The sequence below is a fragment of the Hydrogenophaga luteola genome, from assembly GCF_042648585.1.
In the GTDB taxonomy this organism is placed as follows: Bacteria; Pseudomonadota; Gammaproteobacteria; order Burkholderiales; family Burkholderiaceae_C; genus Hydrogenophaga; species Hydrogenophaga luteola.
The window spans coordinates 110516-165121 of sequence record NZ_JBHRXX010000004.1; the positions used below are offsets into that span (position 1 = coordinate 110516).

General features: G+C 69.2%; 57 protein-coding genes (2 of these 57 only partly in view). 41 read left to right on the plus strand and 16 right to left on the minus strand.

Features of this window, described 5'->3' with window-relative positions; genetic code table 11:
* From ACFOPI_RS09660 to ACFOPI_RS09705, 10 genes are all read left to right on the plus strand, one after another.
* On the plus strand, window positions 1-108 hold the 3' portion of the coding sequence (locus tag ACFOPI_RS09660) for a branched-chain amino acid ABC transporter permease (RefSeq protein ID WP_382173333.1). The gene continues 921 nt to the left of window position 1, outside the view; 108 of the gene's 1029 nt are visible here — the last part of the coding sequence; its start codon lies beyond the left edge, outside the window; its stop codon occupies window positions 106-108.
* The gene (locus ACFOPI_RS09665; protein WP_382173335.1) at window positions 98-892 is read left to right on the plus strand and encodes an ABC transporter ATP-binding protein; all 795 of its coding nucleotides are present in this window, start codon (window positions 98-100) and stop codon (window positions 890-892) included. The genes ACFOPI_RS09660 and ACFOPI_RS09665 overlap by 11 nt, the downstream gene beginning before the upstream one ends.
* Window positions 889-1677: an ABC transporter ATP-binding protein gene (locus ACFOPI_RS09670; RefSeq protein ID WP_382173337.1), complete on the plus strand. Its 789-nt coding sequence runs from the start codon at window positions 889-891 to the stop codon at window positions 1675-1677. Before ACFOPI_RS09665 ends, ACFOPI_RS09670 begins: the two co-directional genes overlap by 4 nt.
* Window positions 1678-1710: 33 nt before the next feature.
* Complete coding sequence (locus tag ACFOPI_RS09675) at window positions 1711-3165, plus strand: aldehyde dehydrogenase (protein WP_382173339.1); 1455 nt, start codon at window positions 1711-1713, stop codon at window positions 3163-3165.
* Window positions 3166-3200: 35 nt separating this feature from the next.
* A complete protein-coding gene (locus ACFOPI_RS09680; protein ID WP_382173341.1) occupies window positions 3201-4481 on the plus strand; it encodes a glutamate-5-semialdehyde dehydrogenase in 1281 nt (426 codons plus the stop codon).
* Window positions 4482-4585: 104 nt separating this feature from the next.
* Window positions 4586-5869 carry a glutamate--cysteine ligase gene (gene gshA, locus ACFOPI_RS09685; RefSeq protein ID WP_382173342.1) on the plus strand — a complete coding sequence of 428 codons (1284 nt, stop codon included), beginning with the start codon at window positions 4586-4588 and terminating at the stop codon, window positions 5867-5869.
* 141 nt (window positions 5870-6010) lie between these two features.
* Window positions 6011-7879 (plus strand): potassium transporter Kup, encoded by a 1869-nt coding sequence (locus ACFOPI_RS09690; RefSeq protein WP_382173344.1) that lies wholly within the window; start codon window positions 6011-6013, stop codon window positions 7877-7879.
* Between the two features lie 19 nt (window positions 7880-7898).
* Window positions 7899-9083, plus strand: coding sequence for a benzoate/H(+) symporter BenE family transporter (locus ACFOPI_RS09695; protein WP_382173346.1), 1185 nt, complete (start codon window positions 7899-7901; stop codon window positions 9081-9083).
* Window positions 9080-10033 carry a glutathione synthase gene (gshB, locus tag ACFOPI_RS09700; RefSeq protein ID WP_382173348.1) on the plus strand — a complete coding sequence of 318 codons (954 nt, stop codon included), beginning with the start codon at window positions 9080-9082 and terminating at the stop codon, window positions 10031-10033. Before ACFOPI_RS09695 ends, gshB begins: the two co-directional genes overlap by 4 nt.
* Complete coding sequence (locus ACFOPI_RS09705) at window positions 10030-10284, plus strand: VF530 family protein (RefSeq protein ID WP_382173349.1); 255 nt, start codon at window positions 10030-10032, stop codon at window positions 10282-10284. Before gshB ends, ACFOPI_RS09705 begins: the two co-directional genes overlap by 4 nt.
* Window positions 10285-10287: 3 nt before the next feature.
* Here ACFOPI_RS09705 and ACFOPI_RS09710 read toward each other — a convergent pair whose 3' ends face one another.
* Both ACFOPI_RS09710 and ACFOPI_RS09715 read right to left on the minus strand, forming a co-directional pair.
* Window positions 10288-11049: a class II glutamine amidotransferase gene (locus ACFOPI_RS09710; RefSeq protein WP_382173351.1), complete on the minus strand. Its 762-nt coding sequence runs from the start codon at window positions 11047-11049 to the stop codon at window positions 10288-10290.
* Window positions 11050-11053: 4 nt separating this feature from the next.
* A complete protein-coding gene (locus ACFOPI_RS09715; RefSeq protein ID WP_382173353.1) occupies window positions 11054-12559 on the minus strand; it encodes an MFS transporter in 1506 nt (501 codons plus the stop codon).
* Between the two features lie 114 nt (window positions 12560-12673).
* Between ACFOPI_RS09715 and ACFOPI_RS09720 the strand changes: the two genes are divergently transcribed.
* Both ACFOPI_RS09720 and ACFOPI_RS09725 read left to right on the plus strand, forming a co-directional pair.
* Window positions 12674-13333 carry a response regulator gene (locus ACFOPI_RS09720; protein ID WP_382173354.1) on the plus strand — a complete coding sequence of 220 codons (660 nt, stop codon included), beginning with the start codon at window positions 12674-12676 and terminating at the stop codon, window positions 13331-13333.
* Window positions 13330-14667 carry an ATP-binding protein gene (locus ACFOPI_RS09725; RefSeq protein WP_382173356.1) on the plus strand — a complete coding sequence of 446 codons (1338 nt, stop codon included), beginning with the start codon at window positions 13330-13332 and terminating at the stop codon, window positions 14665-14667. Before ACFOPI_RS09720 ends, ACFOPI_RS09725 begins: the two co-directional genes overlap by 4 nt.
* On the opposite strand, the gene ACFOPI_RS09730 is transcribed toward ACFOPI_RS09725, so the two are convergent.
* Window positions 14668-15357, minus strand: a complete 690-nt coding sequence (locus tag ACFOPI_RS09730) for a DUF1345 domain-containing protein (protein WP_382173358.1) — start codon at window positions 15355-15357, stop codon at window positions 14668-14670. It lies immediately after the preceding gene.
* 91 nt (window positions 15358-15448) lie between these two features.
* Here ACFOPI_RS09730 and ACFOPI_RS09735 point away from each other — a divergent pair, with 91 nt between their 5' ends.
* Entirely contained in the window at window positions 15449-16927 is a 1479-nt protein-coding gene (locus ACFOPI_RS09735; protein WP_382173360.1) for a DegQ family serine endoprotease, read from the plus strand.
* The gene (locus ACFOPI_RS09740) at window positions 16927-17247 is read left to right on the plus strand and encodes a hypothetical protein (protein WP_382173362.1); all 321 of its coding nucleotides are present in this window, start codon (window positions 16927-16929) and stop codon (window positions 17245-17247) included. The genes ACFOPI_RS09735 and ACFOPI_RS09740 overlap by 1 nt, the downstream gene beginning before the upstream one ends.
* Here the strand turns inward: ACFOPI_RS09740 and ACFOPI_RS09745 are convergent.
* Window positions 17240-17464 carry a cysteine-rich CWC family protein gene (locus ACFOPI_RS09745; RefSeq protein ID WP_382173363.1) on the minus strand — a complete coding sequence of 75 codons (225 nt, stop codon included), beginning with the start codon at window positions 17462-17464 and terminating at the stop codon, window positions 17240-17242. The two genes, ACFOPI_RS09740 and ACFOPI_RS09745, sit on opposite strands and share 8 nt — an antisense overlap.
* A 56-nt stretch (window positions 17465-17520) precedes the next feature.
* Between ACFOPI_RS09745 and ACFOPI_RS09750 the strand changes: the two genes are divergently transcribed.
* The 3 genes from ACFOPI_RS09750 to ACFOPI_RS09760 are packed head-to-tail and all read left to right on the plus strand — an operon-like array spanning window position 17521 to window position 20373.
* Window positions 17521-18237, plus strand: a complete 717-nt coding sequence (locus ACFOPI_RS09750) for a c-type cytochrome (RefSeq protein WP_382173364.1) — start codon at window positions 17521-17523, stop codon at window positions 18235-18237.
* A complete protein-coding gene (locus ACFOPI_RS09755; protein WP_382173366.1) occupies window positions 18234-19493 on the plus strand; it encodes a cytochrome c in 1260 nt (419 codons plus the stop codon). The genes ACFOPI_RS09750 and ACFOPI_RS09755 overlap by 4 nt, the downstream gene beginning before the upstream one ends.
* Before the next feature lie 58 nt (window positions 19494-19551).
* Entirely contained in the window at window positions 19552-20373 is an 822-nt protein-coding gene (locus ACFOPI_RS09760; protein ID WP_382173368.1) for a crotonase/enoyl-CoA hydratase family protein, read from the plus strand.
* Here ACFOPI_RS09760 and ACFOPI_RS09765 read toward each other — a convergent pair.
* From ACFOPI_RS09765 to ACFOPI_RS09775, 3 genes are read right to left on the minus strand one after another with little or no spacing between them, the layout of a single operon-like run.
* Entirely contained in the window at window positions 20360-20656 is a 297-nt protein-coding gene (locus ACFOPI_RS09765; protein WP_382173370.1) for a hypothetical protein, read from the minus strand. The genes ACFOPI_RS09760 and ACFOPI_RS09765 overlap by 14 nt on opposite strands.
* A gap of 14 nt (window positions 20657-20670) precedes the next feature.
* Window positions 20671-21369 carry a hypothetical protein gene (locus ACFOPI_RS09770; protein ID WP_382173371.1) on the minus strand — a complete coding sequence of 233 codons (699 nt, stop codon included), beginning with the start codon at window positions 21367-21369 and terminating at the stop codon, window positions 20671-20673.
* A 7-nt stretch (window positions 21370-21376) separates the two neighbouring features.
* Window positions 21377-22303: a LysR family transcriptional regulator gene (locus ACFOPI_RS09775; protein ID WP_382173373.1), complete on the minus strand. Its 927-nt coding sequence runs from the start codon at window positions 22301-22303 to the stop codon at window positions 21377-21379.
* A 138-nt stretch (window positions 22304-22441) separates the two neighbouring features.
* Between ACFOPI_RS09775 and ACFOPI_RS09780 the strand changes: the two genes are divergently transcribed.
* Together ACFOPI_RS09780 and ACFOPI_RS09785 are read left to right on the plus strand one after the other, a co-directional pair.
* The gene (locus ACFOPI_RS09780) at window positions 22442-22648 is read left to right on the plus strand and encodes a hypothetical protein (RefSeq protein ID WP_382173375.1); all 207 of its coding nucleotides are present in this window, start codon (window positions 22442-22444) and stop codon (window positions 22646-22648) included.
* 2 nt (window positions 22649-22650) lie between these two features.
* On the plus strand, window positions 22651-23079 hold the full coding sequence (locus ACFOPI_RS09785) for a tautomerase family protein (protein ID WP_382173377.1): 429 nt from the start codon (window positions 22651-22653) through the stop codon (window positions 23077-23079).
* Here ACFOPI_RS09785 and ACFOPI_RS09790 read toward each other — a convergent pair.
* Window positions 22967-24433: a cytochrome P450 gene (locus ACFOPI_RS09790; protein ID WP_382173378.1), complete on the minus strand. Its 1467-nt coding sequence runs from the start codon at window positions 24431-24433 to the stop codon at window positions 22967-22969. The genes ACFOPI_RS09785 and ACFOPI_RS09790 overlap by 113 nt on opposite strands.
* Window positions 24434-24533: 100 nt before the next feature.
* Here ACFOPI_RS09790 and ACFOPI_RS09795 point away from each other — a divergent pair, with 100 nt between their 5' ends.
* From ACFOPI_RS09795 to ACFOPI_RS09815, 5 genes are all read left to right on the plus strand, one after another.
* Window positions 24534-25445: a helix-turn-helix domain-containing protein gene (locus ACFOPI_RS09795; RefSeq protein WP_382173379.1), complete on the plus strand. Its 912-nt coding sequence runs from the start codon at window positions 24534-24536 to the stop codon at window positions 25443-25445.
* Window positions 25446-25508: 63 nt separating this feature from the next.
* On the plus strand, window positions 25509-26048 hold the full coding sequence (locus ACFOPI_RS09800; RefSeq protein ID WP_382173381.1) for a pilin: 540 nt from the start codon (window positions 25509-25511) through the stop codon (window positions 26046-26048).
* Window positions 26049-26086: 38 nt separating this feature from the next.
* Complete coding sequence (locus ACFOPI_RS09805) at window positions 26087-26566, plus strand: hypothetical protein (protein WP_382173383.1); 480 nt, start codon at window positions 26087-26089, stop codon at window positions 26564-26566.
* Window positions 26563-27585, plus strand: coding sequence for a type II secretion system F family protein (locus ACFOPI_RS09810; protein WP_382173385.1), 1023 nt, complete (start codon window positions 26563-26565; stop codon window positions 27583-27585). Before ACFOPI_RS09805 ends, ACFOPI_RS09810 begins: the two co-directional genes overlap by 4 nt.
* Window positions 27582-28097: a pilin gene (locus ACFOPI_RS09815; RefSeq protein WP_382173387.1), complete on the plus strand. Its 516-nt coding sequence runs from the start codon at window positions 27582-27584 to the stop codon at window positions 28095-28097. The genes ACFOPI_RS09810 and ACFOPI_RS09815 overlap by 4 nt, the downstream gene beginning before the upstream one ends.
* Window positions 28098-28225: 128 nt before the next feature.
* Here ACFOPI_RS09815 and ACFOPI_RS09820 read toward each other — a convergent pair whose 3' ends face one another.
* The 3 genes from ACFOPI_RS09820 to ACFOPI_RS09830 form a co-directional block, all read right to left on the minus strand.
* On the minus strand, window positions 28226-30430 hold the full coding sequence (locus tag ACFOPI_RS09820) for a malate synthase G (RefSeq protein ID WP_382173388.1): 2205 nt from the start codon (window positions 30428-30430) through the stop codon (window positions 28226-28228).
* A 34-nt stretch (window positions 30431-30464) separates the two neighbouring features.
* Window positions 30465-31175 (minus strand): haloacid dehalogenase type II, encoded by a 711-nt coding sequence (locus ACFOPI_RS09825; RefSeq protein ID WP_382173390.1) that lies wholly within the window; start codon window positions 31173-31175, stop codon window positions 30465-30467.
* A gap of 76 nt (window positions 31176-31251) precedes the next feature.
* Window positions 31252-32169, minus strand: coding sequence for a LysR family transcriptional regulator (locus ACFOPI_RS09830; protein ID WP_382173392.1), 918 nt, complete (start codon window positions 32167-32169; stop codon window positions 31252-31254).
* Between the two features lie 118 nt (window positions 32170-32287).
* On the opposite strand from ACFOPI_RS09830, the gene ACFOPI_RS09835 reads away from it, so the two are divergent.
* From ACFOPI_RS09835 to ACFOPI_RS09860, 6 genes are all read left to right on the plus strand, one after another.
* Window positions 32288-33508, plus strand: coding sequence for a CaiB/BaiF CoA transferase family protein (locus ACFOPI_RS09835; protein ID WP_382173394.1), 1221 nt, complete (start codon window positions 32288-32290; stop codon window positions 33506-33508).
* Between the two features lie 7 nt (window positions 33509-33515).
* Window positions 33516-34433 (plus strand): hydroxymethylglutaryl-CoA lyase, encoded by a 918-nt coding sequence (locus tag ACFOPI_RS09840; protein ID WP_382173396.1) that lies wholly within the window; start codon window positions 33516-33518, stop codon window positions 34431-34433.
* 112 nt (window positions 34434-34545) lie between these two features.
* Entirely contained in the window at window positions 34546-34929 is a 384-nt protein-coding gene (locus ACFOPI_RS09845; RefSeq protein ID WP_382173398.1) for a DUF4189 domain-containing protein, read from the plus strand.
* 83 nt (window positions 34930-35012) lie between these two features.
* Window positions 35013-36014 carry a LysR family transcriptional regulator gene (locus ACFOPI_RS09850; protein ID WP_382173400.1) on the plus strand — a complete coding sequence of 334 codons (1002 nt, stop codon included), beginning with the start codon at window positions 35013-35015 and terminating at the stop codon, window positions 36012-36014.
* 4 nt (window positions 36015-36018) lie between these two features.
* Window positions 36019-36810 carry a S1 family peptidase gene (locus tag ACFOPI_RS09855; protein WP_382173402.1) on the plus strand — a complete coding sequence of 264 codons (792 nt, stop codon included), beginning with the start codon at window positions 36019-36021 and terminating at the stop codon, window positions 36808-36810.
* Between the two features lie 63 nt (window positions 36811-36873).
* Complete coding sequence (locus ACFOPI_RS09860; protein ID WP_382173404.1) at window positions 36874-37689, plus strand: S1 family peptidase; 816 nt, start codon at window positions 36874-36876, stop codon at window positions 37687-37689.
* Here the strand turns inward: ACFOPI_RS09860 and ACFOPI_RS09865 are convergent.
* The 4 genes from ACFOPI_RS09865 to ACFOPI_RS09880 all read right to left on the minus strand — a co-directional run bounded on the left by ACFOPI_RS09865 (window position 37679) and on the right by ACFOPI_RS09880 (window position 42209).
* Entirely contained in the window at window positions 37679-38488 is an 810-nt protein-coding gene (locus ACFOPI_RS09865) for a carbon-nitrogen hydrolase family protein (RefSeq protein WP_382173406.1), read from the minus strand. The genes ACFOPI_RS09860 and ACFOPI_RS09865 overlap by 11 nt on opposite strands.
* A 97-nt stretch (window positions 38489-38585) precedes the next feature.
* Window positions 38586-40265, minus strand: a complete 1680-nt coding sequence (locus tag ACFOPI_RS09870) for a flavin monoamine oxidase family protein (protein ID WP_382173407.1) — start codon at window positions 40263-40265, stop codon at window positions 38586-38588.
* Between the two features lie 147 nt (window positions 40266-40412).
* Window positions 40413-41048, minus strand: a complete 636-nt coding sequence (locus ACFOPI_RS09875; RefSeq protein ID WP_382173409.1) for a LysE/ArgO family amino acid transporter — start codon at window positions 41046-41048, stop codon at window positions 40413-40415.
* 147 nt (window positions 41049-41195) lie between these two features.
* Window positions 41196-42209, minus strand: a complete 1014-nt coding sequence (locus ACFOPI_RS09880; RefSeq protein WP_382173410.1) for a helix-turn-helix domain-containing protein — start codon at window positions 42207-42209, stop codon at window positions 41196-41198.
* Window positions 42210-42449: 240 nt separating this feature from the next.
* Between ACFOPI_RS09880 and eat the strand changes: the two genes are divergently transcribed.
* From eat to ACFOPI_RS09900, 4 genes are read left to right on the plus strand one after another with little or no spacing between them, the layout of a single operon-like run.
* Window positions 42450-43844: an ethanolamine permease gene (eat, locus tag ACFOPI_RS09885; protein ID WP_382173412.1), complete on the plus strand. Its 1395-nt coding sequence runs from the start codon at window positions 42450-42452 to the stop codon at window positions 43842-43844.
* A 41-nt stretch (window positions 43845-43885) separates the two neighbouring features.
* The gene (locus ACFOPI_RS09890) at window positions 43886-45280 is read left to right on the plus strand and encodes an ethanolamine ammonia-lyase subunit EutB (protein WP_382173414.1); all 1395 of its coding nucleotides are present in this window, start codon (window positions 43886-43888) and stop codon (window positions 45278-45280) included.
* Window positions 45277-46104 (plus strand): ethanolamine ammonia-lyase subunit EutC, encoded by an 828-nt coding sequence (gene eutC / locus ACFOPI_RS09895; RefSeq protein WP_382173416.1) that lies wholly within the window; start codon window positions 45277-45279, stop codon window positions 46102-46104. The genes ACFOPI_RS09890 and eutC overlap by 4 nt, the downstream gene beginning before the upstream one ends.
* Before the next feature lie 43 nt (window positions 46105-46147).
* Window positions 46148-47056 (plus strand): HTH-type transcriptional regulator ArgP, encoded by a 909-nt coding sequence (locus ACFOPI_RS09900; RefSeq protein ID WP_382173417.1) that lies wholly within the window; start codon window positions 46148-46150, stop codon window positions 47054-47056.
* Here the strand turns inward: ACFOPI_RS09900 and ACFOPI_RS09905 are convergent, their stop codons facing one another.
* Window positions 47057-47428, minus strand: a complete 372-nt coding sequence (locus tag ACFOPI_RS09905) for a PsiF family protein (protein ID WP_382173419.1) — start codon at window positions 47426-47428, stop codon at window positions 47057-47059.
* Window positions 47429-47543: 115 nt separating this feature from the next.
* Between ACFOPI_RS09905 and argS the strand changes: the two genes are divergently transcribed.
* The 7 genes from argS to ACFOPI_RS09940 all read left to right on the plus strand — a co-directional run.
* A complete protein-coding gene (gene argS, locus ACFOPI_RS09910) occupies window positions 47544-49241 on the plus strand; it encodes an arginine--tRNA ligase (protein ID WP_382173420.1) in 1698 nt (565 codons plus the stop codon).
* 14 nt (window positions 49242-49255) lie between these two features.
* Entirely contained in the window at window positions 49256-49921 is a 666-nt protein-coding gene (locus tag ACFOPI_RS09915; RefSeq protein WP_382173422.1) for an SPOR domain-containing protein, read from the plus strand.
* 72 nt (window positions 49922-49993) lie between these two features.
* Window positions 49994-50632 (plus strand): thiol:disulfide interchange protein DsbA/DsbL, encoded by a 639-nt coding sequence (locus ACFOPI_RS09920; RefSeq protein WP_382173424.1) that lies wholly within the window; start codon window positions 49994-49996, stop codon window positions 50630-50632.
* Window positions 50633-50808: 176 nt separating this feature from the next.
* Complete coding sequence (gene lptA / locus ACFOPI_RS09925) at window positions 50809-51408, plus strand: lipopolysaccharide transport periplasmic protein LptA (RefSeq protein WP_382173426.1); 600 nt, start codon at window positions 50809-50811, stop codon at window positions 51406-51408.
* A 35-nt stretch (window positions 51409-51443) separates the two neighbouring features.
* Complete coding sequence (lptB, locus tag ACFOPI_RS09930; protein ID WP_382173476.1) at window positions 51444-52193, plus strand: LPS export ABC transporter ATP-binding protein; 750 nt, start codon at window positions 51444-51446, stop codon at window positions 52191-52193.
* Between the two features lie 12 nt (window positions 52194-52205).
* Complete coding sequence (locus ACFOPI_RS09935; protein ID WP_382173428.1) at window positions 52206-53825, plus strand: RNA polymerase factor sigma-54; 1620 nt, start codon at window positions 52206-52208, stop codon at window positions 53823-53825.
* Window positions 53822-54606 carry the 5' portion of a THUMP domain-containing class I SAM-dependent RNA methyltransferase gene (locus ACFOPI_RS09940; protein ID WP_382173430.1) on the plus strand. Its footprint extends 544 nt past the window's final position, so 785 of the gene's 1329 nt are visible here — the first part of the coding sequence; its start codon is at window positions 53822-53824; its stop codon lies off the right edge, out of view. The genes ACFOPI_RS09935 and ACFOPI_RS09940 overlap by 4 nt, the downstream gene beginning before the upstream one ends.

Here is a 54606-nt window from a genome sequence, read left to right on the forward strand (position 1 = left end):
CAGGCCAGCCGGCGGTGGTGGCGCGAGCTGCGCGAAGACCTGACCGGCGAGACGGCACAGCGCAAGGCCAGAGACCGGCTGCAGCGGGAGCGCTCGAATGTCCTCTGACGTGCACACCCAGCCCTTGCTCGACGCCCGCGAGGTCACGGTGCGCTTCGGCGGCCTGACCGCGGTCGACCACGTGGACGCGGTCTTCATGCCCGGTGAGCTGGTGGGCATCATCGGCCCCAACGGCGCGGGCAAGACCACCTTCTTCAACGCCATCTCGGGGGTGATCCGGCCCACCAGCGGGCGGCTGATGGTCGAAGGACGCGACCTGAGCGGCCAGGCGCCGCACCGCTTCGCCGCACGCGGCCTGGCGCGCACCTTCCAGACCCCGCGCGTGTTCGGCGACATGCCGGTGCGCGAGAACATCGCTTTCGGTCTGCAATTCGCCGGTCGCCGGCCGCGCAAGTACTGGCTCTGGGGCGAAGAGGCCTCGGTGCCCTGGGCGCTGCGCACGCCCGAGAGCATCCTGTCGCTGATCGGTCTCTCGGCCCAGGCCGATCTGCCCGCCGCGGCCATCACACCCTCTCAGCAGCGCCTGCTGGAGATCGGCATGGCGCTGGCCACACGGCCGCGCCTGCTGCTGCTCGACGAGGTGGCCGCCGGCCTGACCGAAGTGGAAGTGGAGGCGATGGCGCGGCTGATCCGCCGTCTGCGCGACGAATTGGACCTCACCGTGGTCTGGATCGAGCACGCCGTGACCACGCTGCTGCGCCATGTGGAGCGCGTGATCGTGCTGCACCAGGGCCGCAAGATCGCCGACGACGTGCCCGCCGCCGTGGTGCGCCACCCCGAGGTGATCGAGGCCTACCTGGGCGACGAGATGGCCGAGGAGGCCGCCGCATGATGTGGTACCGCGACACTCCTTTCGTGCTCGGTGGCAGCCCGCAGGCGCACCTGAAGGTGCAGGGCCTGTCCGCCGGCTACGGCGCCTTCCTGGTGCTGCGCGATCTCCACCTCGAGGTCCGGCCCGGTCTGACCGTGGTGCTGGGCCCCAACGGCGCCGGCAAGACCACGCTGCTCAAGGCGCTCAACGGCCTGATCCGCCGACAGGGCGTGGTCACGCTCGATGGCGATGACCTGCCCGAGAAAACCGACCGTATCGTCAAGGCCGGTGTGGCCCTGGTGCCGGAAGGGCGCCAGCTGTTCCCGCAGATGACGGTGCTGGAGAACCTCGAACTCGGTGGCTGGCTGGTGCCCAAGGCCGAGCGCGCCCGCCGGCTCGAACAGGCCTTCGTCGATTTCCCCAAGCTGCGCGACCGCGCCCAGCAGCTGGCCGGCACCATGAGCGGCGGTGAGCAGCAGATGGTGGCCGTGGCGCGCGCCATGATGAGCGCGCCGCGCCTGCTGATGCTGGACGAACCCTCGCTCGGCCTGGCACCGCGCATGGTTGATGAGCTGCTGGGCATGGCCCGGCGCATCGCCGACGCCGGCACCACGGTGCTCATGGTCGAGCAGAACGTCAAGAAGGCCCTGGCGGTGGCCGACCGCGGCTACGTGCTGGAACGCGGCGCGCTGGTGGCCAGCGGCCCCGCGAAGCTGCTGGCGCGTTCCAGCGTGGTGCGCGAGGCCTACCTGGGGGCCGCCACCACCGCTTCTCCAACCGCGGCGCGCCCGCCCGCCGCGGCCTGATCCCGTCTTTTGGCAACACACAGGAGAGAAACCATGTCCGATCTGTCCATGCTCATCAACGGCCTGAAGGTCGGCGCCGAACACGGCGCCAGCTTCGAGCGCCGCAACCCGCTCGATGGCAGCGTCGCCACGCGCGCACCCGCGGCCTCATCCGCCGACGCCGTGATGGCGGTGGAGGCCGCGGCCGAGGCCTTCAAGACCTGGAGCGAGACCGGCCCGTCCGAGCGCCGCGCGCTGCTGCTCAAGGCCGCCGACGCGCTGGAGGCCAAGACGCCCCAGTTCATCGAAGCGGTGCCGGCCGAGACCGGCGCCACCGGCATGTGGGCCGGTTTCAACGTCATGCTGGCGGCCGGCATGCTGCGCGAGGCCGCGGCGCTGACGACGCAGGTGGCGGGCGAGGTGATTCCGTCCGACGTGCCGGGCAGCCTGGCCATGGGCGTGCGCCAGCCGGCCGGTGTGGTGCTGGGCATCGCGCCCTGGAACGCCCCCATCATTCTGGGCGTGCGGGCGATTGCCACGCCCCTGGCCTGCGGCAACACGGTGATCCTCAAGGGCAGCGAGAACTGCCCGCGCACCCACGGCCTGATCATCGAGGCGCTGCAGGAGGCCGGCTTCCCGCCCGGGGTGGTGAACTACGTGACCAACGCCCCGGCCGACGCCGGTGCCGTGGTCGAGGCGATGGTGGCCCACCCCGCGGTGCGGCGCGTGAACTTCACAGGCTCCACCAAGGTCGGCAAGATCATCGCCCAGACCTGCGCGAAGTACCTCAAGCCGGTGGTGCTGGAACTGGGTGGCAAGGCGCCGCTGGTCGTGCTGGACGACGCCGACCTGGACGACGCCGTCAACGGCGCTGCTTTTGGCTGTTTCGCCAACAGCGGCCAGATCTGCATGAGCACCGAACGCATCATCGTGGACCAGAAGGTGGCCGACGAGTTCGTGAAGAAGTTCGGTGACAAGGCGAAGAGCCTGCCGCTGGGGGACCCGCGCAAGCCCGACCCGGTGGTGCTGGGCTCGGTGATCGGCATGGGCACGGTGCACCACTGCAATGCCCTGATCGACGATGCGCTGGCCCAGGGCGCCAAGCTGGTGTGTGGTGGCAAGGCCGAGAACACGCTGATGCCCGCCACCGTGCTCGACCACGTCACGCCGGCCATGCGCATCTACCACGAAGAGACCTTCGGCCCGGTCAAGTGCATCGTGCGCGTGAAGGACACGCAGGAAGCGATTGCCTGCGCCAACGACAACGAATACGGTCTGAGTGCCGCTGTCTTTGGCCGCGACATCGCCCGCGCCTTCAACGTCGCCCGCAAGATCGACAGCGGCATCTGCCACGTCAACGGACCGACTGTGCACGACGAGGCGCAGATGCCGTTTGGCGGCGTCAAGGGCAGCGGCATCGGCCGATTCGGCGGCAAGGCCGGCATCGCCGAGTTCACCGAACTGCGCTGGATCACGGTGCAGACCACGCCGCGGCACTACCCCTTCTGAGGGCCTGAAACCGGCGGAGGTGCGAAAATCGCGGCATGAACGCGACCTCCACCTCCGAACTGATGAACACACTGGGCAGCCAGGCCAAGGCCGCTTCGGCGCTGATGGCCAAGGCTGGCGCTGCGACCAAGATCAAGGCGTTGCGCGAACTGGCCCGCTTGCTGCGCGAGAACGTGGCGCCGCTGCAGGTGGAGAACGCGAAGGACCTGGAACGCGCCCGTGCCGCCGGTCTGGCCGAACCCATGGTGGACCGGCTCAAGCTCACGCCCAAGGTGCTGGAAACCTGCGCCGAAGGCTGTGAGCAGCTGGCGGCGATGCCCGACATCATTGGCGAGATCTCGGGTATGAAGCAGATGCCCAGTGGCATCCGTGTGGGCCAGATGCGCGTGCCCATCGGCGTGTTCGGCATGATCTACGAAAGCCGCCCGAACGTGACCATAGAGGCCGCCAGCCTCTCCATCAAGAGCGGCAACGCCTGCATCCTGCGCGGCGGGTCCGAGGCCATCGATTCCAACCGGGCGCTCGCCGCGCTGGTGCAGCAGGCTTTGGTGGCTGCGGGCCTGCCGGCCGACGCGGTGCAGCTGGTGCCCACCACCGACCGTGCCGCCGTCGGCCAGCTGATCACCATGCCGCAGTACGTGGACGTGATCATCCCGCGTGGTGGCAAGGGCCTGATCGAGCGCATCAGCGCCGAAGCCAAGGTGCCCGTCATCAAGCACCTGGACGGCAACTGCCACACCTACGTGGACGACCCCTGCGACATCGCCATGGCGGTCAAGGTGGCCGACAACGCCAAGACGCAGAAGTACAGCCCCTGCAACGCCACCGAAAGCCTGCTGGTGGCGCGCGGCGTGGCGGCCGACTTTCTGCCCAAGATCGGCGCCGTCTACGCCGCCAAGGGCGTGGAGATGCGCGGCTGCCCCGAGGCGATGGCCCTCCTGGCCGCCGTGCCGGGAGCCCAAGTCAAGGCCGCGACCGAGCAGGACTGGTGCGAGGAATACCTCGCGCCCATCGTCAGCGTCAAGCTGGTGGATGGGGTCGACGAGGCCATCGCCCATATCAACCGGTACAGCAGCCATCACACCGACGCCATCCTCACCACCGACCATGTGCACGCCCAGCGCTTCCTGCGCGAGGTCGATTCGGCCAGCGTCATGGTGAATGCGAGCACCCGCTTCGCTGATGGCTTCGAGTACGGGCTGGGCGCTGAAATCGGCATCAGCACCGACAAATTCCACGCCCGCGGGCCGGTGGGCGTCGAGGGGCTGACCTCGCTGAAGTACGTGGTGCTGGGCGAGGGCGAAATCCGCACCTGAGGGGGCTTGCAAGCCGGGGCGCCGGCCCCACTTCTGACCTTTGGCTGTCTTGACCGGTCCCTACAATGGGGCGGTCGTTTTATTCTTCGCGCAAAGGTTGTCCCATGGTTCCGCACCTCGTCACGGCATTGACCGGTCCGATCAACGAGCTGGAGCAGCGGATCCTCGAGTCCACGCCGGTGATCGAGCGCTGGTTCCGTCTGGAATGGATGGAGCACACGCCGCCGTTCTACAGCTCGGTGGACGTGCGCAACGCCGGTTTCAAGCTGGCCCCGGTCGACACCAACCTCTACCCCGGCGCCTGGAACCATCTGACGCCCGAGATGATGCCGCTGGCGGTGCAGGCGGCCATGGCGGCGATCGAGAAAATCTGCCCCGAGGCCAAGAACCTGCTGCTGGTGCCCGAGAACCGCACCGACATCTTTTACCTGGCCAACCTGGCGCAGCTGCAGCGCATCTTCTATCAGGCCGGTCTGAACGTGCGCCTGGGATCGCTGTCCAACGACATCAAGGCACCGACCACCTTCGACCTGCCCGGCGGCGAATCGGTCATGCTCGAACCCCTGATCCGCAGCAAGCGCCGCCTGGGGCTCAAGCACTTCGACCCCTGCACCATCCTGCTCAACAACGACCTGAGCGCCGGTGCGCCGGGCATCCTGGAAGATCTGCACGAGCAGTACCTGCTGCCGCCGCTGCACGCCGGCTGGGGCATCCGCCGCAAGAGCAACCACTTCAAAGCCTATGAAGAGGTGGCCAAGCGCTTCGGCAAGCTGCTGGGCATGGACCCCTGGCTGATCACGCCCATGTTCAACCAGTGCGGCGCGGTCAACTTCGCCGAACAGAGCGGGTTGGAGTGCCTGCGCAGCAACACCGACGCCCTGCTGGCGCGCGTGCGCCGCAAGTACAAGGAATACGGCATCAACGAGAAGCCTTTTGTCGTCATCAAGGCCGACAACAGCCATGCGGCGCTGGGCCAGCTGACGGTGCGCGACGCCAAGGAGCTGGACGATGCCTGGTTCCATGCGCGCGCCAAGGCCACCGCGGGGCACGCGATCGGCGAGGTGATCATCCAGGAAGGCGTGCTCACCAACGAGCGCATCAATGCCGCCGTGGCCGAGCCGGTGGTCTACATGATGGACCGCTACGTGGTGGGCGGTTTCTACCGCGTGCACGCCGACCGCAGCACCGACGAGAGCCTGGCCGCACCGGGCGCGAGCTTCGTGCCCCTTGCTTTCGAGCAGAGCGCCCAGCTGCCGCAGCCGGGTATGAAGCCCGGGGCCAGTGTGCCCAACCGCTTCTACATGTACGGGGTGATCGGCCGGCTGGCCATGCTCTCGGCCGCCTACGAGCTCGAAGCGACCGACCCGGACGCCGAAAGCTACGACTGACGCTGGACGGTTGTTGCGCCGCAACATCCGGCGCCCGGCCGTCCGTTTGAGGCGATCTCCCGGCTGACAGCCGGGTGGGCGCTGGCGCAGAATCGCGGTCTTCCAGACAACGGGTCTGGCCTTCCTTGGCCGGACGGTTTTGTGTCCTCGAACAAGTCGTCGCTTGCTGCGCTCACCCTGGGCGCCATCGGTGTGGTCTACGGCGATATCGGCACTTCGGTGCTGTACGCCATCAAGGAAATCTTCGGGTCGGGCCATGTACCCTTCACACACGCCAACGTTTACGGCGTGCTGTCCATCGTCTTCTGGACGCTGACGGTCATCGTCTCGCTCAAGTACGTCACCCTGGTGCTGCGGGCCGACAACGGCGGCGAAGGCGGCCTGATCGCCATGCTGGCACTGGCCTCGCAGGCGGTGAAGGACAAGCCCGAACTGCGCAAGTGGCTGCTGGCCATCGGCATCTTCGGCACCTCGCTGTTTTACGGCGACGGCGTCATCACCCCCGCCATTTCGGTGCTGTCGGCCGTGGAGGGCCTGGAGGTGGTGTCGCCCCACTTCAGGAAATACGTGGTGCCCATCACGCTGGTGGTGCTGTTTGCGCTGTTCTTCGTGCAAAAGCGCGGCACGGGCGGCATCGGCAAGTTTTTCGGCCCCATCACCGTGCTGTGGTTCCTGTCCATCGCCCTGCTGGCGGTGCCACACATCGTCGGCCACCCCGAGATCCTGGGGGCGCTCAGCCCGCACCATGCGCTGCGCTTCATGTGGGAGCAACCGGGCACCACCTTCATCATCCTGGGTGCGGTGGTGCTGTGCGTGACTGGCGGTGAGGCGCTGTACGCCGACATGGGCCATTTCGGCAAGAAACCGATCCGGCTGGCCTGGTTCTCCATCGTCATGCCCTGCCTCACCATCAACTACTTCGGCCAGGGCGCGCTCCTGCTGGAAGACCCGGAGGCGGTGAAGAACCCCTTCTTCAACATGGCGCCCGACTGGGCCCTGCTGCCCCTGGTGGGGCTGGCCACCATGGCCACGGTGATCGCCTCGCAGGCGCTGATTTCCGGCGCCTTCAGCGTGACCAAACAGGCCATCCAGCTGGGCTACCTGCCGCGCCTGAACATCCGCCACACCAGCGTCAGCGACACCGGGCAGATCTACATCCCCTTCGTCAACTGGGGCCTGTTCACCGCCATCGTGCTGGCGGTGGTGATGTTCAAGTCCTCGTCCAACCTGGCGGCGGCCTACGGCATCGCAGTCACGCTGGACATGCTCATCACCACCGTGCTGACCTTCTTTGTCATCCGCTACGGCTGGAAGTACCCGCTGGCCCTGTGTGTGGCCGCCACCGGCTGGTTCTTCCTGGTCGACCTGGCCTTCTTCAGTTCCAACCTGCTCAAGCTCTTCGCTGGTGGCTGGTTCCCGCTGCTGATCGGTGGGGTGGTGTTCACGCTGATGATGACCTGGAAGCAGGGCCGGGCCCTGATGGCCAAGGCCCAGCAGGCCGAGGCCATCGAGCTGGACAGCTTCCTCGACGCCGTCTTCATGGACCCACCCACGCGGGTGGCCGGCACGGCGGTGTTTCTGACCGCGGACACCGGCACCGTGCCCAATGCGCTGCTGCACAACCTCAAGCACAACAAGGTGCTGCACGCGCAGAACCTGTTCGTCACCGTGCGCAGCCACGAGCGCCCCTGGATCGGCCTGGACAAGCGGCTGGAGGTCAACGCCCTGGGGCACGACTGCTGGGAAGTGGTGATCCATTACGGCTTCAAGAACGACCCGGACGTGCCCAAGGCGCTGGAGCTGATGCGCGGCCGCGGCTGCGAACTGGAGCCGATGCTGACCAGCTACTTCCTCTCGCGCGACCTGGTGGTGCCCACGCTGGGCGAAGGCATGGCGCTGTGGCGCGAGAAGCTGTTCGCGCAGATGCACCACAACGCGGGCGCGGCGGCCGAGTTCCTGAACCTGCCGGCCAACGCGGTGATCGAGCTCGGCTCCAAGCTGGAGATCTGACGCCCGGCACAATCGCCGGATGTCTTTTTTTCGTGACCTGAACCTCTCGGCCGCCACGGCCGGCTTCGTGGCGGTGCTGGTGGGCTTCACCAGCTCGGTCGCCATCGTCTTCCAGGCCGCGCAGGCCTTCGGCGCCACGCCCGAGCTCATCACCTCCTGGATGTGGGCGCTGGGCCTGGGCATGGGCCTGTGTTCGGCCATTCCCTCGCTGATCCTCAAGAAGCCGGTGATGGTGGCGTGGAGCACGCCGGGGGCCGCCGTGCTGGCCACCGCTGGGTTGGCCGGCGGCTTCACGATGGCGCAAGCCGTGGGCGCCTTCATGGCCTGCGCGGCGCTCATCATCCTGTCTGGCGCGACCGGCCTGTTCGAGCGGGTGATGAACCGCATCCCGATGGCTATTGCCTCCGCCCTGCTGGCCGGCGTACTGGCGCGCTTCGGCCTGCAGGCCTTTGCCGCCGCGCAGACCGCGTTGCTGCTGGTGGTGCTGATGCTGCTGGCCTACCTGCTGGGGCGGCGCTTCCTGCCGCGCTACGCGGTGCCGCTGACCCTGTTGGTGGCGGTGGTGCACGTGGTGGTCAACGGCCAATTCAACGCCGGTGCGCTCACGCTGCAATGGGCCGTGCCGGTGTTCACCGCGCCCGAGTTCACGTTCAGCGCCTTCGTCAGCCTGGCGCTGCCGCTGTTCATCGTCACCATGGCCTCGCAGAACCTGCCCGGCGTCGCGGCCATCCGCGCGGCGGGTTACGACATGCCGATCTCGAAGATCATCACCATGACCGGTGTCGCGACCCTGGTGCTGGCGCCCTTCGGCGGCTTCGCGCTCAACCTCAGCGCCATCACCGCCGCCATCTGCATGGGCGAAGAGGCGCACGCCGACAAGGGCAAGCGCTACACCGCGGCCGTGGCCTGCGGGCTGATCTACATCGCCATCGGCCTGGTGGGCGCGGCGGTCACCGGCCTGCTGCTGGCCTTTCCCAAAGAGCTGGTGCTGGCCATCGCCGGGCTGGCGCTGCTGGGCAGCATCGGCGGTGGCCTGCACGCCGCGCTCAAGGACGACGCCCACCGCGAAGCCGCGCTCATCACCTTCCTCGTCACGCTCAGCGGGGTGGTGATAGCCGGCATCGGCTCGGCGTTTTGGGGCGTGGTCGCCGGCGCTCTGGCGCTGTTTGTGCAACAGTACGGAGCCCGAAAGACAAGCCCATGAACATCCTTTTCGTTGCCGACCCGCTCGAGTCCTTCAAGACCTACAAGGACACCACCTTTTCCATGATGCGCGAGCTGCAGCAACGCGGCCACGCCATCGCCGCCACCGAACCACGTCACATGGGCTGGCGCAGCGGCGGCACCGTCAACGCCACGGTGCGCCGCATCCGCCTGACCGGCGACGCGCACGACTGGTTCACCGTCACCGGCAAGGCGGTCGAGTCACTGAAGGACTTTGACGCCGTGCTGATGCGCAAGGACCCGCCGTTTGACAGCGAGTTCTTCTACAGCACCCATCTGCTGGAACAGGCCGAGCGAGAGGGCACCCGTGTGTTCAACAGCCCGCGCGCCTTGCGTGACCACCCCGAAAAACTCGCGCTGATGGAGTTCGCGCAGTTCGCGCCGCCCACGCTGGTGACGCGCGCCGCCGACGATATCCGCGCCTTTCACGCCGAGCACAAGGACATCATCCTCAAGCCTCTGGACGGCATGGGCGGCATGGGCATCTTCCGGGTTGGCGCCGACGGCATGAACCTGGGTTCCATCATCGAGACCCTCAACCAGGGCGGTACCACGAGCGTGATGGTGCAGCGTTATCTGCCCGAGATCGCGCTGGGCGACAAGCGCCTGCTGCTGATCGGCGGGAAGGTCGCGCCCTACGTGCTGGCGCGCATTCCGCAGGGCAACGAGGTGCGCGGCAACCTGGCCGCCGGCGGCAAGGGCGTGGCGCAGCCGCTCTCCGATGAGAACCGCGCCGTGGCCGAGGCCATCGCACCGGTGCTGGCCGCGCGCGGCCTGCTGCTGGTGGGGCTGGACATGATCGGCAACAAGGTCACCGAGATCAACGTCACCAGCCCGACCTGCTTCCAGGAGATCCACGACCAGACCGGCTTCGATGTGCCAGCTATGTTCGTGGACGCGCTGGAGGCGGCACTGAAAGCACCGGCGTGAGCGAGGGCCCGAAGCCCGCCCAGGCGAACAACCCGCTCCACGGGATGACGCTGGAGGCGATCCTCAACGCCCTGGTCGAAACCTATGGCTGGGACGGTCTGGGTGAGCGCATCCCGGTGCGCTGCTTCAACATTGACCCCAGCATCACCTCCAGCCTGCGCTTCCTGCGCAAGACGCCCTGGGCGCGCGAGAAGGTCGAGGGCCTGTACCTCTACATGCTGCGCGAGCAGCAGCGCCGAGCCCGGCTCTGAGGCCTACACCACCACGCCGTCGACGAACACCTTCAGCTCGCCGGGCTCGAAGGCGGTCCACTGCTCGTCGCTGGTCAGCGGCGTGGTGACGATCACGGCCGCGCGGTCGCCGGGCTGGTTGACCTCGGCGAAGTTCACCGTCCAGTCGTGGTCCATCAGCGTGGCCTTGGAGAACGGGTACTGGCGCACCAGCCAGTGCAGCTTCGTGCTGCAGTGCGCCCACATCGCCTCGCCGTTGGACAGCAGGAAGTTGAAGGTGCCGAAGCGGGTGACCTGCGGGATCAGTTCGCGCAGGGTGTGCGTCAGCTCCTCGACGCTGGGCAGGCTGGCGTGCGACTTGGCCAGCTCCTGCATGAGCCAGCAGAAGGCGCGCTCGCTGTCGGTGGTGCCGACGGGGCGGAACGCGCTGTGCAGCTTGGGAAAGTAGTCCTTGAGGTCGCCGTTGTGGGCGAACACCCAGTGCCGGCCCCAGAGCTCGCGCGTGAACGGGTGGGCGTTCTCGAGGCTCACCTCGCCGATCGTGGCCTTGCGCACGTGGGCGACGATGTTCTTGCTCTTGAGCGGGTAGCTGCGCAGGAACTCGGCCATGCGCGAGTTGGCCGCGCTCTCGTGGTCGATGAACAGCCGCAGGCCCCGCCCCTCGAAGAAGGCGATGCCCCAGCCGTCGGCGTGGTGGTCGGTGGCGCCCCCGCGCTGGCAGAAGCCGGTGAAGCTGAACGAGGCGTCGGTCGGCGTGGCGCAGTTGAGACCCAGCAATTGGCACATCCGGTTATTGTCCGGCAGCCTTCGCGGGTTTTTCGCGCATTTTTACTGCGGCACCAATGGCCAGCGCACAAATGGCCGCGACCATGAAAAACGTCTCGTTGAACGGGGCCAGGTGGCCAGGCGCGGTGTTGCCCGGGACCAGCTTGAGGCCGTGCGCCGCGGTCCGCCACTCCAGCACGATGCCGCACAGGCTCACCCCGGCCGCGCCGCCCAGCATGCGCAGGAAGTTGATGGCGCTGGCGCCCTGCGGGATCTGCGCCCGGTCCAGGCCGCGCATGGCGCCGACGTTCAGCGAAGGAAGGATGAAGCCCAGGCCCAGCCGGCCCAGGATGGCCCAGGCCACCAGCAGGGTGAGGGTCTGGGCGCGGTGATCTGTGTCGATGGTGGGCATGAGAGCGAACGAGCTGGCCAGCAGCAGCAGGCCGATGCTCACCAGCCGGTGCGCCGGTTGCCGGTCCGAGAGCCGGCCGACCAGGGCAATGGTCACCGCCAGCACCAGGCCGGCGGGCAGCAGGATGGTGCCGACAAACGAGGCGGACAGGCCCAGGCCCATCTGCATGTAGACCGGCAGCAGGTAGGTCGACCCGAACAGCGCGACGCCGTAGATGAAGGCCACGATGCTGCCCATGGCGAAGCGCCGGTCGCGGAACAGTGAGAGGTTTAGCAGCGGGTCTGTGCCCTGGTGGGGGTGGCGCGCGCGCGCCAGCAGCATGCGCCGCTGCAGCGCCACAAAGACCAGCAGCGCCGCCACGGCCGCGCCGAGCAGCGCGAAGGCGGTGAGCGCTGTGCCGCCCTTGAGTTCCACCAGGCCGTTGAGCAGGCACAGCGTGCCAGTGGTGGCCAGCAGGAGGCCGCGCCAGTCGAGCGCCGCGCCCTGCGGGTTGGCCGCTGCGCCGCCGGGGGCGTTGGTCGGCACGAAGCGACGCGCCATCCACAGCGAGGCCAGGCAGAACGGCACCACCATGAAGAAGATCGAGCGCCAGCCGAAGGCGTCGACCAGCAGGCCGCCGATGGACGGCCCCAGGGCCGGCGCCAGCACCACGCCCATGCCGAAGATGCCGCTGGCGCGGCCCTGTTCCTGGGAGTCGAAGGCGCGCAGGATGATGATGGCGGGGATCGGCTGCACCACGCCGGCGGCCAGCCCTTCGGCCACACGCGCGGCCAGCACCAGCGGATAGTGCTGTGCGAAGCCGCCCACCAGGCCGCCGGCCAGCAGCAGCCACATGCAGCCGGTGTAGGTGCGGCGGTAGCCGTAGCGCGCCAGCAGCCAGGGTGTGGTGAGCATGGACACCGTCATGGCCGCCATGAAACCCGAGGTGGCCCATTGCGCACGCTCCTGGCCCAGCGCGAAGTGGTGGCTCATGTCGGGGATGGCCACGTTGACGATGGTCGAGGACATGACCGAGGCCATGGTGCCGACCATCACCGAGAGCAGCAGCAGCCAGCGGTAGCGCGGCCCGTGGCGCTCGCGCAGGGCGGTGATGGAATGAGGGTCGGGCGGTTGGTTCATGCGGGCGGGTCCAGCCGGCAGCTTATCGGGTTTGCCCGCGCCGGGCGTGGCCAGGGACATGCCGCGTAACATTGCCGGCACCCGCGCGCGGCACTCAGGCCGGCGCGGCCTGCAATGCGCCTCTTGCTGGTGGAAGACGACTCGATGATCGGCGAAACGGTGCTCGACCTGTTGCGCGCCGAGCAGTACGCCGTGGACTGGGTGCGCGACGGCGACGCCGCCGACACGGCCCTGCGCACCCAGGGCTACGACCTGGTGCTGCTCGACCTGGGCCTGCCGCGGCAGGATGGCCTGTCGGTGCTGCGCCGGCTGCGCGCGCGCCGCTCCCGCGTGCCGGTGCTCATTGCCACCGCGCGCGACGCGCTGAAACAGCGTGTCGAGGGCCTGGACGCCGGGGCCGACGACTACGTGGTCAAACCCTACGAGATGGAGGAGCTGCTGGCGCGCATCCGGGCATTGCTGCGCCGTGCCTCGGGCCGCGCCGAGCCGGTCTACGAACACCAGGGGGTGTGCATCAACCCGGCCACGCGCGAGGTCACGGTGAACGGCGAACCGGTGGTGCTCTCGGGCCGCGAGTGGGCGGTGCTGGAGCCGCTGCTGGCGCGGCCCGGGATGGTGCTCTCGCGCGCGCAGCTGGAAGAAAAGCTCTACGACTGGAAGCACGAAATCAGCTCCAACGCGGTCGAGGTCTACATCCACGGCCTGCGCAAGAAGCTGGGCGCAGACCTGATCCAGAATGTGCGCGGCGTTGGCTACCTGGTGCCCAGGGCATGAGGCTGCGCTGGCCCACCTCCCTGCGCGCCCGCCTGCTGGGCTTCGTGCTGCTGGCCATTCTGGCCACCGCGCTGCTGCAGGCCGCCTTGGCCTGGCGCGCGGCGCGGGCCGAGGCCGACGCGCTGTTCGACTACCAGATGCGCCAGACCGCCCAGACCCTGCGTGCCGGTCTGCCCGAGGGCCTGGCCACCGGCGTGCTGCCGGTGCCGCCAGAGCAGCAGGACTTCGACTTCGTGCTGCAGATCTGGTCCGTCGATGGCTCGCTGCTGCTGCGCTCGGCCGACCGGCCCGAGCTGCCGGCACGCGCGGTGCTGGGTTTTGCCGACGTGGCGGCCCACGGCACCACCTACCGCGTCTACTCGGTGATCACCGGTGGCCTGGTGATCCAGGTGGCGCAGGACATGGCGGTGCGCCAGCGCATGGCCGGCGATCTGGCGCTGCGCACGGCCGCGCCGGTACTGTGGCTGGCGCCCGTGCTCATGCTGGCCGTGGGCTGGCTGGTGCGCCGCACGCTGGCGCCGGTGGAACGGGTGCGGGGGCAGGTGGCCACGCGCAGCGCCGACGACCTGGCGCCGCTGGCCGGGCAGGACCTGCCCGACGAAGTCCGCCCGCTGGTGCAGGAATTCAACGGCCTGCTGCAGCGCCTGGGGCTGGCCTTCGAGGTGCAGCAGCGCTTCGTGGCCGATGCGGCGCACGAGCTGCGCTCCCCGCTGGCGGCACTCAAGCTGCAGGTGCAGGGCCTGCGCCGCGCCGAGGACGCCGAGACCCGCGAGCGCGCGCTGCAGCGGCTGGACGCCGGCATCGACCGCGCGACGCGGCTGGTGGGCCAGCTGATGGAACTGGCCCGCCAGCAGGCGCGGCAGGCTGAGGGCACCCCGGCCGCGCTGCTGGACCTGGTGGCGCTGGCGCGCACGGTGATCGGCGAGGCGGTGACCGATGCCCAGGCCCGCTCGCAGGACATCGGGTTGTCGGGGCTGGAGGCGGCGCTGGTGACGGGGCACGCCGACGCACTGCGCCTGCTGCTGCGCAACCTGATCGAAAACGCCATCAAGTACACCCCGGCCGGCGGCCGCATCGAGGTCGGTGTGGTGGCTGGCGAGGCCCCGGGGCGGGTGGCGCTGGTGGTGGAGGACAGCGGACCGGGCATTCCCGAGGCCGAGCGTGTGCGCGTGCTCGACCGCTTCTACCGACTGCCTGATGCGCCCTCCACCGGCAGCGGCCTGGGGTTGGCGATTGCGCAGTCGGTGGCTCAGATGCATGGCAGCGGGCTGCGGCTGGACACCTCGCCCACGCTGGGCGGCCTGCGCGTACGGCTGGCGCTGCCGGCGGCCTGATCAGGCCAGCGTGCTGGCCAGCACGTTCACCGCCAATGCCAGCACGGTGAGGTTGAAGGCGAACGACAGCAGCCCGTGCCCCGTGGCCAGCCGGCGCAGCGAGCGCTCGGTGATGGCCACGTCCGAGACCTGCGAGGTCATGCCGATCACCGCGCTGAAGTAGAAGAAGTCCAGGTAGTCGGGCGCCTCGCCGCCCGGAAACACCAGGCCGCCCACGTGCGGGCGATCGCGCCCGTCCGGCCGGTAGTAGCGCCGCGCGTAGTGCAGCGCGAACACGCTCTGGATAAGCAGCCAGGCGCCCATCAGCGACAGCACCATCAGCGCCAGGTGGGCCATGCGCGGCGCGCCGCGCAGGTGGGCGCCAGCGTCGGCGGCCATGGCAACCGCCACCAGACAGGCCAGCCCCGCCAGCGTGACCAGCACGAACAGCATGGCCGCGCCGGGGTCTTCCCATTGGGCGCGGCGCCGGGTGTCGGCGGCGTTGAGGCGGTGGGCCAGGTGGGCCATCAGCCCCAGGTAGGTGGTGCAGTACACGACCCAGCCGCAGAGCAGGGCGGTGCCGGCCGGCGCCGCCACCAGCCGCGCCACCGCCAGACCGGTCAACACCCCGGGCAGCAGCGCCAGTGCCTGGCGTTCCAGGGCGCTGAATCGGGCCGACCAGTGCAGGCCGTGCAGCGGGTGCGATCTCATGCGGGCAGTGTGCCACGCGGGCCGATTAAGCCCCGTCTAAGTGAACGCGCCCACATTCGTTGCCAGTCCAACTCGTTTCACAGGAGCGATCATGCAACTCAACACCCTCACCCCCACCCGTCTGGTGCTGGTCCTGGCGGCCGCCGGAGCGATCGGCGGTGCCGGCGCCACCTGGCTGCACGGTTCGCACGCCAGCGCTGCTGCGCCGTCGCCGACCGCGGTGGTGGCGGCGGCGCCCGCACTCAGCGCAGGGCAGGCCGACTTCGCCAGCATCGCCGAGCGCCACGGCGCGGCGGTGGTGAACATCAGCGTCAGCGGCACGAGGAAGGTGTCCGACGAGGAGCGGGCCGGTGTGCCCGGGCTCGACCCTCGGGACCCGCTCTACGACTTCTTCCGCAACTTCCCGGGCTACGCCGGGCCGCGCGGCGGTGCCACGGAGCAGCCGGTGCGTGGCCAGGGCTCGGGCTTCATCGTCAGCAGCGACGGCCTGATCCTGACCAACGCCCACGTGGTGCAGGACGCCAGCGAAGTGACGGTCAAGCTCACCGACCGGCGCGAGTTCCAGGCCAAAGTGCTCGGGGCCGACCCGCGCACCGACGTGGCGGTGCTGCGCATCGACGCGAAGAACCTGCCCGTGGTGCCGCTGGGCAGCTCCCGCTCGATGCGGCCCGGCGAATGGGTGCTGGCCATCGGCTCGCCCTACGGTTTCGAGAACAGCGTGACCGTCGGCGTGGTCAGCGCCAAGGGCCGCTCGCTGCCCGACGACAGCCTGGTGCCCTTCATCCAGACCGACGTGGCCATCAACCCCGGCAATTCGGGCGGGCCGCTGTTCAACGCGCGCGGCGAGGTGGTGGGCATCAACTCCCAGATCTACAGCCGCTCGGGCGGCTACCAGGGCCTGTCCTTCGCCATCCCGATCGAGGTGGCCAGCAAGGTGCGGGACCAGATCGTGGCCACCGGCAAGGCCAGCCACGCGCGGCTGGGCGTGACAGTGCAGGAGGTGAACCAGGCGCTGGCCGACTCCTTCGGCCTCGACAAACCCGAGGGTGCCCTGGTCTCGGGGGTCGAGCCGGGCGGCCCGGCGGCCAAGGCCGGGCTGAAGTCTGGCGACGTGATCCTGAGCGTCAATGGCCAGACCATCGTGTCTTCGGCCGACCTGCCAGCCTACATCGGCCAGGCCAGCCCGGGTGAGAAGGTCACGCTCGAACTCGCGCGCCAGGGCAAGCGCGAAACACTCAGCGCGCAGCTGGGCGATGCGGGCGACAAGAAAGCCGAGGTGGCCCAGACCGACAAGGCCGCGAACCAGGGTCGCCTGGGCCTGGCGCTGCGGCCGCTGCAGCCGCAGGAAAAGCGCGAGGCGGGCGTGGACGGCGGCCTGGTGATCGAGGACGTGGCCGGCGCCTCGGCCCGCGCCGGTGTGCAGCCGGGCGACCTGCTGGTGGCGGTCAACGGCACGCCGGTGACCAGCATCGACCAGGTGCGTGCGGCAGTGGCCAAGGCCCAGAAGTCGGTGGCGCTGCTGATCCAGCGCGACGGCGACCGCATCTTCGTGCCGGTGAAGCTGGGCTGATGGCCTCAGACGCCACGGGCGGGCGTCAGGGGGCGGGCCTGTCGGCTCACATCCTGCCGACCTCGGCCACCATGATCGGGGTCTGCCTGACCGCGCTCTACATCAGTCTGCTTGGTCCGTCGAGCGAGAGCCGGGTGCTGGTGGACAAGCTGCTCGCGTTCGACGGGCTGGTGTTCCTGGGCAGCGCGCTGCTGTCCTTCGTGTCGATGCGGGTGGCGCGCGAGGCCGGGCGCTGGGAGCGGCTGGCCGAGAGCGTCTTCGTCGGCGGGCTGGGCCTGCTGGCGCTGGGGGGCGTCGCGCTGGCTTTCGTCGTCAACTGAGCGGCTGGCCGGCGAAGCGCGCCACGCAGGCGGCGCAGATGCAGGCCTTGCCTTCGGCCTCCTGGGGCAACCGGGCCAACAGGTCGGGCGGGAACGCGGCATCGACGCACCAGCAGGGCGGCTGCGTCTGGCCGGTGGCGCGCTCAAGCTCCATCGCGCAGCGGTTGTCGCCGCCGCAGAGCGGGCATCGGGTGGGGTCGGTTGGCGAGTTGGCCATGGGGTGCATGGTATGTTCAAACGCTCCCGGCGCGGCCGGGACTTTGTCATCGCCCCATGTCCCTGCGCATCCTGCTTCTTGTCGCCGCCCTGTGCTTGCCGTGGGCGGTCCGCGCCCAGGCGCCCGCAGCCCCGCCGCCCCACATGGACCAGCGCGTCCAGGCCTGCACCCTCTGCCACGGCAAGGAAGGCCGCGCCACCCCGGGCGGCTTCTTCCCGCGCATCGCGGGCAAGCCGGCCGACTACCTCTACCACCAGCTGCTGAACTTCCGCGACGGCCGCCGCAACAACGACGGCATGCGCTACCTGCTGGACCACCTGAGCGACGACTACCTGCGCCTGATCGCGCAGCACTTCGCAGCGCTGGATCTGCCGTACCCGCCGCCGCTGCCGCCGCAGGGTGACGCCGCCATGCTGGCCCGCGGCGAGGCGCTGGTGCGCCGTGGCGACCCGGCGCGTGATCTGCCGGCCTGCACCGCCTGCCACGGCGCGGCCATGACCGGGGTGCGGCCCGCTGTGCCCGGCCTGCTGGGCCTGCCGCGCGACTACCTGATCGGCCAGCTCGGCGCCTGGCAGACCGGCCTGCGCAAGGCCTTTGCGCCCGACTGCATGGCCCATGTGGCGCAGCGCCTCTCGCCCACCGACGTCGCGGCCGTGGCCAGTTGGCTCGCCGCCCAGCCGCTGCCGGCCGACCCGCACCCGGCCGCGCCTGGCACCGGACCGCTGCCGCTGCGCTGCGGGTTGACGCCACCGGTGGTGGAGGGCGCGAAATGAGGCGCCGCCCCCTGCGCTGGATCGCCGCCGTGTTCGTGGCGGGGCTGCTCCTGTTGGGCGCCGTGGTCGGTGTCGAGCTGCACGCGCCCGCGTTGCCGCCCTCGACCGAGGCCGCACCCGCCGACCCCACGCTGCTTGCGCGTGGCGCCGAGTTGGCGCGCGCCGGCAACTGCATGGCCTGCCACACCGTGCGCGGCGGCGCGCCCTACGCGGGCGGTCGCCGCATCGGCACGCCCTTCGGCGACCTGTACGCCGGCAACCTCACGCCCGACGCCGAGACCGGCCTGGGCAACTGGTCGCTGCAGGCCTTCCAGCGCGCGCTGCACGAAGGCCGCTCGCGCGACGGCCGGCTGTTGTACCCCGCGTTTCCCTACGCCCACTTCACCCGCCTGACCGACGACGATGTGGCCGCGCTCTGGGCCCACCTGCGCCACCTGACGCCGGTGCACCAGCCCAACACTCCGCACGCGCTGCGGTTCCCCTACGGCACCCAGCCGGCGCTGGCGGTCTGGCGCGTGCTGTTCTTTGAGCCCGGGCGCTTCCAGCCCGATGCCGCACAGAGCGCCGAATGGAACCGGGGTGCCTACCTGGTCAACGGCGTCGCCCACTGCGCCGCCTGCCATGGCACACGCAACGCCTGGGGCGCGACCACCGAGGCCTTCGGTGGCGAGCGCCTGCCCGACGGCCGCTGGTTCGCGCCTTCGCTGCTCGACCCGCGCCAGGCGGGCGTGCAGGACTGGCCGGCCGAACGTGTGGCCGCGCTGCTGAAGAACGGCAGCGTCCCCGGCGCCAGCGTGGCCGGCCCGATGGCCGAAGTGGTGTTCCACGGCACCCAGCACCTGCCCGAGGCCGATGTGAAGGCGATGGCCAGCTACCTGAAGAGCCTGCCCATGAAAGCCAGTGAGCCACCGACCTTCAAGCGCGCCGACGGCGCACTGCTGGAAGCCGGCGGGCGCCTGTACCAGCAGCACTGCGCCGACTGCCATGGCGAGCAGGGTGAGGGCCGACAGGGCATGTACCCGCCGCTGGCGGGCAACCGCGTGGTCACCATGGACGACCCGACCAATGCGCTGCAGGCCATCGTCGGCGGTGGTTTCGCGCCGTCCACGCCGGGCCACCCGCACCCCTATGGCATGCCGCCGTTCCGCACCCTGCTGCGGGACGACGAGATCGCCGCGGTGGCGAGCTTCCTGCGTCAGAGCTGGGGCCACCACGCCAACCCGGTGAACCCGCTGGACGTGCAGCGCGTGCGCTGAAATCCGCATGACGCCTGGGTGACGGACGCCGACCGGGTGCGCTGCCACCATGGCGCGCATGAGCCCATCACCCACCGACACCACCACCCCGCCCGAAGGCCGCATCACCTCGCTGGCCCGCGGTCCGCTGCTGCTGATCGGCATCGACCGTCCGGCCAAGCGCAACGGCTTCACGCCGGCCATGATGCGGGCGCTGGCAGAGGCCTACACCCGGCTGGACGACGACCCGGCGCTGCGCGTGGGCGTTCTGCACGCGCACGGCGAGCACTTCACCGCGGGGCTGGACCTGCCCAGCTTCGCGCCGCTGATGCAACGCGGCGAGTCGCCGGTGCCGCACGGCCTGGTCGATCCGCTGAACCTGGGCGATCCGGGCTGGCGCCGCCGCACCAAGCCCATGGTGGTGGCGGTCAAGGGCATCACCTTCACGCTGGGCATCGAGCTGATGCTGGCGGCCGACATCGTGGTCGCGGCCGATGACTGCCGCTTCTCGCAGCTCGAAGTGGCGCGCGGCATCATGGCCACCGGCGGCGCGACGCTGCGCATGGCCGAGCGCGCCGGCCTGGGCAACGCCCTGTTGCACCTGCTGACCGGCGACGAGTTCGACAGCGCCGAGGCGCTGCGGCTGCACTTCGTGCAGCGCGTGGTGCCGGCGGGTCAGGAGCTGGACGAGGCCCTGCGCATCGCCAACCAGATCGCGAAGCAGGCGCCGCTGGCGGTGATCGCCTCGCGGCTGAATGCGCTCAAGGCCGTGGAGCAGGGACCGATGGTGGCCATGGCCGAGTTCGACGCCACGCAGCAGCGGCTGGCGCTCAGCGAAGACGCGGCCGAGGGCGTGGCGGCCTTCCGCGAGAAGCGCCCGCCGGCGTTCAAAGGCCGCTGAAGTCGGCCACCAGGGCCTCGCCCCAGTCCCAGGGGCCGGTCAGCGTGAGCCGGACCTCGGTCCAGTCGCCGTCTTCGTGCACCTGGGTGTCGGCGTCCCAGGCTCCGCCCTCGTCCAGCTGGCCGCGCGGCCCGGGCGCTTCGCGCCGCGCGCGCGCCAGCACGGCGTCCACCTCGGCCATCACCGCCGGCAGGTCGGCGCGGCGCACGCTGGCCACGGCCTCCCAGCTGCCGGTGCCCTCGCCATCGTCGGCGGCGTCGAAGATCAGGTAGTTCAGGGGCATGGGTGGTTCCGGGTTCAGCGCATGGCGTCCAGCGTGCGCGCGATCTCGCCGCCGCAGGCCGTGCGGTTGCGCGCGTACTCCTCGGGCGTGTCGATCTCGCGGTGGCGCTGCAGCGTGTGCTTCATCTGCGCGTCGACCCAGGGCAGCCACTGCTCGCGGATGTGGCGGGTCAGGCGCTCCTGCAGTTCCTTGGGTTCGCCGTAGTAGACCTTGTTTCCGAACGACTGCTGCATGCCTTCGCGCATGCGGTCGGCCGCCGACGCCAGCGTGAGCTGGTTGATCTGCACGTGGCGCATCTCGTGCGCCAGGATGTGGCGGTGGGCGCAGCTGCCGTCCTCGAACTCGCTGGCCACCGACACCACGTGCGGGTCCAGGCTGAGCGTGACGGTGATGGCCGGGCGCATGCACACCAGGCGCTCGAGCGGGTGGCTCAGCGTCGGGCTGCGGAAGGCGATGCGCGTGCCCAGCTGCAGCTCGGTCAGGCCGAGGGTGAAGGCGTTCTCCTGCGGCAGGCGCTGGATCTGCATCAGGTCGGCGATGCTGCGGTCGCGCCGGTGGCGGACAGGGGCCGGTTCGGCGGTCACCTCGACCACGGTGGGCGGCAGCTGCGCCTCGCACAGCGCCTGCCACCGGGCCGACGGCTGCTCGGCCAGCACCAGAGGGGGCAGCAGGGTCAGCAGCAGGGCGGTGGGAAGGGTGAATAACTGGCGCATGCCTTGATCACCCCGCAGAAGCAGCGAGGTTCGGTGTGCGGTCGTGGGCGATCCAGCCGGCCCAGAAGTCGATGCAGGCGCGGATCTTGGGCAGCCGCTGGCGCGCGCTGGCGGTCACCGCGTACAACGGCACCGGTTGCGGGTCGACGAAGCCCGCCAGCACCGGTACCAGCAGGCCCTGCTGCACCAGCGGTGCCGCGGCCACGGTGGCCAGCCGGCCGATGCCCAGGCCTTGCACCAGCATGTTGGCGGCCAGGCCGGTGTCGTTGGTGCGCCAGTAGCCCTCGATGGTGCGGCGGCAGGGCGAGCCGTCGACCACGAAGGGCCAGCGGTTGAGGTGTGGTGCCGCGGTGTTGCTGATCAGGCGGTGGCGGTGCAGCTCGTCGGGGTGCTGCGGCAGGCCGGCGCGGGCCGCGTAGGCGGGCGAGGCGTAGAGCGCGCGGCCCAGCTGGCCCAGCGCACGCGCCACCTGGGTGTCGGGCAGCTCGGTGCTGGTGCGGATGGCGATGTCGATGCCCTCGCGCGCCATGTCCGCCAACCGGTCGCTCACCTCCAGCTCCACGCGCAGCTGCGGGTGCTGCTGGTTCAAGGCATTCAGGCTGGGCAGCAGCAGGTACTGCGCGATCACGGTGCTGGCCGCCACGCGCACCAGGCCGCGCGCCTCGCCCGACTGCTGCGCGAAGTCGGCCTGCAGCCCGTCGAGCGCGCCGGTGATGCGGTGGCAGTGTTCGAGAAAGGTCTCGCCCTCGGCGCTGAGCGACAGACCGTGCGTGGAGCGGTGCACCAGTCGGGCACCACAGATCTTCTCGATGCGGCTCAGCGCGCGCGAGACCTGGCTGACCGGCACGTCGCGCTCGCGCGCTGCCGCCGACAGGCTGCCCAGCGCGGCCACGCGGGCAAACAGCTTGAGGTCGTCGAAGGCGAGCGCGTCCATGCGGCGATGGTAGTGCGCGCCGGTGCGCAGGGCCTTGCACGCGCTGCAAAACCGTTTTGAACCGCCTGCCGTTTCCCGCTGAAGGGGCTTTGCCTAGAGTCCGTTCACCCCTTCATTCATTGCCGACAGGAGCCCCCTATGCGCACCGAACACCTTCACCAGACCTTGTCGCCCCAGGCCCATGCGGCCCTGTTCGATGCCCTGCAGCACCAGGCCGAGCGCGAGCGGCGGGCAGCGGTGCAGCGCTTCGGGGGCGTCACCACCAACCGGCTGCGCGCCCTGGTCCGCGGCCTGGCGGCACACCGGGCACACGGCGCCCCGACCGTCCGCCTGATGGAAGGTTGAACATGCCCACGCTGCTGCTCAAGGTGACCCCGCTGCAGAACCCCGAGCGCTACCAGGCGCTGGCCGCTGCGCTCACCCGCCTCACCGCCGACATCCTGCACAAACGACCCGAGGTCACCGCGGTGGTGATCGACGACCTGCCGCGGGCGCGCTGGTGCGTCGGCGGGCGCACGGTGCAGGGCACCGCAGCGCTGCTGGAGATCGGCATCACCGCCGGCACCAACACCCAGGAGGAGAAGGCCCACTTCATCGCCGCCGCGTACGACGAACTGCAGCGCCAGCTGGCGCCCGACGGCGGGTTCGAGGTGGCGAGCTACGTCACGGTGCAGGAACGGCCGGCGACGGACTGGGGATATGGCGGCCAGACCCAGTGGGCGCGGCAGCTGGCGCGCGCCGTTGCAGCACCAGCCGGATCGGCTGTGCCGCCTTGAGCGTCACCTGCAGCCGCGGGGTGGGCGGCTCGGCGCCCGGCGGCACCGCCAGCCGGTAGCGCTGCAGCAGCATGGCCGCGAGCAGGGCCATCTCCAGCTGCGCGAAGTGCTGGCCGATGCACACGCGTGGTCCGGCGCCGAAGGGCATCCAGGCCCCCTTGGGAATCGGCGGCGCGCTATCGAGGAAACGTTCGGGCAGGAACTGATCGGCCTGTGGGAACAGCTGCTCGTCGCGATGCAGCACCCACGGCGTGAGGCGCAGCATCGATCCCTTCGGGACGGACCAGCCGCCGAGCACGATGGGTACGGTGGTGCGCCGGCTCATCAGCGCGGGCGCCGGCGGGTACAGCCGCAGCGCTTCCTTGAGCGTGGCCTGCAGCCACGGCAGGCGTGCCATGTCATCGGCCGTCGGCGTGGCGCCGCCGAGCACCGCGTCCACCTCGGCGGCGGCGCGCAGCGCGGCCTCGGGGTGCGAGGCCATCAGCCAGCTCCACCACAGCAGGCCGCTGGTGGTGGTGTCGTGCCCGGCCTGGAACGTCACCATGCACTGGTCGAACACCTCCTGCTGCGTGAGCGCCGCGCCGCTGTCCTCGTCGCGCAGCGACAGCAGCATGCCCAGCAGGTCCTGCACCTCACCCTCCGGGGGCTGGCCGGCCTGGCGCGCGTCGATGTGGCGACTGATCAGCGAGCGCAGCGTGTGCAGCGCCTGGCGCTTGGCGCGCTTGCCCGGCAGGGGCAGCCAGTCGGGCAGGGTCTTGGGCCAGAACATCTCGCGGAAACCCGTCTCGCCCAGGACGCGGTTCGCCTCGGCCGCGTGCCGCGCGTCGCCCTCGGCCGGATGGGAGAACAGCACCTGCAGGATCACGTCCATGGTGGCCTCGCTCCAGAGGTCGTCCATGGCCACGGTGGCCTGCGACTGGCTGGCGGGAAGCCCGCGGTCCAGCACCCGCTGCGCTGCCTGTGCCATCAGCGTGGCGTAGCCGGCGACGCGGCGCGGCGCGAACGCCGGCATCAGCATGCGGCGCTGACGCTGCCAGGTCTCGCCCTCGTTGACCAGCACGCTCTGGCCCAGCACCTGCGAGAACACCTCGATGCCGCGCTCCCAGCGGATCAGGTGCGCGTGCTGGCCCACCAGGGCCTCGCGCACCAGTTCGGGCGACATCAGGTTCCAGGCCCGCTCGTACCCCAGCCTCAGGGTGCAGACATCGCCGTGCTCGCGGCGCATGCGCATCTCGAAGGCCAGGTAGTCGCGCTGCATCTCGCGCAGCAGCGGCAGACCCCACCAGCGGTCGGGCGGGCCGGGTAGCGTTCGAGCGGATTCGACGGAAAGGGGGGAGGTGGTGGCGTGTGACATGGCGGCCATGCTGGCGCCTCGCAGCGCACCTGTCTTGAACGATTCCGACACTCCAGGGGTTTGAGGCTGGCCGCCACCGCCCCACCTACACTGCCGACCCATGGCTACCTTGAAGCCCGCCGCGCTCGACTTCGACCCCGCGCTGATCCCCAGCGGCACACTGTGGCTGCCGCGCGCCTCACTGTCGGCCTGCCTGCGCGGGGTCATGGTGCGCAGCACCGTGGGCGCTTCGCTCACCGATGCGCAGCGCCTCAACCACTTCCCGGCCTTTCCTTTGTGCAACCTGTGTTGGTGGTTCACCGGGTGCAGTCACATGCTGGAGCCTGCGCAGCCGGGCCGGATGGCGCAGCTGTCCGACCCTCGGCAACCCCTGGCCGGGCGCTGGGTGTTCGGAGGTCCCTTCACACGACCGAGCACCAGCTGGTGCCCGGGCCCGGTGCACGGGATGATGGTGATGTTCATGCCCGACGCACTGCACGCGATGATCGGGCTCGAAGCCGCCCGCTTCACCGACCAGCTGGTCGATGCGGCCACGGTGCTGCCCCCCGACTGGCTGGCCATGTGCGAACAGGTGCAGCACGCGGCCGACGATGCGCAGCGCATGACCCTGCTGGAAGACTTCCTGGAGCCGCGCTGGCAGGCCTGCCGGCCCGCGCTGCCGTTGCAGGCCCACCGCTATGCCGACTGGGTGGCGCATCTGGCCCAGCGCGCGGCCGTCTCCGGCCCGGGCCGCAGCCTGCGACAGCTGGAGCGGCGCGTCAAGCGCTGGGCCGGCCTGCCGCTGCGCGAGCTGCGCGGCATGGCGCGCAGCGAACAGGCCTTCTTCGACGCAGTGACGGCCCAGGCCGAGACCGGCGGCATCCGCTGGGCCGACATCGCCGCCGACAACGGCTACGCCGACCAGTCCCACCTTTGCCGCACGACCCGCCGCATCACCGGCTTCAGCCCCGAGGCGCTGCGTGAGGGGATTGAGAAGGACGAGGCGTTCTGGGCTTATCGGGTTTGGATGTGAGTCCGCAGACGCCCTGTTGCTGCGGCTATAGTGAGGCGCGTTTTTGTGACGGGAGGTAAGGGCATGGCATTAAAAGAGCCATCGATGATTCGGCGTGGGATGGCGGGCTTCGTGCTGGTGGAGCTGATGCTGGTGGTGGGCATCATCGGCATCCTGGCCGCCGTGGGTCTACCCGCATACGGCGAGTACACCACGCGCGCCCGGGTGGCCGAAGCACTCGACCTCGGTCAGGCTGCCCAGAAACCCGTCGCTGAGTTCTACGCCCGCTGGGGCCTCATGCCTGCGAACAATGCCCAGGCCGGGCTGCCTGAGGCGCGCCGCTTGAAAGGCCGCTTCGTGGACGGCATCGAGGTGTTGCCAGGCGGGGTGCTGGTGATCAGCTTGAATGCCCGCACGATGGCGGGCAGGTCAGGATCTGACAAGGCTCCCTTCCATCTGGTTCTGCGCCCGGCCACCAAGCCCGGCGATGCGTTGGCGCCGCTGGCCTGGGTCTGTCAGTTTGGCGAAGGGCTGGAGGGCCTGCAGGTGGCGGACATGCCCGCTGCTGCGACTAACCCGATAGAGAGCCGCTACCTTCCGGCGGCGTGCCGCAAGGCGGCCTGATCATGGCCCCGGACCCTACTTCCAAGGGCTTACCGCCCATGCAACTGTTCCCCCCGAGCCAGTGGAGCCGCACGGGCCTGTCTGTGGTGCTCTTGCTGCTGTTGGTGAGCGCAGGCAACGCGCTGCTGCTGCACTTTGAGATCGATTTTGTTGACCGCGTCCGCGCCGCCGAGGCCTTGGCCATGATGGGGCACGCGCGCAAGGAAATCGTGCTGGAGCGCGCTCAGCGGCCTGCGGCGCGCTCGGCGGGCCGGGGGGATCCGGTCGTTCTGTCGGCGCTGGGGGAACCTGCCGTGAAGAACGGAATGGTGATCCGGTACACGCGCGAAGGAGACCGGGTGGGCGCTCGCTTCAGCAAGGCAGACCAGCCCGATGAACAAGGGGTGTGGGTGCTGTCACCGGTGGAGGCGCCGGACACCAGCGACTGGGTCTCCAACTGGCGCTGCACTTCGCAATCCACAGGCGCATGGCAGCGCATCGCCCAAATCACTTGCCCCGACGACGGCGCATCACGATGAAACAAGACCAGACGCTTTCTGAAACCGCGCTCTTGCTCGAACAACTGGCGGCCGCAACGCGCCAGCGGTTGCCGATGCCGGCGCTGGTGTCCCGCCTTGCCGAAGGCGCCCAAGGGCAGCGCCATGCACCGGCGTTGGCCGCCCTGGCCGAATCCCTGTCCCGCGGTCAACCGCTGGGCGAGGCGCTGCAGGTCTGGCCGCACCTGGGGCGCAGCACCTTGAGCGCGTGGTTGCGTGCAGCCGAGGAGCGTGGCCAGTTGCCCGACGCGCTGGCTGTGCTGTCGGGCGATGTCCAGCTGCAGGCGCGCAGCAACCACAAGGCCCGCATGGCCTGGAGCTGGCCTTCGATGGTGCTGCTGGTGACACTGGCCGTGGCGATCATCGTCAGCTTGTACGTCATACCCCAGATGCGACAGGCCTTCGAGTCGCTGGGAATGAGCATGCCCTTGCCAACCTGGGCTTACTTCTACGCGTTTTCGTTTCCGCTCGGGCTGCCCGTGCCCCTCACCTTGCTGGCCCTGGTCACCGTTGTCTGGCTGAGATTCGATCGCACCGACCGGAGCGATCGGTGGCTGCACAGGCTGCGGCTGGATCGCGACCGCTGGGATGTCCAGGCCCAGTTGCGCCTGCTGCCCATGGTCGCAGCGGACCCGCCCCAAGCCGCGGCGCCAGAGTTTTTGCGCTACCTGGTGGACACCACGCCGATTCCGTCTGTTCGCAGACGCCTTGAGCAGGCGCAGGCTCGGATGGACCAAGGCGCCACGCTGGCGGTTGCGCTGGAGCAGGAACGCTTGTTGCCCGCGGCTGCGCTGGCGCATCTCGACGTGGCGGCGCGCACTCACAACATGCCCGCGATGACCTCGTTACTGACGCAGCAGCTGCATGATCGGTGGACGCTTGCCTCGGTACGCTTTGAGCGCAACCTCAATCTGATCGTCTACCTGGTGGCGGCCTGGCTGGCTCTGACCTTGCTCATCGCCGTCTACCTGCCCATCTTCAAACTGGGGCAAGCCATATGAACACTCCTCGCATCTGCCACGGCGGTTTTACCCTGATCGAACTGATGGTGGTGGTGGCCATCGTTGGCATCATGGCCACGCTCGCGATGCCGTCATACCAGGACCGGATCATCCGCACCCAGGTCAAGGAAGCACTGGGCCTCGCCGGCTTTGCCCAGGAGAGCGTGCAGGCGTTCCAGCGCGCCCACCGCAAGCTGCCGGCCAGCAACGCCGATGCGGGCCTGCCGCCAGCGGACAAGATCGTTGGCAACTATGTCAGCCGTGTTCAGGTGGAGGCCGGCGCCACCCACCTGACTTTTGGCAACAACGCCAACCGGAATCTCGCGGGCAAAACGCTCACGCTGCGGCCGGCGGTCGTCAAGGAACATCCCCAGGTCCCGATCGCCTGGGTCTGCGGTCAGGCCGGTGTGCCCGCACAGATGCAGGCCATGGGCGACAACCGCACCGATCTGCCGCTGGAGCTCCTGCCGGTCGACTGCCGGCCCGGACCGGCGGGCACCCCCAATCAGTGACATAAAAAAACGGCGCCCGCAGGCTCCGTTTTTCAAGGTCCAGAACGCGGCGGAACCGGCTTGGCCGGGCCGCATCGCGTTGCCCCCTTGAGGGGGTGACGCACCGCAGGTGCGGCGTGAGGGTGGGCTTAGCCCGCCTTCACTTTCAGGCGCCACGCATGCAGCAGCGGCTCGGTGTAGCCGCTGGGCTGTTCCTTGCCCTTGAAGACCAGGTCCAGCGCGGCTTGGTAGGCCTTGCTGGTCTTGGCGTTGCCGGCCATGGGCTGGTACAGCTTGTCGCCGGCGTTCTGCTTGTCCACCTTGGCGGCCATGCGCTCATACGTGTCGCGCACCTGCTGCTCGGTGACGATGCCGTGGTGCAGCCAGTTGGCCACGTGCTGGCTGCTGATGCGCAGCGTGGCGCGGTCTTCCATCAGGCCGATGTCGTTGATGTCCGGCACCTTGGAGCAGCCCACGCCCTGGTCGACCCAGCGCACCACATAGCCCAGGATGCCCTGGATGTTGTTGTCCAGCTCGGCCTGCTTCTCGGCCTCGGTCCAGTTCGGGTTGGCGCTCACCGGCACGGTCAGCAGGCCGGTCAGCAGGTCGTCGCGCAGTTTGTCGGCCTTGACCTTCTCCAGCTCCTTCTGCACGTCGGACACCAGCACCTGGTGGTAGTGCAGGGCGTGCAGCGTGGCGCCGGTGGGCGAGGGCACCCAGGCGGTGTTGGCGCCGGCCTTGGGGTGGGCGATCTTCTGCTCCAGCATGGCCTTCATCAGGTCGGGCATGGCCCACATGCCCTTGCCGATCTGCGCCTTGCCGCGCAGGCCGCAGCTCAGGCCCACCAGCACGTTGTTGCGCTCGTAGCTCTGGATCCAGGCGCTGGTCTTCATGTCGCCCTTGCGCACCATCGGACCGGCCAGCATGGCGGTGTGCATCTCGTCGCCGGTGCGGTCCAGGAAGCCGGTGTTGATGAAGGCGACGCGGCTGGCGGCGGCTTCGATGCAGGCCTTGAGGTTGACGGACGTGCGGCGCTCTTCGTCCATGATGCCCAGCTTGACCGTGCTGTCGGCCAGGCCCAGCACCTTCTCGACGCGGCTGAACAGTTCGCAGGCGAAGGCCACTTCGCGCGGGCCGTGCATCTTGGGCTTGACGATGTAGACCGAGCCCTTGCGCGAGTTGCGGATCGCGTCTTTCTTGCCCTTCTTCAGGTCGTGGATGGCGATGGCGGTGGTGACCATCGCGTCCATGATGCCTTCGGGGATCTCCTTGCCTTCGGCACCCCAGAGGATGGCGGGGTTGGTCATCAGGTGGCCCACGTTGCGCACGAACATGAGCGAGCGGCCGTGCAGGCGGACTTTCTTGCCGTTGGCGCCGGTGTACTCGCGGTCGGCGTTCAGGCCGCGGGTCATGGTCTTGCCGCCCTTCTCGAACGACTCGACCAGCGTGCCCTGCAGGATGCCCAGCCAGTTGCGGTAGGCCAGCACCTTGTCCTCGGCGTCCACCGCGGCCACGGAGTCTTCCAGGTCGAGGATGGTGGACAGCGCGGCCTCGACCACCAGATCGCTCACGCCGGCGGCGTCGCTCTTGCCGATGGCGGTGGCGCGGTTGATCTGGATCTCCAGGTGCAGGCCGTTGTGCTTGAGCAGCACGGCGGTCGGTGCCTTGGCTTCGCCCTGGAAGCCGATGAACTGGCTCTTGTCGGCGAGCTTGGACGTGCCGCCTTCGGCCAGACCCACGACCAGCTCACCGTCCTTGTTGACCTTGTAGCCGGTGGAGCCGACGTGCGAACCCTTCTTCAGCGGGGCGCAGCGGTCGAGCACGTAGCGGCAGTACTCGATGACCTTGGCGCCGCGCTTGGGGTTGTAGCCGCCCTTCTTGCCGACCTTCTCGCAACCCTTTTCTTCGCTGATCACGTCGGTGCCGTACAGCGCGTCGTACAGGCTGCCCCAGCGGGCGTTGGCGGCGTTCAGGGCGTAGCGGGCGTTCAGGATCGGCACCACCAGCTGCGGGCCGGCCTGGGTGGCCAGCTCGTCATCCACGTTCTTCGTGGTGGCCTTGACCTTCTTGGGCTCGGGCACGAGGTAGCCGATGGTTTCCAGGAACTTGCGGTAGCCGGCCATGTCCAGGATCGGGCCGGGGTTGGCGCTGTGCCATTTGTCCAGCTCGGCTTGCAGGCGGTCGCGCTCGGCCAGCAGGGCGGCGTTCTTGGGCGCCAGGTCGGCCACGATGCTGTCGAAGCCCTTCCAGAAGGTCTCGGCGCTGACACCGGTGCCGGGCAGGACCTGGGCGTTGATGAACTCGTACAGGTCGGTGGAAACCTGCAGACCGTGGATCGTGGTGCGTTGCGTCATGGAAGGACTCCGTCGGTTCAAAGAGAAAAGGAAATCAGTCGAAGAAGGCGAGGACGTCGCGCAGGTTCGTGGCCGTGCGCGTGGGCGGCGTGCCCAATTCCTCGAAGGGTTGGTTCTGGCGGTTCACCCACAGCGTGCGGTAACCGAACCAGGTCGCGCCCAGCGCGTCCCAGCCGTTGCTGCTGACGAACACGATCTGCTGGCGCGAGAGGCCGGTGACTTTCTCGCCCTGCGCGTAGGCGTCGGGGTGGGTCTTGTATTTGCGCACGCTGTCCACGCTGATCACGTGGTCCAGCAGGCCCTCCAGACCGGCGCTGCGCACGGCGATGCCCAGCATCTGCGGTTCGCCGTTGCTCAGGATGCCAGTGACGATGCCGCGGCTCTTGAGCGCCTGCAGCACTTCACGGTTCTCGGGGAAGGCGCTGAGGCTGCGGTACTGGTTCATCAGCTGCGCGGCCTTGGCCTCGTAGGCGGCCCAGTCGCTGCGCGCGGCCGGCTCGATCAGCTTGATGGCGTAGGCCAGTGCGGCCTGGGTCAGTTCCCAGAATGGGCGGTAATGGGGCTGATGGGGCGCGCCCTGGTCGCTGGTGGTCACCAGCCGGGTGTATTCGATCTGCTTGTCGCGCCACACGGTGGCCAGCCGGGCGCCCTGGCCCGGGAACAGCTGCTGGGCGAGCAGGCCCACGCTGTACACGTCGAACAGCGTGCCATAGGCGTCGAACAGAACCGCGCGGGGTTTTTCCATCCCGCCACTTTATTCGAGACTTGCTGTCGGATTAATCGCCTGAACTTTGACTTATCTGTGACAAAAAAGCGGGTAATCAGTCTTCTGCAGCGGCCTCGCGCACCAGGTGGTCGCGCAGCAATCGGGCGGCTGGGCCCAGGTCGGACTCGTCCCGGAAACAGATGGAGAAACGGCGCTCCGCCCAGTCCTCGTCCAGCGGCACCACGGTCAAGCCCAGGGTGTCGGCACGGGGCTGGGCCACCGCCACCGGCATCACGCCCACCGCCAGCCGCGTGGCCACCACGCGCAGGGCGGCCTCGAAGTCGGTCACGATCATGCGGTAGCGCAGCGTGTGGCCCAGCTCGGTCGCGGCGCGTTGCATCAGCGCCTGCACCGCGCTGTCCACCGGCAGGCCGACGAAGGGGTGGTCCAGCGCCTGCGCCAGCCGCACCCGAGTCAGCCCGGCCAGCGCATGCCCCCGTGGCACGACCAAGCCCAGCCGGTCGCTGCGATAGGGTGCGTGCGCCAGGCCGCGCAGGTCGGCGCCGTGCGGGCTGTGCCAGCAGATGCCCAGCGAGGCCACGCCGTCGCGGATGCCCTGCACGACCTGCGCGCCCGAGCGCGACGCCAGTTCCACCTGGATGCCTTCGTGGCCCGGCCGGGCCAGGAAGCCGGCCACATCGCCCGGCAGCGGCGCCGCCATCACCGACGCGGTGGCCAACAGGCGCACCTGGCCGCGCACGCCGGCCGCGAAGGCCGCCATGTCGCGCTCGATGCGCTGGGCGCCCAGCAGCAGTCCGCGCGCGTGCTCGCGCAGGCTCTCGCCGGCGGGCGTGGGCTCGACCCCGTGGCGGCGCCGGGTCAGCAGCGGCGTGCCGATCTGCGCCTCCAGATGGGCCAGGCGCTTGCTGACCGCGCTGGCGGTCAGGTGGGCCTCGGCGGCGGCGCGGACAATGTTGCGGTGGTCGCAGACGGCCACGAACAGCCGCAAATTGGTGAGATCCAGGTCGCGCATGGGTCAAGAAATTCCTGAATGGAAAACCATGTCGGCAAAAGTAGCGCTTTGCGGCGAATTGGTAAAGCCTAAACTGCCATCGCCGGGCGCACACCGAGGCCCGGAACGGAGACATTGCATGAACCAGACTGCCGGGGGCGCCGCCGCCCCCACCCAAACGCTGCCGCTGACCGGCTTGCGCGTCGTTGAATTCACCCACATGGTCATGGGCCCGACCTGCGGCATGGTGCTGGCCGACATGGGGGCCGAGACCATCAAGGTCGAACCCATCGAGGGCGACCGCACGCGCCACCTGCTCGGTTCGGGTGCGGGCTTCTTTCCGCTCTTCAACCGCAACAAGAAGAGCATCGCCATCGACCTGCGCCAGGCCGAGGGCGCCGAGGTGGCGCGCCGCCTGGCGGCGAGTGCCGACGTGGTGGCCGAGAACTTCAAGCCCGGCACCATGGCCAAGTACGGGCTGGACTACGCGTCGCTCAGCCAGGTGAACCCGCGCTGCATCTACATCAGCCTCAAAGGCTTCCTGCCCGGCCCCTACGACCACCGCACCGCGCTGGACGAGGTGGTGCAGATGATGGGCGGCCTGGCCTACATGACCGGCCGCCCCGGCGACCCGCTGCGCGCCGGCACCAGCGTGAACGACATCATGGGGGGCATGTTCGGCGCCATCGGCGCGCTGGGTGCGCTGATCCAGCGCGGCATCACCGGCAAGGGCCAGGAGGTGCAGAGCGCGCTGTTCGAGAACAACGTGTTCCTGGTCGGCCAGCACATGCTGCAGTACGCGATCACCGGGAAGGCCGCGGCGCCCATGCCCGAGCGCATCTCGGCCTGGGCGGTGTACGACGTGTTCACCGTGAAGGACGGCGAGCAGATCTTCCTGGCCGCAGTGAGCGACGCCCAGTGGGTGACCTTCTGCGACGCGCTGGGTTTTGCCGACCTCAAGGCCGATCCGCAGTACCCCGACAACAACGCCCGCGTGAAACTGCGCCCGACGCTGCTGCCCATCCTGCGCGAGCGGCTGGCCGGCTGGCGCGCGGCCGACCTCGCCGCGCTGTTCGAGAAGGTCGGCCTGCCGTTTGCGCCCATCCGCAAACCCGAGGAGCTGTACGCCGACGAGCACCTGCTGGCCACCGGCGGCCTGGCCGACATCACCCTGCCCGACGGCGAGCGCGCCGGCCAGACCGTCAAGACCACGCTGTTCCCTTTCACATTGGACGGCCAGCGCCCCGGCGTGCGGCTGGACCCGCCGCGCATGGGGGCCCACACCACCGAACTGCTGCACGGCCTGGGCTATGCGGCGTCCGACATCGAGCAGCTGCGCCGGCAGGCTGCCGTGGCGTGAGGCCCGCATGAGCAAACCCGACGTTCACATCAGCGAGGTCGGCCCGCGCGACGGTCTGCAGTCGGTCAAGGCCACCATGCCCACGGCCGACAAGTGCCGCTGGATTGCCGCGCTGGCCGCCGCCGGCCTGCGCGAAATCGAAGTGGGCTCCTTCGTGCCCGCGAAGCTGCTGCCGCAGATGGCCGACGTGACCGAGGTGGTGCGCCACGCCGTGACCTTGCCGGGCCTGACGGTGATGGCCCTGGTGCCCAACCGCCGCGGCGCCGAGGCGGCGCTGGCCGCCGGGGTGCACAAGCTCACCCTGCCGGTGTCGGCCAGCGAGGCGCATTCGCAGGCCAACGTGCGCAAGACGCGCGAGCAGATGGTGGCCGAGCTGCGCGAGGTGGTGGCGCTGCGCAACGAACGCGCGTCCGGCGTGGTGGTGGAGGTGGGCCTGTCCACCGCCTTCGGCTGCACGCTGCAGGGCGCGGTGCCGGAGGATGAGGTGATCGCGCTGGCCGTGGCCTGTGTCGAAGCCGGCATCGACGAGGTGGGCCTGTCCGACACCACCGGCATGGCGAATCCGGCCCAGGTGCGGCGCCTGTTCACCAGGCTGCGTGCCGAACTGGGTGAGCGAGCTGGCGCAGCCCACATGCACAACACGCGCGGCCTGGGCCTGGCCAACTGCCTGGCGGCGTACGACGTGGGCGTTCGCAGCTTCGACAGCTCGCTCGGTGGCCTGGGGGGCTGCCCTTACGCGCCGGGTGCCAGCGGCAACGTGGTGACGGAAGACCTGGTGTTCATGTTCGAGGCCATGGGCGTGTCCACCGGTGTCGACATTCCGAAGCTGATGGCCGCGCGGGAGCCGCTCAAGGCCGGTCTGCCCGGCGAACCGGTCTACGGCATGACACCCGAGGCCGGGTTGCCCAAGGGATGGGGCCACTGAGTCGCATCGGCTTGCGATCTGGATCAAGACGCGGTCGCGCCACTGGCATAGACTGTCCGCGGTGGGCGCATCGGGCGTTCATGCCAACCAATCTTTCCGGTGGAGGAAACCCATGAAAAAGTTGTGGACCTGGGGTGCGGCGCTGATCGCCGCCGCGACGCTGGCGGCCTGCGGGGGCAGCGACGACGACTATCACGGCGCCATTGCGGTCAGCGAATCGACCAAGCGGGTGGGCATTGCGTCCGAAGCCCTGACCCAGTCGATCGCCAACGACGCGGCACGCGACGAGTGCGACGCCGGCGATTGCCAGGTGGTGCTGCAGTTCGAGGAGTGCGGCGCGATTGCCGCCGGTTCGGGCAGCTCGGGCGGCTGGGTCTGGGGTGTGGCCGCGGCCGGCTCGGCATTCGATGCACAGACAGCGGCCAACAACGCCTGCACGGCCAAGGGTGGTCAGAACTGCGGCGTGATCCCGAATCTGGCGGCCCAGTGCAACTGAGCCGACTGACATCACCTTCAAGTAAAAAATCTGTCCACAAATCCCGTTGATTGCCTCCTTTTGATGGGGTAATCTGCGGGGCTATGGACAAGCTCAAGCAGCTCGAAACCTTCGTCTCGGTGGCCACCCGCGGCAGCCTCACGGCCGCTGCGAAGGCCGAGGGCGTGGCGCCGGCCATCATCGGCCGGCGGCTGGATGCGCTGGAGTCCCGGCTCGGCGTCAAGCTGATGGTGCGCACCACGCGCCGCATCACGCTCACCCACGAGGGCAGCGCCTTCATCGAGGACTGCCAGCGCCTGCTGACCGACCTGGCCAACGCCGAGGCCAGCGTCAGTGCGGGCGGGGTCAAGGCCAGTGGTCATTTGCGGATCACGGCCCCCGCCGGTTTCGGTCGCCGCCACGTGGCGCCGCTGGTGCCGCGTTTCCGCGAGCTGCACCCCGAGGTCACGATCTCGCTCAACCTCAGCGACCGGGTGGTCGACCTCGCAGGCGAAGGCTACGACTGCGCAGTGCGCGTGGGCGACCTGCCGGACTCGTCCCTGGTGAGCGTGCGCCTGGCGGACAACCGCCGCATGTGCGTGGCCACACCCGACTACCTGCGGCGCCACGGCCGCCCCACCCACCCGGCCGACCTGGCACGCTTCGACTGCCTGACCCTCTCGTCAGACGCCTCGCAGACCCGGGGCTGGGCTTTCCGCATGCCGCCCGGCGAAGGCGCCTCCGAAGGGGCCGAGGCCGAGATCGTGCACCTGCGCCCCGGCGGTCCGCTGGACTGTTCGGACGGGCAGGTGCTGCGCGAGTGGTGCCTGGCTGGCTACGGCATCGCCTGGCGCAGCACCTGGGAGGTGGAGGCCGACATCGCGGCCGGCCGGCTCGAAACCGTGCTGGACGAGTACGCCGCGCCGCCCAACGGCATCTACGCGCTTTTCCCCCAGCGCAAGCACCTGGCGCTGCGGGTGCGGCTGTGGATCGACTTCCTCAAGCACCACTATGCGCAGGCCGAGTTCTGGGCTGGCGGCGGTACATTGGCGGCTGCGACGGGGCCGGCGGGCCGGCCTTTCCCCATTTCTCAACCAGCAGGGTGAATCCATGAACAGGATCGGCAAGGGAGTGATGACCACGGTGGCTGCCGCCGCTGCGGCAATGTTGTTGGCGGCTTGCGGGGGCGGCGACGACGCCTCGCTGCCCAGTGCGGAGTCCATGTGCGGCAGCATGGGCTTGCAGCCCAAGGTGCTCAACGGTGCCAACTGCGGGTCGCCGGAGCGCTCGTCCGTCATCCTGCTCAATATGGCCACCAGCTCGGGCACGGCGCGGTGTTCGGGCACGCTGATCACGCCCACCAAGATCCTGACGGCGGCGCACTGCCTGCCGTCCGGCACCCGCCGCGTGCTGGCGGGCCTCTGGCGCGCGGACGGCTCCGTGGTCGGCGTGCCCGCCAGCCGCTGGGCGGTGCACCCGCAGTACCAACGAGGATCGAACGCGCTGGTCAACGACGCGGCGGTGATCGTGCTGCAGCAGGCGTTGCCCAACCCGACCATGGGGGTGCTGCTGAGCCAGCCGTCCTCGCCGGGGCAGCCGATCTATGTGGCCGGCTGGGGCGCGCCCGGGTTTGATCTGGCGGTCGGCTTTGCCACGCTGACCACGGTCAACGAGACCAGCATCGGCTACACCTACTCGGGCGAACTGAGCAACACCTGCAGCGGCGACTCGGGCGGTCCGGCCTACCGCACGGTGGGCGGGCAGCCCGCGCTGATCGGCATCACGTCCTCGGGCACCGTCTCCGACTGCGGCAAGGGCGACGGTTCGCTGTTCACCAACGTCCAGGGGCCGTCGGTGATCAACTTCATACGCTCGCAGGCGCCCGAAGCGGCCTACCTCTGAGAAGCGCCGTAGAGCGCTGGGATGTGACGATGATACATAATGTCACATCTCAAGGGAGGATTTATGAACCAAACAGGACGGATGGGTGTCGGGTTCGCCAGCGGCTGCGCCGCGGTGCTGACGGCGGTGGTGCTCGCAGGTTGCGGGGGTGGCGATGGCGCCGAACCGGTGAACCTGGAGCCGACGGCGCTGTGCAACAGTGCGGGTGCTCAACCCAAGGTGGTCAATGGCGCGTCCTGCGTGTCGTTCAGCAGCACGCCGGTGGTGTACCTGCTCATCGCGCGGGCCAATGGTGAGCAGGTGGCCTGCTCGGGCACCCGCGTATCGCCGACCCATGTGGTTACGGCGGCCCACTGTCTGGAGGGCAACCCCCGGAGCGTCCTGGCGGCCCTGTTCAAGACGGACACCAGCGTCAAGGGTCTCGCCGCCAAGAAATGGGTGCTGCACCCGGCCTACGACGGATCGGGCCCGCCCACCCCCAACGATGTGGCGGTGGTGACATTTCCCGCGGGCCTGCCCAACCCCACCATGCCGATTCTGGCCAGTCAGGCGGCGGCGCCCGGACAGGCCGTCACCTTCGCCGGATGGGGCGAGCCCACGGGCCTGCTCGCGGTAGGGGCTGCCAACCTGTCCGAGGTGAATGAGCAAAGCCTGGGCTTCAAATTCGACGGCAGCCAAAGCAACGTGTGTGCCGGTGACTCGGGTGGGCCGATGTACCGGGTGCTGCCGGGTGGACCGGCGATGATCGGCGTGGCATCGAGCGGGCCGAAGTCGCCCTGCGGTGAGAAGGCCACGGTGAACTCGTTGTTCACCAACCTTCAGACGCCGTCGGTGCTGGAGTTCGTGCGCTCCCAGGCACCGGGGGCGGTCATTCTCTGACCGCAAGCGCCTGGTACAGCCCAGGTCGGCGGTCTGGCAGCTGGCTGTGCTGCCGGGCTGCGACCAGCTCGCCAGCATCAAGCGCAGCGAGCATCAGCGTCTCGTGCCGCCCGGCGGTCGCCATCGGAAGCCCATGGGCACTGGCGACGGTGCTGGCACCGCCATAGTGAATGGTGCCTTCGCTGCCGCAGGCGTTGGCGTAGGCCACGAACACGCGGTTTTCGCAGGCCCGGGCCGGCACCAGCAGTTGCTGCACCTCGTCGTACCCCACCATGTTGGCCGTCGGCACCAGCACCGCGTCCACCCCTTGCAGCGCCAGCAGGCGCACGGTCTCCGGGAACTCCACGTCGTAGCAGATCAGCAGGCCCAGGCGCCAGCCGCGCCATTCGAAGACCTTTGACGCGGTGTCGCCCGGGCTGAACTGCGCGCGGTCCAGGTCCCCGAACAGATGGGTCTTGCGGTAGTTCATCAGCCGCGCGCCGTCGGGGCCGATGGCCTGTGCCGCGTTGAAGGGCTGGCCGTGCGGGTTGTGCTCCGGGTAGCCGTAGACGATGGCGATGCCGTGGCGCTGCGCAATGCGCGCCACCGCCTGCGCCAGCGAACCGTCGACGGGCTCGGCCAGGGCCGCCACGCGCTCGGCGCCGATGGCGTAGCCGGTCATGACCATTTCGGGCGTGATGAGCAGCTCGGCGCCCTGCGCCCGAGCCTGCGCGCAGGCCGCGTCCAGGCGTTGCAGTGCCTCGGCGGTGCTGGCCGGGTGGGGCGTCTGCCAGAGAGCGAGGGTCAGGTCGTTGGGCATGGCGCGCAGTCAGGGTTTCGCCGCAGGGCCGCCCCAAGGCGAAACGCGCCCCCTTGGGGGGCAGCGACCCGCGCAGCGGTGGAGCGTGGGGGCATTGTCACTCTGGCAAGGCCACTGGGCCCAAGGTTGGATACAACTCTCCGGGGCCAGGGTTCTCTGCCGCGCATTGCCCGCCCAGCTGGTGGACGATGCCCCACACGGCGTTCAGCGAGGTCTGCACCGCGCCCTCGACCCAGGCGGGCGTGAACGAAATGTCGTCGCCGGCCAGGAAGATGCCGCGCTCCGCGGCGGGCAGGGCGTCTTGCATGAAGTGGCCGTACATGCGCTGGTTGTAGCGGTAGTGGCCGGGCAGGGCACCCTTGAAGGCGCCGAGGAAGTAGGGGTCGGCTTCCCAGGAGATGGTGATCGGGTCGCCGACGATGTGGCCGGCGATGTCCACCGTCGGGTAGATCTTGCGCAGCGCGTCCAGCGCCAGCTGCACACGTTTGGCGGGCGGGTGCGGCAGCATCTTGAGGGCGTCGCTCATCCAGGCGTAGGAGAGGCACATCACCGCCGGCTTGTCCGGCCCGTTGTCAAACAGGTAGGTGCCGCGCGTGAGCCGGTCGGTCAGCGTCATGCTCAGCGTGTCGCGCCCGGTCGCGGGGTCCACGTCTTTCCAGAACGGGCGGTCGACCATCACGAAGGTCTTGCTCGACTGCATGTAGCGCGTGCGGTCCAGCGCCATCCACAGCTTCTGCGAGAACAGCGATTCTTCGACCGCGATCTGCGTGGTCAGCAGCCAGCTCTGGCAGGTCACCAGCACGGCGGGGTAGGTGCGCTCGGTGCCCCAGCTGTCGGTCAGGGCGAGCTGCCCCGACGCCGGGCCGTCCTTCACGCGGCGGATGGCCGTGACACCCGGCCGCGTGGCACCGCCGTGCAGGCCGGCAAGGGACGTGCCGGCCGGCCAGTGTGCGATCTGTGCCGGCGCGTGCTGCCACAGGCCCAGCGGCACCTGCTGCACGCCGCCCACGATCAGGTGCTGGTCCTCGTCGCAGCCGGTCAGCACCACGCGCAGGATCTCCAGCATGGTGTTGGGGAAGTCCGAGTCCCAGCCCCCGGTGCCGAAGCCGACCTGGCCGAACACCTCGCGGTGGCGGAAGGACAGTTGGGAGAACGCCTTCGATTGCGCGACGAAGTCGTAGAAGGTGCGGTCGTCCCACAGCGGCACCAGCGCATTCCACAGGGCTTTGAGGCGCGGCACGTCGCGCTGGCGCAGGGCCTGCTGCAGGTCACCGAAGCCCAGCTCTTCCAGCGCGGTCGCCCAGGCGTCCGCCACCTCGCGGAACAGCGGCGGCAGGTCGGCCAGCGTGCGCGCGTAGTGGGTCTGGCCCTCCAGGTCGACCACCGTGCTGCCCGCCGCGGGCGTGAGCGGGTTGGGAAAAGGTTTTGTCTCCACCCCCAGCAGCTTCACGTAGTGGAAGAACGCGGTGGACGAGGCTGGGAAGCGCATGCCGCCCAGCTCCGCCACCACACCCTGGCCGCCTTCGAAGGGCTGCGAACGCAGGCGCCCGCCCATGCGCGAGGCTTCGTAGATGACGGGTTTGAGGCCGAGTTTCATCAGCTCGTAGGCCGCGGTCATGCCGGCCATGCCGGCGCCGACGATGGCGACCTCGGTGCCGTGCGCGCTGGCCGGCAACGTGGCCAGGCCTTGCGGGTGCGCCAGCCAGTCGTCGTAGGCGAAAGGGAAGTCCGGGCCGAAGATGGTGATCGGGGCGGAGGTGGGGCGGGTGATGGTCATGGGACAACCTTCAAATGCAGTGTTGATCTGGTTCACAAGAAGTGCAATGCCAGCGGGGTCTCAGACCAGAACGCGGCGGAACCGGCTCCGCCGGGCCGCGTCGCGTTGCCCCATGGGGGGTGACGGCCGCAGGCCGGCGCGGGGGGGTCACAACAATCCCATCAGCAGCCAGGCGGCCGTGCCCCACATCATCAGCGCCACGGCGCCGTCCAGCACGCGCCAGATGTGCAGCGAGTTCAGCCGCCGGCCGAGCCAGAACGCGGCGGCGCCCAGCACCAGGATCCACACCACCGAACCGGTGGCAGCGCCCAGGCCGAAGGCCTTGCTGCCCGGGCCGTAGGCCAGCGAGGCGGTGCCGATCAGCACAGCAGTGTCCAGCCAGGCGTGCGGGTTGAGCCAGGAGAAGGCCAGGGCCGAGAGGATGGCTTGGCGCTGCGTCACCGGTGCCGGGTGTGCCGCGCCCGTGGCGTGCGCTGGCGCGACCGGGGTCTGCGGCTTGAGGAAGCGCTGGAACGCCTGCCAGCCGTACACGCCCAGGAACAGCACGCCGGCGCCGATCAGCGCGCCCAGCAGCTTGTCAGAGAGGCCGCCGAGCTGGGCCAGGCCGAACACGCCCAGCGAGATGAGCACGATGTCGGCCAGCGCGCAGACGGCAACGGTGAGCCAGAGGTGCTGGCGCTGCAGGCCCATGCGCAGCACGTGCGCGTTCTGCGGGCCGATGGCCATGATGAGCGACATGCTGAGCACCATGCCGGCGGTGAAGGTGGGGAATGCGAAGGTCATGGTGCGGGAGTCTGCCGCCCCGCGCCGGTTTGTTAAACCATTTCAACTCGAAATCGAGTTGGTTAAAAATGATTTGATCTGAACGGCCCGCGCAGTGGCGGAGCGTGGGGGCACCCGCGATCCGGCGCCGGGCCGCCCCAAGCCGGATCAGCCCCCCTGGGGGGCAGCGACCCGCGCAGCGGCGGAGCGTGGGGGTACCCGTGTACACGACGGTGTTTCGCCGAACAGAGCCTTGTAGTCGTGGCTGAAGTGGCCCATGTGCCAGAAGCCCCAGCGCGCCGCCACGTCGCCGATGGTCTGGTCGGCGTCCGCGTCGCGCAGCTCGCGCCGCACCGCGTTCAGCCGCACCAGGCGCAGGTAGCTGGCGGGGCTGATGCCCAGGCTGTCCTGGAAGCAGTTCTGCAGTGTGCGCCGGGTGATGTGCAGCGCCTCGCACAACCGTTCCACGCCCAGGTAGTCCTGCGGCTGCTCGGTCACCAGCTCGCGCACGCGGCGCACCACGTCCTGCCGGCGCTGCTGGCGTGGGGTGACCGCCTCGGCCTGTCCGTCGGGCATGAGCGTGTCGCCCAGCACCGAAAACAGCGCCTCCCGCAGGCTGCGGCGGCCGGCTTCGTGGTGCAGCACGCCGGGGTCGGCCTCCAGGCCGCGCAGCACCTCGCGCATCAGCCCCACCAGGCGGAAGCGCTGGGTGGGCGTGAGGCTCTGCACCCGCACGCCCGGCCCGCGCACCGGCGCGGCATCGGCCTGGTCGCGCATGCGCACATGGGCCTGCAACTCGGCCGGGTCGAACACCAGGCCGTAGAGGCCGTGGCCGGCCGGCACCTGCAGGTCGAAGGCTTCGCTGCCGTCGGAAATCATGAGTTCGTGGCCGCCCACCGGGCGCCCCATGAAGCGCAGACCTTCGGGGCGTTCGGGCACCGACAGGCCCAGCCAGACACCGCCGCGCCAGGGCCGGCAGTGCTGGCTGGTGGCGCAGTTGGCGACCTCCTCGAAGGCCTGCAGCGGGCCGTCGAACAGCTCGCGCACCTGGCCCTGGAACACACCGGGCGAGGTCTGCACGTAGTCCTGGTCCCAGGCGTCGAGGTTGCGGGCGTGCACGTCCACCTCGCGCGTGCGTTTGACGCGGAAGGCGGTCGGCGGGGTGGGGCAGGCAGTGGGCATGGCGGGCTCCTTCGGTGCACGCGGCGCCGGGGTGCAGCGGGAGTATCAAGTTCCGTGCCACGCGCGCACGGCGGGAAAACCCGGGGGTGAGACTGCCCGGGCTATCCCGTTTCGGAAAAAGTGCGCCACGCCGGGGCGTGTTTCCGATCCGGGATAGGGCGAACGGAGCGGGCGAACCACACTGCGCGCCAGGCCGCCCGAGCCGTTCGGGCTTTTCATCCACACACAAGAGAACGTCCCATGTCCACCGCATCCACTCAGGTCGCCCGGGAGCTCAAGCCCGTGCTGGGCACCTTTTCCCTCTGGGGCATCGCCGTCGGTCTGGTCATTTCCGGCGAGTACTTCGGCTGGAGCTACGGCTGGGCCAGCGCCGGCACGCTGGGCTTCCTGCTGGCCACGCTGCTCGTGGCGCTGATGTACACCACCTTCATCTTCAGCTTCACCGAGCTGTCGACGTCCATCCCGCACGCCGGCGGCCCGTTCGCCTACGCGCGCCGCGCCTTCGGGCCCACCGGCGGCTTCATCGCCGGTTTCGCCACCCTGGTGGAGTTCGTGTTCGCGCCGCCGGCCATTTCGCTGGCCATCGGCGCCTACCTGAACGTGCAGTACCCAGCGCTGGACCCGAAGTGGGCCGCGGTCGGTGCCTACGTGATCTTCATCGGCCTCAACGCGGTGGGCGTGGGCATCGCGGCGGCGTTCGAGCTGTTCGTCACCATCCTGGCGGTGATCGAGCTGCTGGTGTTTGCCGGCGTGGTCGCGCCGGGCTGGTCGCTGGCCAACTTCACCGCCAACGGCTGGGCCGGATCGCCCGACTTCAGCATGGGCACCTGGGCCGGCATCTTCGCCTCCATCCCGTTCGCGATCTGGTTCTTCCTGGCCATTGAAGGCGCGGCCATGGCCGCCGAAGAGGCCAAGGACCCCAAGCGCACCATCCCCATCGCCTACATCACCGGCATCCTTACGCTGGTGGCGCTGGCCTTCCTGGTCATGGTCATGGCCGGCGGCGTGGGCGACTGGTCCAAGCTGTCCAACATCAACGACCCGCTGCCCCAGGCCATGAAGATGGTGGTGGGCGATTCCAGCGGCTGGCTGCACATGCTGGTGTGGATCGGCCTGTTCGGCCTGGTCGCCTCGTTCCACGGCATCGTGCTGGGCTATTCGCGCCAGATGTTCGCCCTGGCCCGCGCAGGCTACCTGCCGGCGATGTTTGCCAAGGTCCACCCGCGCTTCCGCACCCCCGTCAATGCCCTGATCGGCGGCGGCATCGTGGGCATCGCGGCCGTCTTCAGCGACCAGTGGGTCACCATCGGCGGCCTGCCGCTGACGGCCAACATCGTCACCATGGCGGTGCTGGGCGCGCTGGTCATGTACATCATCTCCATGGCCGCGCTGTTCAAGCTGCGCGCCAGCGAGCCGAAGCTGGACCGCCCGTTCCGCGCCCCGCTGTATCCGCTGTTCCCCGCCATCGCCATCGTCTGCGGCGTGGTCTGCCTGGCGGCGGTGGTGTACTTCAACCAGCTGCTCTCGCTGATCTTCCTGGGCTTCATGGCGGTCTGCTATCTCTATTTCCACCTCACCGCCGCCCAGCGCAATGCCGCACCGCACGACGCCATGCTGGCCGCTGCGGCAGAATGAAATTCACGGTGTGACCCCACCCGCACCGAGGAGCCGCTGACGTGAACCTGAGCGCCACGCTGGGACTGCAGACCTTTCGCTTCGGCAGCCTGCGCGAGGTGATGGCCAAGGCCACACCTTTGCGCTCGGGCGATGCACTGGCGGGCCTGGCCGCCGCCACCGAGCAGGAGCGGGTGGCCGCACGTTGGGTGCTGGCCGACGTGCCGCTGCAGCGCTTCCTGGACGAGGCGCTGATCCCCTACGAGAGCGACGAGGTCACGCGCCTGATCATCGACGGCCACGACCGCGCCGCCTTCGCGCCGGTCAGCGGCCTGACGGTGGGCGGTTTCCGCGACTGGCTGCTGGGCGACGCCGCCACGCCGGCGGCGCTGGCGCGGCTGGCCCCCGGGCTCACACCCGAGATGGTGGCGGCCGTCAGCAAGATCATGCGCAACCAGGACCTGATGCTGGTGGCGCACAAGTGCGAGGTCGTCACCCGCTTTCGCAACACGGTGGGGCTGCGCGGGCACCTGTCGGTGCGGCTGCAGCCCAACCACCCCACCGACGACCCTGCCGGCATCGTCGCCAGCCTGATCGACGGCCTGCTGCACGGCGCAGGGGACGCGGTGATCGGCGTCAACCCGGTGTCCGACAGCGTGCCCGACCTGGTGCGCCTGAACCACGTGCTGGCCGAGGTGATTCAGCGCGGCGGCGTGCCCACGCAAAGCTGCGTGCTCACCCACGTCACCAACACGATGCAGGCCATGCAACTCGGCGCGCCGGTCGACCTGGTGTTCCAGTCCGTCGCCGGCACCGAGGCGGCCAACCGCTCCTTCGGCATCACGCTGTCGGTGCTGGACGAGGCGCACGCGGCCGCGCTCAAGTTGAAGCGCGGCACGGTGGGCGACAACGTCATGTACTTCGAGACCGGCCAGGGCAGCGCCCTTTCGGCCAACGCCCACCACGGCGTGGACCAGCAGACCTGCGAGGCCCGCGCCTACGCGGTGGCGCGGCGCTACCGGCCCATGCTGGTCAACACCGTGGTCGGCTTCATCGGGCCGGAGTACCTCTACGACGGCAAGCAGATCATCCGCGCCGGGCTGGAAGACCACTTCTGCGGCAAGCTGCTGGGCCTGCCCATGGGCTGCGACATCTGCTACACCAACCACGCCGAGGCCGACCAGGACGACATGGACAACCTCATGGTGCTGCTGGCCAGCGCGGGGCTGAACTTCCTGATCGGCGTGCCCGGCGCCGACGACGTGATGCTCAACTACCAGAGCACCTCGTTCCACGACGCGCTGGTCCTGCGCGATCTGCTCGGCCTGAAACGCGCGCCCGAGTTCGAGGCCTGGCTGCAGCGCGTGGGCGTGACCGGTGCCGACGGGCGCCTGCTGCCCGCCACCGCCCAGCTGCCGCTGTCGCAGCGCCTGTGGACTCTGCCGGAGCCGGCATGACAAAGGACCTGTCGCCTTTGCCGGGCGAGCCGTGCACGGAGCTGGAGACCGCCGCCGACCCCTGGGCCCACCTCAAGCGCTTCACCCCCGCGCGCATCGCGCTCGGCCGCGCCGGGGCCAGCATGCCCACGCGCGAGGTGTTGGATTTCACCCTGGCGCACGCGCAAGCCCGGGACGCCATCCACCTGCCGCTGGACGTGGACGTGCTGGCCGGGCAGCTGCAGGCCGACGGCTGGCCCGCGCCACTGCGGCTGCGCAGCTGGGCCCACGACCGCCATGAGTACCTGCTGCGCCCCGACCTGGGGCGCCGGCTGGACGAGGCCAGCGTGGGGGCCCTGCGGGCCTGGCGTGCGGACAATCCAGCGCCCGACCTGGCCCTGGTGGTGGGCGACGGTCTGTCGGCCCTGGGTATCCAGCGCCACACCGTGCCCTTGTTCAATGCCATCCGCCATGCGCTGGGCGGGGCCTTCGTTCAGAGCCCGCCTGTGCTGGTGGGTCAGGCACGGGTGGCGGTGGCCGACGAGGTGGGCGAGCTGCTGGGCGCCCGCATGGTGGCCATGGTGGTCGGCGAGCGACCCGGCCTGAGCTCGCCCGACAGTGTGGGCATCTACCTTACCCACGCGCCCCGCGTCGGGCGCACCGACGCCGAACGCAACTGCATTTCCAATGTGCGCCCCGCCGGACAGGACCCGGTCACGGCCGCGCGCCGCCTGGCCTGGCTGGTGCACGAGGCCCTGCGCCTGGGCCTGACCGGCGTCGGCCTCAAGGACCACAGCGGCCTGCCCATGGTCACGGCCGCACCGTCGCAGGGGCTGTCTGGTTAAACTGGGCTGAACCGTTTCTGGTTCGCTCAAGTTTCAATTGGACATGCTGGACGCCCGCCAACTCGAAGCCCTGGCCGCCGTGGTCGAACACCGGGGCTTCGGTCCGGCCGCGCAGGCCCTGAACCTCACGCTGGCGGCGGTCTCGCTGCGCATCAAGTCGCTGGAAGAACACCTGGGACAACGCCTGCTGGTGCGCGGCAAGGCGGTGCGCGCCACCGCCGCCGGCCAGGCGCTGCTGGCGCATGTGAAACAGCTGCAGATGATGGAGGCCGACCTGCTGGCCGGGTTGCAGGGCGGGGCCGAATCGCGGGCTGGTGCGGCCTGGCAGAGTCTGAGTGTGGCCACCAACGCCGACTCCGTGGCCAGCTGGTTCCTGCCCGGCGTGGCACCGCTGCTGCAGCGACACCGCCTGCTGCTGGAGATCACCATCGACGACCAGGACCACACGCATGACGCGCTCAAGAGCGGCGAGGTGATCGGCTGCGTCACGACGCTGGCCGAGCCGATGCGGGGCTGCGTGGCCGAGCCGCTGGGCGTGATGCGCTACCGCTGCGTGGCCGCGCCCGAGGTGGTGCAGCGCTGCCGAACACCGCGCGGCGCGGTGTCGCCTCACCGCTTGCTGGCGCACCCGGCCATCATCTTCAATCGAAAGGACGCGTTGCAGGACGCCTTCCTGCTGCAGCACTTCGGCCTGAAGCAACCCAGCTACCCGCGCCACTACGCGCCTGCGGTGGACGCCTTCGAGCGGGCGATCGAACTGGGGCTGGGCTGGGGCATGGTGCCCGAGCAGAACCTGCACGGGCGGCCGGGCCTGCAGGAAGTGCTGCCCGACGCCACGGTGGACGTGACGCTGTACTGGCAGCACTGGGCGCGCGAGCCGCTGTCGGCGCAGCGGCTAACGCAGGCGGTCAAGGCGGCGGCGCATGCCGCCTTGCCGCCCGTGGCGGGCTGATCAGCCCTTCAGACAGGTGCTCATGAAAGCCTTGCGCTCATCGCCCTTGAGCGCCTTCTTGCCGGCCTCCTCGTTGCAGGTCTTCATCTTGTTCTGCTGGCTGTTGCCGGCCTCTTCCTCGCCGCTCAGGCATTTGCTCATGAAGGCCTTGCGCTCGTCGCCCTTGAGCGTCTTGGCTTTCGGGTCGGCGTTGCAGGTCTTCATGCGGTTCTGCTGGGCGGTCGGCTTCTTGTCGGCCGCGGGGGCCGCCACTGGCGCCGCGGCGGGAGCGGGTGCCGCAGCGGCGGCAGGTGCGGCCGCAGGAGCCGCCGTCTGGGCGAGGGCCAGTGAGAGGGTTCCGGTCAGGGCGAGCAGGGTCAGCAGTTGTTTCATGTGGTGCCTTGTGGGGTGAAGTGCCCGAAACGGGCCCGGAAACGATACCCGCGTTTGTCTTAAGGCTGTCTGACAGCCGGGGGCAGGGCTTTCCCGAACCTAAAATCCCGTCCCTATGCTCAAGATCAAACAGGAACTGCTGGCCGGCCTCGCGCAGGCGCTGGACCAGCTCTCACCCGGTGCCGGCGACAAGGCCGCCTTCGAATCGCCCAAGGTCGCGGCCCATGGCGACTACGCAGTCACGGCCGCCATGCAGCTGGCCAAACCGCTGAAAGCCAACCCGCGCCAGCTGGGCGAGCAGCTCAAGGCCGCGCTGATGGCGCTGCCGGTCTACCAGCAATGGGTGGCCGACATCGAGATCGCCGGGCCCGGCTTCCTGAACCTGCGGCTCAAGCCCGCGGCCAAGCAGGCCATCGTGACCGAGGTGCTGCATGCTGGCGAAGCCTTCGGCGTCCAGCCCTCCAATGGCCAGCGCCTGATGGTGGAGTTTGTCTCGGCCAACCCCACCGGCCCGCTGCACGTGGGCCACGGCCGCCAGGCCGCGCTGGGCGACGCGATCTGCAACCTCTACAGCACCCAGGGCTGGAGCGTGCACCGCGAGTTCTATTACAACGACGCAGGCGTGCAGATCGGCACCCTGGCCACCAGCACACAGCTGCGCGCCAAGGGCTTTAAACCGGGCGACGACTGCTGGCCCACCGCCAGCGACAACCCGCTGGCCAAGAACTTCTACAACGGCGACTACATCGCCGACATTGCCGAGGCCTTCAAGGCGCGTGCTACCGTCAAGGCGGACGACCGCGAGTTCACCGCGAACGGCGATGTTGAGGACTACGACAACATCCGGCAGTTCGCGGTCGCCTACCTGCGCAACGAACAGGATCTGGACCTGCAAGCTTTCGCGGTCAAGTTCGACCACTACTACCTCGAATCCAGCCTCTACACCGACGGCCGCGTGGACGCGACGGTGAATAAGCTGGTCGCCAATGGCAAGACCTACGAGCAGGACGGCGCGCTGTGGCTCAGGTCCACCGACTACGGCGACGACAAGGACCGCGTCATGCGCAAGGGCGACGGCACCTACACCTACTTCGTGCCCGACGTGGCCTACCACATCGCCAAGTGGGAGCGCGGTTTCACCAAGGTCATCAACATCCAGGGCACCGACCACCACGGCACCATCGCGCGGGTGCGCGCCGGCCTGCAGGCCGCGGGCGTGGGCATCCCCCAGGGCTACCCCGACTACGTGCTGCACACCATGGTGCGCGTGGTGCGCAACGGTGAAGAGGTCAAGATCAGCAAGCGCGCCGGCAGCTACGTGACCCTGCGTGACCTGATCGAGTGGACCAGCAAGGACGCGGTGCGCTTCTTCCTGCTCTCGCGCAAGCCCGACACCGAATACACCTTCGACGTCGATCTGGCCGTGCAGAAGAACAACGACAACCCGGTCTATTACGTGCAATACGCCCACGCGCGCATCTGCTCGGTGCTGGCCGCCTGGGGCGGCGACGTGGCTTCGCTGGCCGGCACCGACCTGTCGCCGCTGGACACGCCGGCCGCGCAGTCGCTGATGCTGCTGCTGGCCAAGTACCCGGCCATGTTGACCGCGGCGGCCGAAGGCTTTGCCCCGCACGACGTGACCTTCTATCTGCGCGAGCTGGCCGCGGCCTACCACAGCTACTACGACGCCGAGCGCATCCTGGTGGACGACGAGGCGGTCAAACGAGCCCGTCTGGCCCTGGTCCGGGCGACGGCGCAGGTGTTGCACAATGGTCTGGCCGTGCTGGGCGTGAGCGCCCCGCAGAAGATGTGAAACCCTCCCCTCCCATGAACATTTCATTCCTGCAGGCCCGCACTCAGCGTGGCGGCACCCTGGTCGGCTTCGTGGTCGGCCTGCTCGTCGGCCTGGGCCTGGCGCTTTCCGTGGCCGTGTATGTGACGCGCGTGCCGGTGCCCTTCGTGGACCGTGGCGTCACCCGCAAACCGGCCGACGATGCGGCCGAGGCCGAGCGCAACAAGGGCTGGAACCCGAATGCCGGGCTGGTGAACAAGGCGCCGCCGCTGCCGACCCCTGCAGAGACGCCGCCGCCGGTGGCCGGCGACACTGCGCCGAAGGAATCTCCGGCGGCGGAGCCCGACAAGGCGCCGGCCGCCAAAGCCGCAGACGCCGCCAAGCCGGACACCGATCCGCTGGGCGACCTGATGAAAGCCAAGGCTGGAGCACCGGCGGAGCCCGCGGCTGCACAGGGGGCCGACCCGTTCACCTACTTCGTGCAGGCCGGGGCGTTCAAGTCTCCCGAAGAGGCGCAGGCGCAGAAGGCCCGGCTGGCCATGCTGGGCATGGACGCCACCATCACCGAGCGCGAGCAGTCGGGCCGCACCGTGTTCCGCGTCCGCATGGGGCCGTTTGGCCAGAAATCCATGGCCGAGGCTACGCGCGAGCAACTGGAGGTGAACGGGGTGGAGGCGGCGCTGGTGCGGGTGCAGCGCTGATTGCACCACCGCACGAGGAACTTTTCACAGGCCCGGGAGCCTGATTCAGGTCATTTCAAGGAGTCCGATTCCATGCATCGTCGAGATTTTTCGCGCAGCCTCCTGGTGGCTGGTGCCGCCACCGCCAGCGGACTGGCCCTGTCGCCGGCACTGGCCCAGCGCGTGGCCTTCAAGGAAGGCACCGACTTCCAGCGCCTGGCCAAGCCAGCACCGACCGAGAGCCCGGCGGGGCAGGTCGAGGTGGTCGAGTTCTTTGCCTACAGCTGCATCCACTGCTACAACTTCGAGCCAGTCTTCGGCGAGTGGATCAAGCGCAAGCCGGCCCACGTCACGGTGCGCCGCATGCCGGTGGCCTTCAACCAGAACTTCGTGCCGATGCAGCGCCTGTACTTCACGCTGGAGGCCATGAACCTGGTGGACACGCTGCACGTCAAGGTGTTCAAGGCCATCCATGAAGAGCGCCTGCCTCTGACAACGACACCCGCCATCACCGCCTGGATCGAAAAGCAGGGCGTGAACCGCGAGCAGTTTCTGGGCATCTTCAACGGTCAGGCCGCCGAGCTGTCCAAGAAGGCCGTCGGTCTGCAGGACGCCTACCAGGTAGAAGGCACGCCCGCCCTGGGCATCGCCGGCAAGTTCTATGTGGGTGGACAGGGGCCGCGCACTCTGCTGGTGGCCGACTCGCTGATCGCCGAGGCCCGCAAAGGCTGACCGGTTTCTGTCACTTCTCTTCTTGAAGCCCGCCTGTGCGGGCTTCCTGCTTTCATGGCGGGAACAATGTGCCGCCGCTGCCGCGAAACGGCTTGGGCACCGCTACAATGAATGCAAGATTTGTGCCCTCATACGCCATGCACCTACACGCACCAACCCCCCGTTCCATCGCCCGGATGTTGGCCGTCATTGGCCTGACGCTGCCCCTGCTGGCGCAGGCCGAAAAGGCCGACAAGGACAAGCCCATGAACGTGGAGGCCGATGCGCTGCGTTACGAAGAGGCGCGCCAGACCAGCGTGTTCACCGGCAATGTGCTGATCACCAAGGGCACCATCCTGATGCGTGGTGCCAAACTGGACGTGCGCCAGGACCCGCAGGGCAACCAGTACGGTCTGCTGCTGGGAACGCCCGAGAAGGCCGGCTTCTTCCGCCAGAAACGGGAAGGTCTGGACGAGTGGATTGAGGGCGAAGGCGACCGCATCGAATACGACAGCAAGGCTCAGACGGTGCTGTTCACCGGCCGCGCGGTGCTGCGCCGCTACCGCGGCACCCTGCTCAACGACGTGAGCGAAGGCACCGAGATCCTCTACAACAGCCTGACCGAGGTGTTCACGGTCAAGGGTGGCGACACCAGCAAGACGGCAGCCAATCCCACCGGCCGCGTGCGCGCCATGCTCACGCCGATCCCGGAAGAGGAGAAGAACGGTCCCGCCGCTCCAGCGACCGATCCGGCGAAGCTGCGCCCCAGCGGCAAGATCACCGAGCCCAAGAAGTGACGGAGACCGTCGCCAGCGCCAGCCCTTCGGGCGACATGGTGTCGCACAGCCGTCTGGAGGTCAGAGGGCTCAAGAAGTCCTATGGCAGCCGCAAGGTGGTCAAGGACGTATCCCTGTCGGTGGACAAGGGCGAGGTGGTCGGTCTGCTCGGTCCCAACGGTGCCGGCAAAACCACCTCGTTCTACATGATCGTCGGCCTGCTGCGGGCCGATGGTGGCGAAATCCTGCTGGACGACCACCGCATCGAATCCCTGCCCATCCACCGGCGCGCCCGGCTGGGCCTGGGCTACCTGCCGCAGGAAGCATCAATCTTCCGAAAGCTGACGGTGGCGCAGAACGTGCGCGCGGTGCTGGAGCTGCAGCAGGACGCCAACGGCCAGCCGCTGTCCGCGCGCGAGATCGACGCCCGCCTGGACGAGCTGCTCAAGGAGCTGCGCGTCGACCACCTGCGCGATTCGCCCGCGCCCGCCCTCTCGGGCGGTGAGCGCCGGCGCGTGGAGATCGCCCGCGCGCTGGCCACCCGCCCGCGGTTCATCCTGCTGGACGAGCCTTTCGCCGGCATCGACCCGATCGCGGTGCTGGAAATCCAGCACATCATCAGCTTCCTCAAGTCGCGCGGCATCGGTGTGCTGATCACCGACCACAACGTGCGCGAAACCCTGGGCATCTGTGACCACGCCTACATCATCAGTGACGGTCATGTGCTGGCCAGCGGGACCACCGCCGAAATCATTGAAAACGCCGAGGTGCGCCGCGTCTACCTCGGCGAGAACTTCCGCATGTGACGGGATGAGCGGATGAAGCAAGGTCTGTCGCTGCGGGTGTCGCAGCACCTCGCGCTGACGCCACAACTGCAGCAGTCGATCCGGCTGCTGCAGCTGTCCACGCTGGAGATGGCCCAGGAGGTCGAGCAGATGCTCGACGAGAACCCGTTCCTGGAACGTGGCGAGGAGCTGGCCGATCGCGAGGATTTCGGCGTTCAGACGGCGGACGCGCCGGTGGTGGCCGGCGAGCAACTGGAAGAAGCGGCGCAGCCGGTGGTTGAGCCGCGCAGCGCCGAGCCGGACACCCGCACCGCCCCGGCCGACAGCGCGGACAGCACCGGCGACGACGTCGAGAGCCGGCTGGACGGTGCGACCCCGGTCGAAGAGAGCTGGGAAGGCGACGGCACGGTCGAGATGGCGCCCGACGACAGCGAGTGGGGGGGCGAAGCGCCTGCGCGCAACAGCGGCTCCGGCAGCGAAGACGACGACACCGCCACCGCCGCCGACCTGGCCCGTGTGCCGGTCAGCCTGCAGGACCAGCTGCACGACCAGGCGCGCTGCCTGCGCCTCTCGGACGAGGACAGCGCGGCGCTGTACTTCCTGATCGAGTCGCTCAACGACGATGGCTATCTGGAGGACAGCCTGCACGAGCTGGCCCGCGCCTGCTGGCGGCTGACCGCCGGCCGGCCCGCCGATGAGGAACCGCGCTTCGACGAGGTCGAGGCGATCGAGCGGCGCCTGGGCATCGCCCTGCAGTGGCTGCAGCAGATGGAGCCCACGGGCGTGGGCGCGCGCGACCTGGGGGAGTGCCTGCGGCTGCAGATCATGGACCTGCGCAACACGCCGGCGGCCCGTGCGGCGCTGGCGATCTGCGAGCAGCCGCTGGAGCTGATGGCCAAGCGCGACATCAAGCGCCTGTGTGCGGCCACCGGGCACGACGACGAGACCGTGCGTGCGGCGCTGACGCTGATCGCGCGGCTCGAGCCCAAGCCGGGGCGCCGCTTCGTCGACGTCGAGCGCAACGTGGTGGTGCCCGACGTGATCGTCACCCGCGCCGGTCGCGGCTTCAAGGTCTCGCTCAACGCCGAGGTGATGCCGCGCCTGCGCGTGCACGACGTTTACGCCAACGCCCTGCGGGGGCGGCGCGAGGCCGGCGGCGAAGCCGGCCACGCGGCCATGCAGCAACGGCTGCAGGAAGCGCGCTGGTTCATCAAGAACATCCAGCAGCGCTTTGACACCATCCTGCGTGTGTCCTCGGCCATCGTCGAGCGCCAGCGCAACTTCTTCATGCACGGCGAGCTCGCCATGCGCCCGCTGGTGCTGCGCGAGATCGCTGACGAGCTGGGTTTGCACGAGTCCACGATCAGCCGCGTGACCACGGCCAAGTACATGGCCACGCCGTTCGGCACCTACGAACTGAAGTACTTCTTCGGCTCCAGCCTGGGCACCGAGACCGGCGGCAATGCGTCGAGCACCGCGGTGCGTGCGCTGCTCAAGCAGTTCATTGCCTCCGAAGAGCCGTCCAAACCGCTGTCGGACAACCAGCTCTCGGACCTGCTCAAGGAGCAGGGCATCGAGTGCGCGCGCCGCACGGTCGCGAAATACCGCGAGGCGCTGCGCATCGCGCCCGCGAACCTGAGAAAAGCGCTTTGAACTCCCTTTCCCTGTTCCTTCCTTGCGCCGCAGGGGTGGAAGACTACCTCGCGGCCGAGGTCACCCGCATCACCGGCGAGACCGCTGTGCAGAAGTCGCGCGCTGGCGTGGCGCTGCAGTCCTCGTGGCGCGACGCGCTCAAACTCAACCTGCACAGCCGGCTCGCCCAGCGTGTGCTGGTGCAGCTCTGGCACGGCGGCTACCGCAGCGAGAACGACCTCTATGCCGCGGCCAGCGAGGTCGCGTGGGAGATCTGGTTCACCCCGCAGCAGACCATCAAGGTCGAGGTCACGGCCCAGCACAGCCCGCTCAAGAGCCTGAACTTCGCGGCGCTCAAGATCAAGGACGCGGTCTGCGACCGCTTCCGCGACAAACGCGGCGAACGCCCCAGCGTCAACACCACCTGGCCCGATGTGCGACTCTACGCCCACCTGACCACCGACACGGTGAGCCTCTACATCGACACCTCGGGCGAGCCTCTGTTCAAGCGCGGCTGGCGCGAGGACAAGGGTGATGCGCCGCTGAAGGAAACGCTGGCCGCGGCCATGATCGCCGCCACCGGCTGGAATGGCGCCGAAGCCGAGTCGCTGGACGACATCGTGCCGCTGTACGACCCCTGCTGCGGCAGCGGCACGGTGGCCATCGAGGCGGCGCAGATCGCGCTGCGCGTGGCGCCCGGCCTGCAGCGGCGTTTCGCCTTCGAGAAGCTGCTGCCGTTCCAGCCGCACGTCTGGCACGCGCTCAAGGACGAGGCCGCCAAGCAGCGCCGCGATTGGCCCGC

Coding starts and splice junctions, on each gene's coding strand:
- ACFOPI_RS09915 (WP_382173422.1), top strand. CDS start 49,256: ATGAACATTTCATTCCTGCAGGCCCGCACTCAGCGTGGCGGCACCCTG.
- ACFOPI_RS09815 (WP_382173387.1), top strand. CDS start 27,582: ATGAACACTCCTCGCATCTGCCACGGCGGTTTTACCCTGATCGAACTG.
- ACFOPI_RS09880 (WP_382173410.1), bottom strand. CDS start 42,209: ATGCCCACTGCCTGCCCCACCCCGCCGACCGCCTTCCGCGTCAAACGC.
- ACFOPI_RS09670 (WP_382173337.1), top strand. CDS start 889: ATGATGTGGTACCGCGACACTCCTTTCGTGCTCGGTGGCAGCCCGCAG.
- ACFOPI_RS09870 (WP_382173407.1), bottom strand. CDS start 40,265: ATGACCATCACCCGCCCCACCTCCGCCCCGATCACCATCTTCGGCCCG.
- ACFOPI_RS09730 (WP_382173358.1), bottom strand. CDS start 15,357: ATGAGATCGCACCCGCTGCACGGCCTGCACTGGTCGGCCCGATTCAGC.
- ACFOPI_RS09680 (WP_382173341.1), top strand. CDS start 3,201: ATGAACGCGACCTCCACCTCCGAACTGATGAACACACTGGGCAGCCAG.
- argS (WP_382173420.1), top strand. CDS start 47,544: ATGCTCAAGATCAAACAGGAACTGCTGGCCGGCCTCGCGCAGGCGCTG.
- ACFOPI_RS09780 (WP_382173375.1), top strand. CDS start 22,442: ATGCGCACCGAACACCTTCACCAGACCTTGTCGCCCCAGGCCCATGCG.
- ACFOPI_RS09800 (WP_382173381.1), top strand. CDS start 25,509: ATGGCATTAAAAGAGCCATCGATGATTCGGCGTGGGATGGCGGGCTTC.
- ACFOPI_RS09900 (WP_382173417.1), top strand. CDS start 46,148: ATGCTGGACGCCCGCCAACTCGAAGCCCTGGCCGCCGTGGTCGAACAC.
- eat (WP_382173412.1), top strand. CDS start 42,450: ATGTCCACCGCATCCACTCAGGTCGCCCGGGAGCTCAAGCCCGTGCTG.
- ACFOPI_RS09820 (WP_382173388.1), bottom strand. CDS start 30,430: ATGACGCAACGCACCACGATCCACGGTCTGCAGGTTTCCACCGACCTG.
- ACFOPI_RS09760 (WP_382173368.1), top strand. CDS start 19,552: ATGAGCCCATCACCCACCGACACCACCACCCCGCCCGAAGGCCGCATC.
- ACFOPI_RS09825 (WP_382173390.1), bottom strand. CDS start 31,175: ATGGAAAAACCCCGCGCGGTTCTGTTCGACGCCTATGGCACGCTGTTC.
- eutC (WP_382173416.1), top strand. CDS start 45,277: ATGACAAAGGACCTGTCGCCTTTGCCGGGCGAGCCGTGCACGGAGCTG.
- ACFOPI_RS09810 (WP_382173385.1), top strand. CDS start 26,563: ATGAAACAAGACCAGACGCTTTCTGAAACCGCGCTCTTGCTCGAACAA.
- ACFOPI_RS09775 (WP_382173373.1), bottom strand. CDS start 22,303: ATGGACGCGCTCGCCTTCGACGACCTCAAGCTGTTTGCCCGCGTGGCC.
- ACFOPI_RS09750 (WP_382173364.1), top strand. CDS start 17,521: ATGTCCCTGCGCATCCTGCTTCTTGTCGCCGCCCTGTGCTTGCCGTGG.
- gshB (WP_382173348.1), top strand. CDS start 9,080: ATGAACATCCTTTTCGTTGCCGACCCGCTCGAGTCCTTCAAGACCTAC.
- ACFOPI_RS09710 (WP_382173351.1), bottom strand. CDS start 11,049: ATGTGCCAATTGCTGGGTCTCAACTGCGCCACGCCGACCGACGCCTCG.
- ACFOPI_RS09735 (WP_382173360.1), top strand. CDS start 15,449: ATGCAACTCAACACCCTCACCCCCACCCGTCTGGTGCTGGTCCTGGCG.
- ACFOPI_RS09755 (WP_382173366.1), top strand. CDS start 18,234: ATGAGGCGCCGCCCCCTGCGCTGGATCGCCGCCGTGTTCGTGGCGGGG.
- ACFOPI_RS09905 (WP_382173419.1), bottom strand. CDS start 47,428: ATGAAACAACTGCTGACCCTGCTCGCCCTGACCGGAACCCTCTCACTG.
- gshA (WP_382173342.1), top strand. CDS start 4,586: ATGGTTCCGCACCTCGTCACGGCATTGACCGGTCCGATCAACGAGCTG.
- ACFOPI_RS09740 (WP_382173362.1), top strand. CDS start 16,927: ATGGCCTCAGACGCCACGGGCGGGCGTCAGGGGGCGGGCCTGTCGGCT.
- lptB (WP_382173476.1), top strand. CDS start 51,444: ATGGTGTCGCACAGCCGTCTGGAGGTCAGAGGGCTCAAGAAGTCCTAT.
- ACFOPI_RS09785 (WP_382173377.1), top strand. CDS start 22,651: ATGCCCACGCTGCTGCTCAAGGTGACCCCGCTGCAGAACCCCGAGCGC.
- ACFOPI_RS09855 (WP_382173402.1), top strand. CDS start 36,019: ATGAACAGGATCGGCAAGGGAGTGATGACCACGGTGGCTGCCGCCGCT.
- ACFOPI_RS09805 (WP_382173383.1), top strand. CDS start 26,087: ATGCAACTGTTCCCCCCGAGCCAGTGGAGCCGCACGGGCCTGTCTGTG.
- ACFOPI_RS09765 (WP_382173370.1), bottom strand. CDS start 20,656: ATGCCCCTGAACTACCTGATCTTCGACGCCGCCGACGATGGCGAGGGC.
- ACFOPI_RS09725 (WP_382173356.1), top strand. CDS start 13,330: ATGAGGCTGCGCTGGCCCACCTCCCTGCGCGCCCGCCTGCTGGGCTTC.
- ACFOPI_RS09860 (WP_382173404.1), top strand. CDS start 36,874: ATGAACCAAACAGGACGGATGGGTGTCGGGTTCGCCAGCGGCTGCGCC.
- ACFOPI_RS09695 (WP_382173346.1), top strand. CDS start 7,899: ATGTCTTTTTTTCGTGACCTGAACCTCTCGGCCGCCACGGCCGGCTTC.
- ACFOPI_RS09790 (WP_382173378.1), bottom strand. CDS start 24,433: ATGTCACACGCCACCACCTCCCCCCTTTCCGTCGAATCCGCTCGAACG.
- ACFOPI_RS09865 (WP_382173406.1), bottom strand. CDS start 38,488: ATGCCCAACGACCTGACCCTCGCTCTCTGGCAGACGCCCCACCCGGCC.
- ACFOPI_RS09830 (WP_382173392.1), bottom strand. CDS start 32,169: ATGCGCGACCTGGATCTCACCAATTTGCGGCTGTTCGTGGCCGTCTGC.
- ACFOPI_RS09835 (WP_382173394.1), top strand. CDS start 32,288: ATGAACCAGACTGCCGGGGGCGCCGCCGCCCCCACCCAAACGCTGCCG.
- lptA (WP_382173426.1), top strand. CDS start 50,809: ATGTTGGCCGTCATTGGCCTGACGCTGCCCCTGCTGGCGCAGGCCGAA.
- ACFOPI_RS09720 (WP_382173354.1), top strand. CDS start 12,674: ATGCGCCTCTTGCTGGTGGAAGACGACTCGATGATCGGCGAAACGGTG.
- ACFOPI_RS09935 (WP_382173428.1), top strand. CDS start 52,206: ATGAAGCAAGGTCTGTCGCTGCGGGTGTCGCAGCACCTCGCGCTGACG.
- ACFOPI_RS09875 (WP_382173409.1), bottom strand. CDS start 41,048: ATGACCTTCGCATTCCCCACCTTCACCGCCGGCATGGTGCTCAGCATG.
- ACFOPI_RS09675 (WP_382173339.1), top strand. CDS start 1,711: ATGTCCGATCTGTCCATGCTCATCAACGGCCTGAAGGTCGGCGCCGAA.
- ACFOPI_RS09665 (WP_382173335.1), top strand. CDS start 98: ATGTCCTCTGACGTGCACACCCAGCCCTTGCTCGACGCCCGCGAGGTC.
- ACFOPI_RS09850 (WP_382173400.1), top strand. CDS start 35,013: ATGGACAAGCTCAAGCAGCTCGAAACCTTCGTCTCGGTGGCCACCCGC.
- ACFOPI_RS09715 (WP_382173353.1), bottom strand. CDS start 12,559: ATGAACCAACCGCCCGACCCTCATTCCATCACCGCCCTGCGCGAGCGC.
- ACFOPI_RS09840 (WP_382173396.1), top strand. CDS start 33,516: ATGAGCAAACCCGACGTTCACATCAGCGAGGTCGGCCCGCGCGACGGT.
- ACFOPI_RS09745 (WP_382173363.1), bottom strand. CDS start 17,464: ATGGCCAACTCGCCAACCGACCCCACCCGATGCCCGCTCTGCGGCGGC.
- ACFOPI_RS09845 (WP_382173398.1), top strand. CDS start 34,546: ATGAAAAAGTTGTGGACCTGGGGTGCGGCGCTGATCGCCGCCGCGACG.
- ACFOPI_RS09920 (WP_382173424.1), top strand. CDS start 49,994: ATGCATCGTCGAGATTTTTCGCGCAGCCTCCTGGTGGCTGGTGCCGCC.
- ACFOPI_RS09795 (WP_382173379.1), top strand. CDS start 24,534: ATGGCTACCTTGAAGCCCGCCGCGCTCGACTTCGACCCCGCGCTGATC.
- ACFOPI_RS09770 (WP_382173371.1), bottom strand. CDS start 21,369: ATGCGCCAGTTATTCACCCTTCCCACCGCCCTGCTGCTGACCCTGCTG.